Origin of the sequence: Cronbergia sp. UHCC 0137, assembly GCF_034932285.1 — a bacterium.
In the GTDB taxonomy this organism is placed as follows: Bacteria; Cyanobacteriota; Cyanobacteriia; order Cyanobacteriales; family Nostocaceae; genus Cronbergia.
Genome location: NZ_JAYGHC010000005.1, coordinates 1 through 57,671 on the forward strand (window position 1 = coordinate 1; position 57,671 = coordinate 57,671).

The following is a 57,671-nucleotide window of genomic DNA, read 5'->3' on the forward strand; positions in this document are numbered from 1 at the left end:
GTTAGTGATGCTGGAGATACAACTGCAAACAACGGCACATTAACCAGCACCAACTTAACAGGATTGGGGATGACAGTAGGTATTACATATAGTCAAACCGAAATCTTGAATATCCAACTTGGTTCAGGTGCAGACAACTTCACTATTGAAAACACCCACACAAATCAAACCAACCTGAATACTGCTGCCGGTGATGATACAGTTCGCATCAAAACCATTGATGGAGTAACGACTGTAAATACAGAAACAGAAAACGACAATATTCTGGTTACAGACGACAACAACACAGTCAATAACATAGCCGACCAATTAACCCTAGATGGAGGAACAGGAACAAATATCCTGACAGTTGACGACTCCAACGATACCACAGCCAACACAGGTACATTAACCAGCACCAACCTGACAGGATTGGGAATGGCTGGAACGATTAACTACAAAGGATTCCAAACTCTAGACATTCAACTAGGAAGCGGTGACGATAATTTCACAATTAATAGCACCACCCCAGATGTAAGCAAGCTAGTAATGATCAATGCGGCTGCTGGTAATGACAACATAGAAGTAACCAACATCAACGGCTTAGATCAGCTAGTCCTCTTAGGAGGAGAAGGAGACGACACAATCACCATCCAACAATCTACCAACACCCACACAACCATCCTGGGAGATAGTGGCACAATCCAACACAGCAACGGACTCCTGAATCAAGTCACCAGCGATGCAGGTAATGGCCACGACACCATTAATCTGAACGGTGGCATAAACACAGTCATAGCCGGACTAGGTAACGACACAATCACAGCCAACAATGGTAGCCGTAGCAGTAGCAGTAGCGATATAGACGTAATTTTTACAGACGAAGCAGACTTAATTATTACAGCCGACGGTCACGAAATTACCTCCATTAACCCCAATAACGGCGGCAACGACACCGTACAAGCCACAGATAGTCCAGAGAAAATAGTAGTAGGTGGTATCGGTGACGACATCATCATCACAGGCACAGGCAACGACCTGATTGCTGGAGGTAACGCCCGCATCCGTCGCATCTTTAACGGAATTTGGAACAACCTGATTAACTTCATCTCTGGTACAGGTACAGATAACGACACCATTAGAGGTGGAGAGGGTAACGACACAATCTACGGTCAAACAGGTAATGATACTCTCTTCGGAGAAGGTGGAAATGACTGGTTACGCGGTGATGAAGGAGGCGATTACATAGATGGTGGTACAGGAATTGACCGTATCAGCTACGACAACTCCACCAACGGCACAGTAGTCAACATCGACAGCATCAACAGTTATCAAGGCACAGGAGGCATTACCCACACCTCAGAAATGCAGGACACACCTCTAGTTACCAACCTCGAACCAGTCTTCTTTATCCCCAACAACACCGCCCAAGATGGTTTCAATACCTACGACTTACTAGCCAACCTAGAAAACATCACTGGTTCAAACTTCGACGACATCCTGATTGGTAACGAACTCGATAACCAAATCGAAGGTTTAGCAGGTGACGATATCCTCATTGGTAACGCCGGAAATGACAATTTGGAAGGCAACGAGGGAATAGATACCGTTAGCTACCGCCGCGATCGCAATGGAGTCATTGCTGATTTGTCTATCGAAACAGCTACCGATGGCTTTGGAAATACTGACAGCTTGACCAACATCGAAAACCTAATTGGTAGTGCCTTCGACGACATCCTCATCGGTAACGAACTCGCCAACCGCATTTACGGTGGAGCAGGCAACGACATCATTGAAGGTAGAGCAGGCAACGATGAACTCTACGGTGAAGACGGCAACGACATTCTCAAAGGAGAAGATGGAGACGACTTTTTGGTAGGTGGTCGTGGCATTGGCACAGGCATTACCGACCAGATGGATGGAGGAGCAGGCAATGACACAGTTTCCTACTACACAGCCAATAGTGGGGTAACTGCTGATTTGAGTCGGGGAATAGGCACATTAGGAGAAGCCTTGGGCGATCGCTTCACCAGTGTAGAAAACCTAGAAGGGTCAGAATACAGAGACACCCTCACAGGAGATAATAACGCCAACATCCTCTCTGGACTAGGAGGAGATGACAAACTCTACGGACTAGATGGAGACGATAGAATCTATGGTGGAGACGGTAACGATATCATGACCTCCACTGGTGGTAACACAATCATGGATGGAGGTACAGGCATCAACAGTATTACAGCCACAGGCAACGGCAACAACACCATCTACGGTAGCGAAGGCAACGATACAATTACCACAGGTTCAGGTGATGATATCATCTACGCTGGAGAAGGAACTAACGTCGTCAACGCCGGAGAAGGGAACAACACAATCTACGGTGGTAACGGCAAAAACACCATCACCACAGGTTCAGGCGTTGATATTATTAGAGTTGGAGATGGAAATAACATCATCAATGCCGGAGCAGGAGATAATGAAATTTACGCAGGTGACGGTAGCAATAGCATCGTTACTACTACAGGAGATGACTACATCGAAACCGGCGATGGTAACAACACAATTAATGCGGGTTCAGGAGACAATCGAATTTATACTGGCTCTGGCAACGATAGAATTACAACTACATCCGGTAATGACTACATTGATGCTGGAGATGGTTACAACTACATCACCGCAGGGGAAGGCGATAATATAGTTATCGGTGGTTCAGGAAGAGACGATATCTTTACAGGTAGTGGGGATGATCTAATTGAAGCAGGTGACGGAGATAACAATATCTTCTCAGGTGCGGGTAATGACCGAATCATAACAGGTTCAGGAATTGACCAAATCAATGCAGGTGAAGGTAATAACTATATAGACAGTGGAGATGGCAGCGACCGAATTACCACAGGTCATGGTAACAATACCATTTATGCCAATGAAGGTCATAATACCATTAGAACAGGTAATGGTCATAACATGATTACTGCTGGTAATGGCAGAAATAACATTACTACCGGTTCTGGTATTGATATTATCGAAGTTGGAGATGGAGACAACATCATTAATGCTGGTAATGGATTGAACAGAATTACCACTGGCAATGGCAGCAATAGTATTATTACTGGTGTTGATCGAGATATCATTGTCGCTGGAAATGGTAATAACACAATTAATGCCGGCAATGGTGATAATCACATTACTACAGGTAGCGGTAATGATAGAATTACTACTGGTAGTGGTAATGATGTAATTGTAGCGGGTCATGGTTATAACTACATCACGGCTGGGGATGGTGATAATCACATTACTGGTGGTGATGGACGTGATGACATCTTCGCTGGTAGCGGTAACGATACTATAATTGCTGGCAATGGTGACAATATTATTAATGCTGGCAATGGTCATAACACCATTACTTCTGGCTCAGGCATTGATAGCATTACTTCTGGAACTGGTAACGATACCATTAATGCCGGAGATGGTAACAACATCGTCAATGCTGGTAGTGGCGATAATGAAGTGATTACTGGTTCTGGTAATGACAGAATTACTACTGACTCTGGTAATGATTTTATTTACTATGGAGATGGTTCTGATGTGATTAATGCCGGTGCTGGTGTTAATGATATTAAAAAGTTCAAGCCACAAGTGGAAGAATAGACATTTCCATTAAAGAAAGTAGAGACGTTTCATGAAACGTCTCTACAAGGGTTTTATACTTCTCAAGGTCACAATTTGAGCTTTTGTTTAAAGGGTATATAGGGATGTAAAAACGCAAGTTATGAACTTCTTTAGTATATCTCCCACATATTTAATTTTTACCAGATGTCTAATAATTACAACTTCGTCCCACACTCAGCACAGAAGTTATGACTAGGTGGATTTTTTGTCCCACAATGGCTACAATAAACTGGCTCAAAATTGTTACTTGGCGCTGGTTTAGGTAAACCAAACATTTGGGCATTGCTCTTGCCAGGAGCTACCATGGGATAACAATTTTCGTCTCTGGTAACTTGAGCATTCACTACTACAGGTCCATTGTGAGCCAACATTTCGGCAATTTTATCAGCTAATTCATCTCGGCTACTAATTACCATCCCCTTAATTCCGTAAGCCTTAGCCAAAAATTCAATATCTGGCATCCCTACTTCCATGTTTGAAGATGAATAGCGTTCACCATAAAAGGCTTGCTGCCATTGACGTACCATTCCTTGCCAACCGTTATTGATAATTACAGTCTTGACATTTATTCCATATTGTGCAAGAGTTCCCAACTCCTGTAAACACATTTGGAAACTAGCATCACCACTAATACAAATAACTTCTTCATCAGGGAAAGCCACCTTGACACCCATGGCCGCAGGTACACCAAAACCCATGGTTCCCAAACCGGCGCTAGAAATCCAACGTCTCGGACCATTTTTGAGAAATTGTGCCGCCCACATTTGATGTTGTCCAACATCTGTAGTGTAGAATGCGTTAGGCGCTTGACGACCGATTTCCACAATCACTTCTTGGGGTGAAATACTGTCGGCATGATGAGGTACAATTAGGGGATAATCTTGTCGCCAACGGTTAATTAAATTTAACCATTCTTGATTTTGGTTAGGTTTAACTTTAGTAGTTGAGTTTTGACATCGACGCAGCAAGTCAGTTAATACATTCTTTACATCCCCCACAATAGGAACTTCAGGAACGCGGTTTTTACCAACTTCAGCCGGATCAATATCAATGTGAATAACCTTAGCGTGGGAGGCAAATTCGTCTAATTTACCTGTTACCCGGTCATCAAATCTTGCCCCAACGCAAATTAGTAAATCACAATCTGTCACCGCAAAGTTAGCGTAGGCTGTGCCGTGCATTCCCAACATACCCAAAGATAGGGGGTGATGTTCATCGAATGCACCTATCCCCATTAAGGTTGTAGTGACGGGGATGTTAAATAATTCTGCCAGTTCTTTGACTTCTGCGTGGGCATTGGCAGCGATCGCTCCTCCCCCAACATACAACAATGGACGGCGACTGTCTCTAATTAATTGAATGGCAGCGTTAATTTGTCGGGGATTCCCCTTCACCGTCGGACGATATCCCCGTAACTTGACTGAACCTGGTTCTACAGGCACATAATCAAATTCTTCTAAAGCCACATCCTTGGGAACATCAATTAACACAGGTCCGGGTCTACCTGTACTGGCAATGTGGAAGGCTTCAGCCACAATTCGCGCCATATCTTGAGGATCCCGCACTACATAGGAATGTTTAACAACAGGTAAGGTAATTCCATAAATATCCGTTTCTTGGAACGCATCTGTACCAATTGCTGCCCGTGGAACTTGTCCCGTTACCACAATCATGGGAATGGAGTCCATGTAAGCTGTAGCAATACCCGTCACCAAATTAGTCGCCCCTGGACCCGACGTACCAAAGCACACCCCCACCTTACCTGTAGCACGGGCGTAACCATCAGCAGCATGAGACGCGCCTTGTTCATGTCTGACCAGAATATGTTTAATATTGCCAGTTTCTTCTACCTTATACAGGTCGTCATAAATTGGTAAAATAGCCCCACCGGGATAGCCAAAAATATACTCAACACCATGACGACATAGACTATCTAGAAGAGCAAAACCCCCAGATACCCGTTTTGGTGTGACAACTGAGAGACTAGAAACAGGAGAATGGGTCTGATTTTCTGATTGGGGGATACTGATTTGAGAAGGTGATTGTCCCAGTTCGATGCTTTGTGAACGCACGGTTAACCTCTAACTATAACTAAAATTAAGGCGTAGATTATGTATTTAGGATTCTATTTTAAGCTAAAAATCCCATCTAAGCGCGAAATCATCTGAATATTTGGCTAGAATTTTTAACTAAGTAGTCGGACAAAATTAAATTCATTCGTTGAGAGAGGGAACAGCGGTATGGCTAACGCCACGCTTCGCGGTAAGCGTCAGCTATGCCGTTAGGCTTTACGGCTCCGCTCACCGACCAGGAACAGGCTTGCCCTGAGCGCAGTCGAAGGGGAACAGAAAAACCAGTTGTGTAATTAATTCTGTCTCATTACTGACAGTGAGCGATCGCTAGTCAAGAAAACAAGGATCTACTAATTCTTCCTCCTGCCCCCTGCCCCCTGCCCCCTGCCCCCTGCCTTCTACCTCCTTTCCACAACGTACCCGTTAATGGGAGAATACAAAAGTGAAACTATGTTTGCTTTGTATTACCTCTACTAATCAAGGAAATTTTGTGTAATGTGGAAACGAATTGCGTTAATTTTACTCATGGTCTTGAATTTCAGCTTAATTAACCCTGATCTAGCATCTGCTGCTGGACTAAAAAGCTTTGCAGACTCTGGTGATGGTTATCAGTTTTTATATCCTAATGGTTGGTTGCAAGTTAAAGTTGCCAACGGACCTGATGTGGTGTTCCATGATTTAATTGAGGTATCAGAAAATGTCTCTGTAGTAATTAGTCCGGTTCCTGATCAAAAAACTTTGGCTGAATTAGGTACACCAACAGAAGTGGGATATAAATTAGGAAAAGCTGCTCTTGCCCCTACTGGTTCTGGTCGTTCTGCGGAATTAATTAACGCAGTACAAAGAGAATATGATGGTAAAATATACTATTTACTAGAGTATTTAGTACAACTTCCCAATCGGGAAAAGCGACACAATATTTCTAGTGTTGCTGTTAGTCGTGGTAGACTTTTTACCTTTAATGCCTCTGTTCCTGAAAGACGCTGGAAAAAACTTCAGAATACAATTGATCAGATTGTTAGTTCTTTCATAGTGTATTAAGTTAGTTGGTTTTGTAGACATTAGTGGTAAAATGTAAACAAATCCAAAGCAATATTTAAAATCTATGCTGGGGGAGTATTGCCATACTCTCCTGGTTGTAGAACGTCTTGGCTGGCTGCTGACTGTTAAAATTTTATGGATATTCCTCAATTTGTACTGGCCTCTGCTTCTCCTGCCCGTCTTCGTTTACTGCAAACTGTGGGAATTAAACCAATAGTTTGTCCTAGTGATTTTGATGAGTCGCAAATCCAATCCAGTGATCCTGGAAAATTAGTTCAAATTTTAGCTCAATGTAAAGCGGAAACTGTAGCCCCACAATTTCCATCAGCTTTGATCATGGGTTGTGATTCGGTTCTGGCGATTAATGGTCAGATATATGGTAAACCAGGAAATGGGGATGAAGCGATCGCTCGTTGGAATTTGATGCAAAATAACGTTGGTGATTTATATACAGGTCATGTTTTAATTGATAAGTCACAAAAAAGAACTATAGTCAAGTCTCAAGTAACAAAAGTTTACTTTGCCCCCATGAGCGATCGGGCAATTGCAGCTTATGTCAAAACAGGTGAACCCCTCAAATGTGCCGGTGCTTTTGCTTTAGAGGGTTTTGGTAGTTTATTTGTCGAAAAAATCGCTGGGTGTCATAGTAATGTAATTGGTTTGAGTTTACCATTACTGCGGCAAATGTTAGCAGAATTAGGTTATGAAGTCACAGATTTTTGGCAATAGTTGAGTAATTATTCAGGTTAATTTTTACTTAACCACTTGTTTAAATCAGCTTCAGTTTTAAAATCTAATAAAGCTTCTCCTAAATCTTCCAACTGTGTAAAAGATAAATCTTAGATTTGATTTTGGATAGTGGTGTACAAGTAGTGATTTTTAGAACTAAAACTCTTGGTATGTCGTAACCATATCACCACACCTTTACCACTACCGAACAAAGAATCATAAACATCAATTAAGATATTATATTTATAATTCTTAATATAAATAGATAACCTTACTAATTGTAAACTAGATCATACATGACAAAGTTTATATAAGAAATATGTCTTCCACTTCTACTACTTCCCTGCGCGAACAACAACATCCCCTGATTAGGCAACTAGCTGATTGTATTGAGGCAACCTGGGATAAACATCTAGACTTGTCATCATATCACCTACCGGCTGAGTTAGGGTATGTAGAAGGAAGATTAGAAGGTGAAAAACTGATTATTGAAAATCGCTGTTATCAAACACCACAGTTCCGCAAACTGCACTTAGAACTGGCAAAAGTGGGGAATATGTTGGATATTCTGCATTGTGTGATGTTTCCTCGCACAGAATATGATATACCCATGTTTGGGTGTGATTTAGTTGGGGGTAGAGGTCAAATTAGTGCAGCGATCGCTGACTTGTCTCCTGTAAACTTAGATAGAAAATTACCAATAACTTATCAAACAGCCTTAACTGAATTACCAAGTCCCAAATTTTCCCAACCCCGTGAATTACCAGAATGGGGAAATATTTTCTCTGATTTTTGCCTCTTCATTCGTCCTGGTTCCCCAGAAGAAGAAATCATGTTTCTCCAACGTGTCGAGGCATTTTTAGATATTCATTGCCAAAGCGCGATCGCTGCTAGTCCAGTTGCACCAGAAAAAGTTGCCCAAATTTTAGCAGGACAACATAATTATTGTATGAAACAACAACAAAACGATAAAACCCGACGGGTATTAGAAAAAGCCTTTGGTGCAGATTGGGCAGAAAATTATATGACCACAGTTTTATTTGACCTACCACCAAATTAATATATCAGGGTTGCAGATATTTTTTGTGGAGGCTCATTCTTAATCTGAGTTGGGGTAAAAGCAAATTTTGCAGCTTACTGATAGACTTACTACTTGTTTTTGTCTAGTGGAACTAAAATGTAAGCTATTTGATTATTAGGCATATTACCCTTCTGACTACTAGAAGAAGTTTGATCCTCAACTTCACTATTCGCTACATCCACTTTACCTTTGACAACATCGTTAATATCTTGATTTACACTCTTGACAACAATCGCTGTGTCTTTAACAATGTCATTAACCCCCATCGCTGTACTTTTAATGGCATTTATGGTGTTTTGTACAGTGTCATTAATGTCAACAGATGTATGTTTGACAAAATTGCCTACATCTTTAACAGTATCATTGACGCTGACAGCTACATTTTTTATTCCATCCCCTACATCTTTTACGCTTTGATTAAAACTCTCAGCTACATCTTTTACCGTATTTCCTGCGGTTTTTATAGTTTGGTCAACTCTTTTATCTGCACCCTTAATAGTTAAAGCCACAGCTACTCCACCCAATACAGCACCAATCAGTGAGCCAATTGCTATTCTAGCTAATGTATTATTACTGTCTCCACTAGCTGCATCATCAGCTTGATCTAGACGAAGATCAACATTATTCTCATAGTTATCTGTAATGTGCTGATTACTATTCATAAAAGTCTTCTCCTTTGTCCTAAACTAAAAAAGTGATATTTATATTTAGACCTTTTTCATTCAATTCACCGTCATAACTCATAAACTTGAACTTCCTATATTTTCAGGTAGTTTTTAAAGTATAGTGATCTGCAATACTATAGGCAATTAATATTGCAGACCTGGCATTTTCTTTGCACCTCTGCGCGATCGCGTGAGCTTTTCAAGAATATTCTTGGCAACACCAAAGTATTTATGCAAGAACCAGTTGTGTAATTAATTCTGTCTCATGACTTACAATCTCACCCGTCTATTTCTAACAGTCATTCCCAGTGAGTCATTTCTTCTTGACGCGATTCTTCTGTATTAGTTACAGAGATATTTGAATCAATTAAAGGTCTCTGTGTTTGCTCTTGCTCTGAAATATAGGTTGTTCGCATCAGGTCTTGATTTGTGTTATTAATATCATCATTGTTAATCTGTTGATTGTTTGCAGCTACCCCTTGATCTTCAAATAGTCTAGTATTTTGTGCTTTATCCTTTGCTTTGTCTGCTGCACTTTGTACTACATCCAATGCACCCACCGTAGTTTGCCTAACTCCCTCAGTCACATTCTGGGCAATATCCTTCGCTTTGTCTGTTGCACCTTGTACAAGTTCGTTAGCACCTTCCACTGTGTCGGATACACCACCTGTAACTGCTTGAGTAGCACCTTCAACGAAACTCTTTGCTACGTCCCCTAAACCTTTTGCTGTTTGACCAAGACCATAGCCAAGAGTTTTTGATGCGTCACCTAAACCTCTTACAGTATGGTTAAAACCCTGTCCTATTCTTTTACCTGCTAAAGCTCCAGCTAATGACCCCAATGTAGCACCAACTATTCCACCTATGATTGCTCTAGTTAATGCAGAATTGACATCACTATTTTTTGAACCTTCATAGGATTCAGGTTTATTTGTAGGAGTATTTTGAGATGTAGGTACTTGAGCATTTATATTCCTGCTAGTTGAACCAGCATAGGGTTGATCCTGACCTGTTATCGTGTTTTGACCATATTCGGTTCGAGATTTCACAGAACCAGTGTTGATATCAGATGAACCAGGATAAGATCGGCCGATTGTTGCTCGCTCAGTATTTCCACTCTGATTGTTGAATGTCTGCTTGCTTTCAACCATATCAATGGTCTCCTTTTGAGAAATTATTAACACAAAACAGGTGTTATTTATTAAGGCTAATTTAATTTAACAACTAGATTTTGCAAATTAACCATTCTAAAGGAACACATAATTAAATAAATTTACTGTCTAAAGGTAGAATTACTAAACGTTAAAAAAATATCTAGATAAGTAGTCGGACAAAATTAAATTTATTGGTTGAGAGAGGTAACAGGGAACAAATAAGAAACTTTAGTTATGAGTTTAAAACTCAGTCAAAAAAAAGGATGTTTTTACAAGATGGGTAGCACGAAAAAAACAGTGTCATTATTTCAATCTCATGTTTTTAAACATGAGTTTTTTCTGTTCCCTGTTGCCTGTTCCCTGTTCCCTCTGAAAAAACAGCAATTAGAAGATATTGAATAAAATTATTGTTCATTCTGTTCCTGATTTTTCAAGATTAGAAGCAGCCTATTCTAAATTGACCTCATGCGATCGCTCTTGCTGGATTAGGCTTGTGTATGATACTATCCCTCAAAAGATAGATCACTAACTACTCAAATTATGGAACAATAGCTATAGCAACACCTTATATACAGGTGCAACTATGAAAGATCATGATATTAGAATTGTCTCTTTAATTCCTAGTGGTACAGAAATTCTTGCTAGTCTGGGTTTATCTAAATATATTGTAGGGCGATCGCACGAATGTGACTATCCCCCAGAAATCACTAATCTCCCCATTTGTACCACAGCACGCTTAAACAGCAAAGCCTCTAGCAGAGATATTCATGATGGAATTAACAATTTATTACAATCTAGCCTGAGTATATACCAAATTAAAATTGAGGTTCTCGAACAATTACAGCCTACCCACATTATCACCCAAGACCAGTGTGATGTTTGTGCAGCCAGCTTATCAGACGTAGAACAAGCAGTTGGTAAACTCATTCACACAAAACCCGAAATCATCTCCCTACAGCCTCAAACACTCAAAGATGTGTGGGGTGACATTGAACGTATCGGCAACACCTTCCAAGTAGACTCAGTAAAAATACTCGAAAATCTCGAAGCCCGCGTTAAAATTTGTCAGCGTAAACTAGAAGGACTTTCCCTCAAAGAAATGCCTACAGTAGCTTGTATTGAGTGGACTGATCCTTTACTATTTGCTGCAAATTGGATACCTGAATTAGTTAACTTAGCCGGTGGACAAACATTATTTAGTATTATGGGTGGAACTGCTGCTCACTTGCACTGGGAAACGCTAATTACCAGAAATCCTGATATCATTATTCTGATGCCCTGTGGCTTTAATTTACAGCGTACCCAGCAAGAAGCCGAATTATTAACTTACCGTCCAGAATGGGAAACACTTCACGCTGTTAAAGCGGGTAGAGTCTACGTTACCGATGGTAATTCTTACTTTAATCGTCCGGGTCCACGATTGGCTGATTCCTTAGAGATATTAGCAGAGATATTACATCCTGAGATTTTTGATTATGGTTATAAAGGCATCGGTTGGGAATCTTTAAAAGTTGCAAATTTAGCGCAACCAACCGCCAAAAACCGCTAAACCGTAATATTTCCAGGGTACAGCCACAGTTGAAAAACCAGCCGTTGTCAACATTTCTAATTGAATATTTAAAGTTGCAAGTTGATCTTGATTAGAGTAACCTTGAGTTTCTGATTGACCTACTTTAGCGCGAGTTTCAGTAATATTTATTCCCTGTTTATTTCTCCATTCTTCTCTTGCTATTTCGTCAATTTCCTTTAATATTGGTGATTCAGGGAGAGTAGGATCAGCATTCCAAAAACAACCATCAGGATTAAGATTAGCAGCAATTTGTTGATACAATTTAAGCTTCATTTCATCGGTGAGATGATGAATAGCCAGGGATGACACGCAAGCATCAAAATCTGTACCTATTCCCAATTTTTCTGGATAATTTGCCCATTCCCCAAAATCTGCTTCTATCCCAGTCCAGCGTTTTTCATAACCTGCTGTGGTGATTTTAGCTTGGGAAAATTGTATCATTCGCGGGGAATAATCGAGGGCGATAATTTCAGCGTTTGGGTAGCGGTTGAGAATTTTTAAGCTGAGTTCTCCAGTACCACAACCTAATTCTAAAATTCGGTGTGTTTTTTTAGGTAAACAACGGATAATTACTTCTAGCATTTCGTCATAACGAGGTAATATTTGACGAATCCCTGTATCAAAATCGGTAGTGTTGGCGAATACTTCACCGGGGAATATTTGTGGCATATTGGTTATTTTGAGAAGTAATTATTTTTTGCACGCAGAGACGCAGAGACGCAGAGAGTGAGTATAATATTAGGTTGAACTAATAAATCTCTCACGGTTAAGTTATGAATTGTCGTTGGATATCTTCTATTTTAGCATTTTTGCTCACGTTAGTTTTAGCTGGTTGTACTACAGTTAGGACTCAAGAACCGCACACTCAATCTCCAGTTCCAAGGGTTCAGAAAGTTATTGCTCTTTCTTCTCTTTCTGCTGATATTATTGCTTATCTTGATCAAACTAAACTTGTCGGAATTACTGGTAGTCGTTTATTTAAGGATGATCCTAAATTTAAGGATATACCTCGTGTTAGTGAGGGTCAAGGTCTGCCGAGTTTGGAAAAGATTGTGGCTTTAAAGCCAGATTTAGTGATTGGTGCTTCGGGTTTTTCTGATGTCACTTTAAAAAGGCTCGAAGAGTTGAAAATAAGGACATTATCTACTAAGGTAAATAGTTGGCAATCTTTAGAAGATATAACTAAAACACTTGCTGAAGTAATTAATGTAGATCCTCAATCTTTATTAAATCGCTATAAAAGTTTTTTACCGGAGAAGTTAAATCAAACTAATTCGACTTTGGTTTTAGTTAGTCGTCAACCAATTTTAACACCAAATAAGAATAGTTGGGCTGGTGATTTATTAACGAAGTTTGGGATTAAAAATGTAGCTGCTGAATTACAGGGTAACAGTCCCATCGGTGGATATGTAACTCTTTCGGCTGAAAAGGTTTTGGAGGCAAATCCAGATAGTTTAATTGTTGTTAATGCTGAATCGACTCTGTTAGATTCATTGAAAAAGGAAACTTTTTGGCAGCAATTACAAGCTACTAAAAATAACCGGGTTTATGTTTTTGATTATTACGGTTTGGTTAATCCTGGTAGTTTAAATGCTATAGAAAAGGCTTGTCAGCAGTTGAAGGATAATTTATTATAGCAATTTTAATTAGGGGTAATTCATGAATTGCCCCTACAATCAAGTTTATTTTTCAGCTATGGGAACTGTTTTTTGATTCGGGGTATTTCCACTCATTAAACTACGGAAATACAAGCCGCCAATGGTGAATAAAAATACCCCATATCCGACTGCTTGGACGATATAAAGATGATCTCTGTAGCCAAACAAAGATTTTAAAATAATGCCAGGAAAGTTCTTATCAGGGAGAATTTTAGAACTATCCCAAACCATGGGACCTAAGATGCAAGAGTGGACTTTGGTAAAATGTTGGTAATAAAAACAAAGGTTTTCGGAAGCGCGATCGCTCAAGGCTAAATTACCTACTGCATCATCAAAATGTTTCAAGGCAGAAACTACTAAACCAGCGACAATTAAAACCAATAAAACGCCCATCACCTGGAAAAATTGCCGGATATTAATCTTAATCCCCCATTTAAATAATAGTATACCAATTGCTGTTGCTGATGCTAAACCAGCTAAAGCACCTAAAGCGGGTATTAAACCTTGTTGAAAATTGGCTGCAACAAATAAAACTGTTTCAAAACCTTCACGCACAACCGCTACTAAAATTAAACTAAAAACTCCCCAACCTGCATTGGAATTTTTTGTCAGCGCTTCTGCAACTGCTCCCTCAACTTGAGATTTCATAAATCTGGCTTGTTTGGTCATCCAGATTAACATCCAACTCAGCATAACTACTGCTAATACACTAAATACTCCTTCTAATGTTGGCTCAACAACGGAGGTGTATTGAGGGTTAATTTTTTCTAAGATTTGAATTATCCAGGTGAATAAAATGCCGATTAAGACACTGATAATAATCCCAACTGCAACACCTGCATATACCCAAGAGTTAAGTTGAGATTGTTTGGCTTTGTTCAATAATGCTAGAACTATTCCAACTACAAGGGCTGCTTCTACTCCTTCTCGGAGTGTAATTATAAAGGTCGGTAAGGCTGTACTAAAGTTCATAATTATTTAATTTGTTGGTAATTAATCACAATTGTTTGGTTAAGCGGCTTTCAAAAAATAAATTATTCGGATTAACTAACCGCAGAGGCGCAGAGAACGCAGAGGAATGAGGGTTTGAGATATGTTTTGCGTTAGGTGGTTGAGTGTTTTTTTATTTGGAAGTCCCTATTGAGTATTAATTAGATGTTAAGGTAAGTTGCTTTTTTAGTTAAGTAAGGTGCGTCAGAATCTTAGAGGGTGTTTGAAAAGTCTAAATTATTACTTGCCCTGGCGACTAGAAGTCGCGGCTACACAGACAAAACCTGCCTTCGCAGGTTAAAAACCCCTGATTTTGTATTAGTCCACGGAGGTAGACTATCCCTACGGGACGCTAGGCGAACATTTGTGTAGTAGCGTATCCCTTACGGGAGCCGGAGGCTCTATTATATTCGCCCAAAACTTTTCAAACATCCTCTTAAAATTAGTAATTTTAGGCTAAATTATTTTGTCTGACGCACTCTACAGACTACTACAAAATATCCGAAAATTAATAACTAGCGATTGGGGTTATTAGCTGAAATCACGTAACATTTTTTTCAGTTCTAGATTGTGCATCTCTTCTTGTCCAATCATACCACGGGCAAATTCTTCGAGATAAATGCTGGCATTGGTGACTGTTTCTAGCAGACTTTTATACAAATCTAGGGCTTTTTTTTCGTGGGATAAACTTTCGGCTAAGATATCCTTAACTGTATGTTTATATGTCTCTTCCATTTGAGCAATTTTCAGGGAAGGATGCCCTTCTAATCCTGTGAGAATTTCTCCTACTTGTTGGGCATGAAGTAACGATTCAGCAGCTTGAGCTTTGAAAAAAGCTACTATTGGTAAGCGGTTGGGTCCTGTAACCATTAAGGAATAATGAGTGTAGCGAACTACTCCTGCTAATTCAAATTCCATGATGGCGTTAAGTAAATCTATTGTTTTTGAATGGTCAAGTTCTTGCATCATGTTGTTAAGTTAAAGAAAATTACAACTGGAGAGCAAAAGTTAAAGAGTTATCTGTCGAGATTATTGTTCACTCTTAACTTTTAATGATTTTGTCTCTTTACTTATTTTAATTCAAGTCGCTAGTGGTTAATCTTCAGAAATTTTGTAGTTTGTAGGGTGCATCAAACATCAATACTGTTCGGTTAAGACCTATGTTTTAGCCTCAAATTCGTAAATTATTGAAAAAAATCACACCCAGGCGATCGCCCTTGTGTATATTATAAGAACTAAGAATTTTTGTCAATAAGTTTTTAAGGTCAAAATTTATTTGTTAGGAAACGCTGATCTTTTTTCTGACGCAGAGACGCTCCAGATGCGGAGAAAATAGAAGAGTTTAACTCATTTTCTTTAATTTTTACGCTCGAATTGCCCGTTAAGGCGTGAAATGTTTTAAACTGGATGATTGAATTTTATTTGGGTGGTAGTTTACTGTGTCAAGAAAAATTCTCAACCCTAAACGGATATCCTTGATCTTGATGGGGATTCTCAGCTTTTATCTAGTGATTGGTGCATCTTCTCCAGCCTATGCGATGCACATCATGGAGGGTTATTTGCCACCTAGTTGGGCGATTTTTTGGTGGGTGGTGGCTGTACCATTTTTGGCTTTAGGATGGCGATCGCTCTCTCGCATTACCCAAGCTAACCCACAATTAAAGTTACTTTTAGCATTATCGGGGGCTTTCACTTTTGTCTTGTCGGCGTTGAAAATCCCCTCTGTAACGGGGAGTTGTTCCCATCCTACAGGGACAGGGTTAGGTGCAGTGTTATTTGGACCCATGGCGATGTCGGTTTTGGGAACTCTAGTATTGTTATTTCAAGCTTTACTATTAGCCCACGGTGGTTTGACGACATTGGGAGCCAATGCTTTTTCGATGGCGATCGCAGGACCCATTGCAGCTTACTGGATCTATCAGTTAATTGTCCGATTTACGGGTAAACAAAGAATTGCGATTTTTCTCGCCGCAGCGTTAGCCGATTTACTCACTTATATCATCACTTCTTTACAACTTGCCCTAGCTTTTCCGGCTTCTGTGGGTGGATTTATGGCTTCATTTGCCAAATTTGCGAGTATTTTCGCAATTACTCAAGTTCCTCTAGCCATTAGTGAAGGCTTGTTAACTGTTTTGGTGTGGAACTGGTTACAATCTTACACAGTCGAAGAACTGGAATTATTAAAATTTATCAAAACACAACCTCAAAGTAATGAATCAATCTAAACAAGGGTTAGGAAATTGGTTATTGGTACTAGCTGTGATAACTTTAGCGGTTGCACCTTTAATCTTTGTCCGTGGTGCTGAATTTACTGGGGCTGATGGCCAAGCTCAAGATGCAATTGGTGAAATTAAACCGGGATATGAACCTTGGTTTAAACCCTTGATTGAGCCTAGTAGTAAGGAAGTGGAAAGTTTATTATTTAGTTCTCAAGCTGCTTTAGGTGCTGGAGTCATTGGTTATGCAATTGGATTATATAAAGGGCGTTCTCAACAGCAAAAAAATAGTAAAGAATGACTCTGCAAATAGATACAATAGCTTACACCAATAGGTTACGTTGGGTAGCACCAGAACAGAAATTAATTTTAGCGATCGCTCTCTTAATTATCGCTGCCTTTGCTCATCCCCCCGTACAAATTTTAATCGCTGTATGGATGAGTATTTGGGTAGTTGTTTATGCAGGTATCTCCATCCAAATCTACCTAAAATTAGTGTACATTGCTAGTTTATTTTTGTTAACGAGTTTACCTGCTTTAATTATCAATGGTGTAGAAATTACTAATTTAAATCTAATAGTAAATGACTCCTTTACTGGATTCACCATTGGTTCTTATTACCTGTATATCAGTAAACATGGAATTGAGCAAGGGTTGACAATTTTTACCAGATCAATTTCTTCCCTTTCCTGCCTATATTTCCTGATGTTAACAATTCCTTTTACCGAAATTTTACAAATTCTGCGCCGTATCGGTTTTCCTGTATTATTAACAGACCTATTATTGCTGATGTACCGTTTTATTTTCGTCTTATTAAACACAGCTTCCGATTTATGGACAGCCCAACAATCTCGTAATGGATACCGTACCTTTAAAATTAGTATGAAAAGTTTATCATTGTTAATTGGGCAATTATTCAAACGTACCCTAATCAATTATCGTCAAATCTCCTTAACTTTAGCATCAAGAGGATTCAAAGGAGAATTTAACTTTTGGCATTCTCAACGCCATCATTTATCTAGAAGGTATGCAATAGAAGCAATTATTGGATGTGCGATATTAATTACTTTAGAATCCCGTCATCACCTATAGCAATGCAAGAATATTTACTAGAATTTCAACAAGTCTCTTATGTATATCCAGGTGCAAAACAATCAGCTTTAAGTAATTTAAATTTAAAAATTCCTCTTCACAAAAAATGTGCAGTCATTGGTCAAAACGGATGCGGTAAAACCACACTTTTCTTATTAGCCAATGGTTTATATCAACCCCAAAAAGGAATTATATATTGGCAAGGAAAACCCTTAAAATACAATCATCAATCACTGGCAGATTTACGCCAAAAGGTAGGATTAATTTTTCAAGATCCAGAACAACAATTAGTAGCTTCAACCGTTGAAGAAGATATTTCTTATGGCTTGTGTAATTTAGGATTACCAATGGCAGAAATTCAAAAGCGAGTAGAACAGGCTTTATTAGAATTTGAACTGATAGAATTTGCAGAAAGACCAGTACATCATTTAAGTTTAGGGCAAAAAAAACGAGTTTCTATTGCTGATGTAATGATATTAAAACCAGAATTACTTTTATTAGATGAACCAACGGCTTACTTGGATCAATTACATACTCGCAATTTAATGGCAACCTTAAAAAAAATTCATGCAGATGGAACAACAATTTTAATGGCTACCCATGATTTAGATTTAGTTTATCGTTGGGCTGATTGGATTTTTGTTATGGATAAAGGTCAACTTGTATTAGAAGGAAACCCCCAAGATGTATTTAGTCAGCGTGAATTTCTGGAAGAATTACAGTTAGGAGTTCCATTTGTTTATAAAATATTATTTTCTGAATGGAACGATTTAGAACCACCAGTTTTAAAACAATTAAAAGAAAAGATTTGGAACTTGTTTAGTCCCCTTTGAAAAGGCAAATTTAAAATCAGGATTTACTCACGAGTTACGGAATAAACGAACCACAGAGACACAGAGAACACAGAGCAATGAGGGTTTGAGTTATATTGTGCGTAAGTCCTGATCATGATGTACCCACGGGATACGAAACATCAGGGTTTGAGATTGCGTCGTCCGCTTCGCAACAACGAAAATACCTTAGAGGGTGTTTGAAAAGTATCAGAATTAATCGAGATCCCCCCGCTAAATTCCTCAAAGTCCCTCTTTCTAAGGGGGATTTAGGAGGATCTGGGGGTGTCATATCCCACAGTAAAAAGTTTTAAAACAACCTCTTAAACTCAGAACTAAAGTTTCTTATCTGTTCCCTGTTCCCTTTTTTTGTAAGGTATACACAAATCAAACAGGATTGGTATTTTTGGTATTAACTTTTTGTAAATAAAATAAGGGTATAAACCTGATCTGGCTTTTACCACAAGACCTGCACCTAACTTTTTGACAAAGGAACAACAATAATAAAATTCGTTGGTAATTAGGTACTCTAGTTGATAAACGAATTTTCTTACTTCCACAAGTACGGCATTTCATTATTCTTCTCATGTGCATATAATTTTATTGTTCTTGAGTTTTGTGGTCGAAAATATATTTGTCATTTTGGCGTACTGTCAATAAGTTTTATGTGATATGATTCCTACTCCTTTAAATCATGTATTTTCCTATGTGTTTGATAAACAAGACTTAACTAAAAAATATAACCACAAAAATTATATATTCTGTTAAGAAATTTGAATTAAAATCTTTGCAGATACAAACATAAAAATAAAATTAATAAAAATTAACTTTCAGGAGAATCAGTATATTATGTGATGTGTTATTTTTTGCCAATTTACCCTAACCACCAGTGTAAAATCCCCCAAGTGGGCATTGTCAAAACCAGAAAATCATGTTTGTTATTAACTTAATACCCTAGCTATATTACTGCATAGGTGTTAAAAAAACCATTGGAAAAATACGGGGAACTTCATGCATATTCCTGATGGATTCGTTTCTGTACCAGTAGCCGGTGTTACAAGTTTAGCAAGTGTGGCAGCTTTATCCGTTGCCGTAGTGCGATCGCAAACAGCCTTTGGTGTTCGTCGCGCCCCCATATTGGGTTTAACCACAGCCTTTATTTTCGCCGCCCAGATGATCAATTTCCCTGTTGCGGGGGGAACTAGCGGCCACTTACTAGGAGGTGCTTTAGCCGCTATTATCTTAGGTAGTCCTTGGGCAGGAATGTTATGTATTGCCACGGTTTTAATTATTCAAGCAGTGCTATTTGCTGATGGTGGCATCACTGCCTTGGGTGCAAATATTTTAAACATGGGAGTCATAGGTGTTTGGGTGGCTTGGGTATTAACTCAAACCTTACAAAGACTACTAGGGGGAGCAAAATCACGTTTACCCCTAGCTGCGGGTATTGCTGCTGGTGTGAGTGTGGTCGTAGCGGCTATAGCTTGCGCGATTGAATTAGCGCTTTCGGGTACAGCACCAGTGAATATAGTTTTACCTACTATGACAGGTGTACATATTTTGATTGGTATTGGAGAAGGATTAATTACTGGCGGTGTACTAACTTACTTGGCTATAGCCCGTCCAGACTTATTACCAGGAGAAGAGCAGAAATTCCAGGGGTGGTTAGTACCTGTTGTTAGTATTATATTGGTGGCAGGTGTGCTGTCCCTGTTTGCTTCCGGCTGGCCAGATGGGTTAGAAAGAGTAGCAGAAAATTTAGGCTTTATCGACTTAGCTGAACAAGTGCGGGTAGCAGTACCTACACCCTTAGCTGATTATGAGATTCAAGGCTTAGAACAAATCGGTACGAGTATTGCTGGGCTACTGGGATCGGCAGTTTGCTTTGCTGTAGCCTTTGGGATTGCTAAAGTCGTGAAACCTAAGAATGCTTAAAATGTCTTTGCCATTACGGTTGCAACTGTCTCTGGTGATTGTCGTTGGGGCAGCTTTATTAAAATATCATGCTTGGTCTAATTTGTGTGTCTATGGCGCGATCGCTCTTTTGTGGGCTTGTTTATTACGTGTCCCCCTCCGTAAGTTGGGGGGTTTACTGGGTACAGAATTGATATTTTTGTCCTTGGTAGCCCTACCCTTGGGATGGGAAAGAGCGAGTTTTTTGTTAGTGCGATCGCTAATTTGTTTACTCACCATGAACAGTTTTTTATTAACTTTACCTCCCCACAGTTTCGGGATCGCCCTCAAAGGTTTACCCATACCAGCCGTATTTAAGGAAAATTTGCTTCTAGCTGCACAATATTTAGAAATTTTGCTCTCAGAAGTGGCGCGGATGCAGCGTAGCGCCCAATTGCGAGGTTTAAATGGTGCAGCAGGATGGTTACGTTATGCTAGTGCTGCTATGATAGGAGCTTTATATCTTCGTACCTTGGAAAGAGCAGAACGAGTTTACGCGGCAATGATCACTCGTGGTTATAGGGGGCAACTGCCTATGGATTCTACCCTTAAACCAAAAGAGCGTCTTACCCTTTTAGGCGCTGTTTCTACGGCTACTTGTTTAACATTTAGTTCCTATTTTCAGTTTTAATAATCATAAAAGTCATACACCACTTCAACACACTCAGTGCAAGCAAAAGACTTTCCAGCCTGTTCATTCTTCCTTTCTACACATTTTGACATCATTAACATATCATTCCCAAACATCTATCTCTAAACCCCACAATCCGGTTCTAGAGGTACAAAAACTGGTATATGCTTACTCTCACCAGCAACCAGTTTTAAACGAAATTTCCTTTACCTTGAACGTAGGCGATCGCGTTGCTTTGATGGGTGCAACTGGTTCAGGAAAAAGCACTTTATTAGAGAACCTGATCGGTTTAAAACAACCCCAAAGCGGTAAAGTTTTAATTAATAATATTCCTGTCGAACCTAAGACTCTACCAGAAATCTGGCGACAAATCGGGTTTGGTTTCCAAGATGCCAACGATCAATTATTTATGCCCACCATCTTGGAAGATGTGAGCTTTGGACTCCGTAACTATGGTGTACCATTGGCAGAAGCAAATGAGCGATCGCACCAACTATTAGCTAACTTTGGTTTAGCCACCTACGCCCACCGTTCCGCTCACGAACTTTCTGGAGGACAAAAGCGTTTAGCGGCCTTAGCAGCGATTTTAGCCCTAAATCCAGCCATTCTCATTTTAGATGAACCAACAACCGGACTTGATCCCGCATGGCGAAGACATTTGGCTCAAGTATTATTAAATCTGCCTGTACAAGTAATGTTAATTGCTTCACATGACCTCAATTGGTTAGGCAAAGTCACCCAACGCGCCCTCGTCTTATCTGGTGGTTGTATTCAAATAGATCAGGATATTCAACCACTTTTACAAGAAGGGCATACTCTTAACCAGTTAGGTTTACCTACCGATTGGTAATTTTCAGCATTAGATATCTACTAAAAACCGTTATAAGTAATTAGGCAGAATAATTACACATATTCTTTTCCTATTCCCTGTTCCCTGTTCCCTGTTCCCTGTTCCCTTTCTCAACGTAGGAAATTAATTTTGCACTATCACTTATAAAACCCACTCCAATCTACACTTCAACAGAACCTTAAACTATGAATAAAGATTCTGAAAACGAGTATATTGCGGCTTTAACTGATTTACACGCTGGACTTAACCATAAAGGTCCCGGTGACTCTGACTTCTCATACAACATATTGCAGAATCTTTCAACTTTGCCCCTGAAGCCACGAATTGCTGATTTGGGATGTGGAAGTGGTGCTAGTGCATTACTGCTTGCACAACACTACCAAAGCACTGTGATGGCAGTGGACTCCTCATCTGTTTTTATCGAGGAACTCAAAGCTCGCGCAGAACAGGTTGGTCTTGAGCATCTGATCATTCCGATTCATGGCGATATGGCTAAACTCGATTGGTCAGTGGGTTCCCTTGACCTGCTTTGGTCTGAGGGTGCTGCTTATAATCTTGGGTTTGAGCAGTCCCTAAAAATCTGGCGACCTCTTCTTACGAATAGCAGCATTGCCGTTATATCAGAAATGAGTTGGTTTACTGATAATCTACCAGAACCTGCGATCGCCTATTGGCAAAACGCCTATCCAACAATGGGTACTGAAACAGAGAATATCAATCGGGCTAATAGGTCTGGCTTTAGGGTACTTTCTACCCATCGGCTACCGAGTCAGATTTGGTGGGTCAATTATTATGAACCACTCTGTCAGCGGATACAGCAGATCGAAATCACCCCAATTACTCAATTAGTTATTCGTGAAACTCAAGAAGAAATGGGACTGTTTAAACAATTTAGCGACTCCTACGGTTATACGTTTTATGTGCTACAAGCAGCTTAGGAAAAGCCTTCTAATAATTCCCTTGGAGCGACTGTATGCTGATGACAATTTTCCCCTAGCAATTGTGCCACAATTGCGGCAGATTCAATATGATTTGCTGACTTCCTACGAAGCTGGACAAGCAAATCAAGGTATTCCAGATGATGAACATTGGTATAGACTAGAGATTGCATTTGTAATACGCAATTGAAGAAATGTCTATACAACTTTAGATGCTAACATAGTACCTTCCAGCTAAATTGATTAAGCCTTACCCCCTCCATCACAAAACGAAGGGGGATATGATCTCACAACTAAGCCGTGAAATACTTTGCTACAGGGTGAGTTAGCAACACCGTAACCCACCATTAATTTTTAACTAGCTGAACTAGCTTGATTATTCAACCAAGTTACTAAATCAGATGCACTTGTAAAATCTAATAACGCTAAACCTAAATTCTCCAAATCTTCCACAGACAACTTATTAATTTGCGCTTGTAATTTCTGACTAACTCCACCTATGCGCCGTTCAAGTAGACGCATGACTAGATTTAACGCCTCTTCATAGCGGACTTCTTGATAATATCTGGTATTGCGTAAATCACTAATACTAAACATTCTTGCTAACTCCTGGGGACTGAGACGGGGTAGTTTATACGAAACAATAGTCTGGATTAAATCTAGCAAATTTTTTTGCAGATTGGCATCCGGTAAATCTGATCTAGCTTGTGATAACAGGTTTCTCGCTAAAGCTGGAACTCTTTTTTCTTTCTCCACCACTAACTTAATAATACCTAATCCCAAGGATGTTTGTATATCCACCAGTTCATCCAAATATAACCGAGTTACCAATGGACTTTCTAGTAAATAGCGATAGGGTTCTATTTCCGTCGGTTCTATACTACGTTTAGCAAATAAAACTACAGCTTGCCAGGGTTTAGTAGAAGCGTAGAGATGTAAATAAAGAAAAATCTCTGAAAAAAAGCGAGAATAAAAATCTACATCTTTTTGAAATTGTACCTCTACAAAATAAATTGGTCTTTTTGGTTGATTATCTGTAGGTACAAATACACCATCAATTCTAAAGGCTGTTTGTTTCAATTCCACAGATGCAAAATCATAAGCTTCTGCTTCACTAGCTGGTAAATTAATCAATTCAAAAAAAGACTGCGGTAAAGTTTGAAAAATGCGATAAAAAATAGAATCAGTTTTCATGGTAGATGCTAATAGTGAAATTTGGTCATGATCAATTGGAAAATGGTCAACTGAAATATTTCTATTAAATATTTTTGTAAATGTTGATTGGATAAGAACTAGGAAATATCTTATAATAGGAGTTACGCATTAAGAAAATTTATTACATAGGGATAATGGATTTTATCTCTTGTAGGGTGCGTCAGACCGGATAATTGAGCATCTAACAGATTTTTTCTATCTGACGCACCGCACTAATAGGCGATTCCAAAAGCCTGAAACTAGGCAATTTCCAATTTCCTTCATACATATCATCTGCATTTTGTACAGTGCATAAGTCCTAATCTATTGCAGAAATTACTATAGTTTGTAATACGCAATTGAGGAAATATCTGCTTGGTTGCAAAGAAAAAAGTGCTAGATTTACGTGACAGCATTATTAAAATTGTGGTATAATTAAACCTACGTTGTTTAAAAAATACTTATTTATGCCTATCACAGTGTATTCTCAAAAGTTTAAACGAGAAATAGATATTGAGCAACTTTTATCTTTACTAGGACATAATTCTCTAGTTGATATAAATACTAAAATCCAAAATTTATCAAAGCATGAAAAAAGTGAAATTTATCAAGATGTTCTTTGCCCTATATGTCTTGCAAGAGGAGGAAAGATAATATTAGCATCAATATCTAAGCAAGCACATTTTAGATTTGACACTCATAATCATTTTTGTGATTACAACAACTCTAAACAAGATAAAAGTCAAAAAGGCAGAGTAGTAGATTTTGGTAATAATAGAAGTAGTGAGACAAAAATTATTAGAGAATTGGTTGCTAAAGGCATAGAACAAAAAATAATATCTCAACAAATTATTAGTGATATGAGAAAATATTTTTATGAAACCAAAGTTAATCATAAGTATAAAATGGATATTTCTATAGATGCTTTTCAATGGTTTTATTTATTAAAAACTTTTATGCGTGGAAATTTAAATATTCCAGATATAAAATTTAATCCTCTTCATGCACAATTATCTGAGTTTAATTGGGATATAGCTGCTAAAAATTTATTTAGAAATGAAAATAAGAATTTAATAGAGATAGCAAATAATTGTTCTTTGGAATTGGAAAATACGCAAAAATTGTATGACAAAACAAAAAAGGTAATTGAGAATACGCAAGGTAGCCTTGTTTTTGATGTTAAAGAATTAGAAATACCTTACCAAACCACTATTCAATTATCACAATTTATAGTTTTTAATCTTGCAATTTATACAATTGATAATGGTTATCGAGTGTATTTGAATAATTCTGATATAGTTTTAGCGTTCGCTGCATTACTGTTATATATTTCTCAATGGAATATTGACTTAGCTATATTAAAGTTGATAGAAATTGTAAAATCACCAGAACCTATTGATATTAATTCAGGAAATATTATAGGTTTAAATCCTTTTTACAATTTTGAAATATGGGCTAATATTTCTAAGATAAGAGAGGTTGCTAAAAATAGTAAAAATGGCTTTGATTATAAGGCTCAAATAGAGGCTATTAAAGAACAGTTGAAAAATGAATATAGGAATAATATTAAAAATTTTAAAAAAGACTGAGGTAAAGTTTGAAAAATGCAATAAAAAATAGAATCTGTTTTCATGGAAAATGTTGATAGTTATGAAGTCCACCTGTGTGGACTTCATTTTTATAGCCTCATCATTCTATTCTGAGGGATAGATTAAGCTGTGAAATACTTCGCTACGGGGTGATAAGCAATAATCGCTGTCGTAGACTGTTCAGGATATAACTGCTCACTTTCGTCCATGTACATTTTAATCCTGTCAGTACCCAACAACTCCAATTGCTTAAACTGATCCTGAATATTCGGACAAGCAGGATAACCAAAACTATACCGAGAACCTTGATAACGCTGCGCTAACATATCCCGAATATTATCCGGTTCAGAATCACCAAAACCTAACTCACGACGGATTCTAGCGTGTGTCCACTCTGCCAAAGCTTCAGCAACCTGCACCGCCAGACCGTGAAAGTACAGATAATCAGTGTATTGATTATTGGCGAATAACTTTTGTCCGAACTCCGTCGCAATTTCCCCCACAGTCACAACCTGCATGGGGAAAACATCAATTATTCCCGACTCCTTGGGTGCAAAGAAATCGGCAATACACAAACGACGGAGGGATTTTTGACGGGGAAACTCAAAACTGGTAATTTGTTCTGATTGATTCTCTACATTATATATATGTAAAGCATTACCTTCAGACTGACAAGGAAAATACCCATAAATTACACTGGGATGTAATAAATTCTCCTCAATAATTCGTTTTTTCCAACTTTCTAAAACTGGATAAACCTTCTCACCTAAAAACGCCTGATATTCCTCTTTAGATTGTTCCTTTGGTTTGCGGAACTGCCATTGTCCAGCAACCAAAGCTTGCAAATCTAAATACCAGAATATTTCTTCTAAAGAAATATCGCTAGGCTGTAATAACTGCGTTCCCCAAAAAGGTGGTGTAGGACGTTGAATATCTATCTCTACCGCTTCCGAACGTCTTGTATCAACCTCTTTTATTAGTTGAATATCTTCGTTTTTAGACTCTTGTTCTTGTCCAACCTTTTCCTCAATAAACTGATGTTCATTTTTTTCTGTTTCATCCAAAAATCCTTGGAGATCATCCCAGTTACCCACAGATTTTGCGGGCATTAGTTTATCCATGAAATGCAAATCTGAAAACGCATCTTTGCCATACACTACTCGACCTTTATAGGTTCTTTGACAATCATCATAGACAAATTTAGGAGTTAAAGCCGCACCACCTAAAATTACAGGAACAGTAATTCCTTGTTCGTTGAAAGTCTCCAAATTCTCTTTCATAAAGGCGGTAGATTTTACCAACAAACCACTCATAGCAATACAATCAGGATTATATTGTTGATATGCCTGAATAATATTTTCTACCGATTGTTTAATTCCTAGATTAATCACCTTGTAACCATTGTTAGATAAGATGATATCAACTAGGTTTTTACCAATGTCGTGAACATCCCCTTTTACCGTGGCAATGAGAAAAGTTCCTTTGGCATTATTCCCAGATTCCGATTTTTCCATAAACGGTTCTAGGTAAGCTACTGCGGTTTTCATGGTTTCCGCAGATTGCAAAACAAAAGGCAGTTGCATTTGTCCCGAACCGAACAATTCACCTACAACTTTCATGCCATCTAACAAAAATGTGTTGATGATTTCTAGTGGGGGATATTGTTCTAATGCTTTTGTTAATTGCGTTTCTAAACCAATACGTTCACCGTCAATAATATGACGTTTCAAACGTTCTTCAATGGGGAGATTTTCATCAATTCCTGTGTTGCGTTTGGCTTTGACTCCGGCAAATACTGTGGTAAGTTCTCCCAGGGGATCATAAACGCAGACATTACCTTCAAATTTGCGTTGATCATAAATCAATTGACGACAAATTTCTTGATGGCGTTCCTCAATCTTAGCTAATGGTAAGATTTTACTGGCGCTGACGATCGCTGCATCCATTCCCGCGTTCATGGCTTCGTGTAAAAACATTGAGTTCAACACAATTCGGGATGCTGGGTTTAAACCAAAGGATATATTAGATACACCCAAAATTACATGAGATCCTGGCAATTCTTGACGAATGCGGCGAATTGACTCTATGGTGGCTTTGCCGTTTTCTCTATCTTCTTCTATCCCTGTAGAAATTGGTAGAGCTAGAGTATCAAAAAATATTTCTGTCGGGGCAAGGCCATATTCTACAGCTTGACGATAGGCACGTTGAGCAATTTGAAACTTTTTCTCTGCTGTTCGCGCCATGCCATCTTCGTCAATTGTCCCAATAATGACACCCGCACCATACTTTTTCGCTAATTCTAGCACCTTTAAAAACCGGGGTTCGCCGTCTTCGTAGTTGGTGGAATTGAGTAAACACTTACCTCCAGCGACTTTTAACCCGGCTTCCATTTTTTCCCATTCGGTGGAATCGAGCATTAGGGGTAAAGTGACATTATTAACAATACGAGAAACAACTTCCCGCATATCACGCACACCATCACGCCCTACATAATCAACGTTAACATCTAATATGTGCGCGCCTTCTTTAACTTGCGATCGCGCCATGGAAACTAATCCATCCCAATCTTCTTCGTTTAGTAAATCACGGCATTTTTTAGAACCACTGGCGTTGAGACGTTCACCGACAATTAAGAAGGAGTTATCTTGGTTGTATGGTTGAGTCGTATAAATTGATGCGGCTGCTGGTTCTAAACTTGGTTGTCTCAGTTTTGGCTGTAAATCTTTGGCGATTTCTGCTAATTGTTGAATGTGTTCTGGTCTTGTCCCACAGCAACCCCCAATCACTTGGACACCCAAATCTTCAACAAAGTGCATCAACGACATCCGTAATTCTAGCGGTGTCAGCCTGTAGTGTGCTTGACCACCAACGTTTTCGGGTAAACCGGCGTTGGGTACACAGGAAACGATAAAAGGTGAATGTTCTGATAAATATTTGATGTGTGGTTTCATCAAGTCTGGCCCGGTGGCGCAGTTTAAACCAAGGATATCAATGGGATAAGGTTCTAAAATTGTCAAAACGGCGGCAATTTCTGTACCTACTAGCATTGTTCCCATGCTTTCCATGGTTACAGATACCATTAAGGGTCTTCTTTCCCCTTTTTTGGCAAAAATTTCTTCAATTCCATTCAATGCTGCTTTAATTTGCAGTACGTCCTGGCAAGTTTCCACTAAGAATAAATCAACACCACCATCATACAAGGCTTCTGCTTGCTCGGCAAAGGTGGCCTGCATGGTGTCAAAGTCGATATGTCCCAAGGTGGGGAGTTTGGTGGTGGGTCCAATGGAACCGGCGACAAATCGGGGTTTTTCGGGGGTGGAAAATTCGGCGGCCACTCCTTTGGCTAGTTCTACAGCAGTTTTATTCAGGTAATATGTTTGGTCTGCTAGGTCGTATTCTGCTAAAACTATGGAGGTTGCGCCAAAGGTATCGGTTTCAATCACGTCTGCACCGGCGGCTAGGAAATCACGGTGAACTTTGGCGACGGCTTGGGGTTTGCTATGGACTAAGTATTCGTTACAGCCTTCATACTGCGCTCCTCCGAAGTCTTCGGCGGTGAGATTTTGGGTTTGGAGGTTTGTCCCCATTGCACCGTCAAAGACGATTACTGGGCGTTCTGGACTGTGTAGACGTTCTAAAAACGGATGGGTCATATTTTTGAAAAAGAATGGTGATACTCGACTTAACTTATTATTTTCCAAAATTCTGATAGTTTGGACACGATTTATAGAAATTGCCTGACTCTGTTAGCTTTTTAAGTAAATAGGGGTTATTATACAGACACTTTTAGATCAAGTATGTTAGGAACGCTGACTCTAGCGATCGCTCTTAACTCTACATCAATAATCCGTTAGGAAAGTTTTTCTGTTCCCTGTTCCCTCTCTCAAAGAATGAATTTAATTTTGTCCGACTACTTAACAGTGTTTAGATATGATAAATATTGACACGGAAACAACACAGTAGTATTGTTAGTTTATTCTTGGGTAAAAGCTGTTTTAATAAGTTACTAAAGTTATACTACTTTTAATTAGTGTAGTTATCTTGTTCTTTATCGGTAAAATTACTGAAGAAAAAATCTATACAATAAGTCAAAATAAAATAACAAAAAATACCAGCATCTAACTATAGGAGTATTTGGTAAATGCAAAACTCAGTCTCATAGGGCTGAAATAGATGTTTAGTCTAATTTGGATATTTTAGGTTTGATGTTCATAACTTTAGGTTAATTAGGGAATTACGATGAGTACTATTTTGGTGGTTGAAGACGGGTTGACTGATATGGAGATCATCAGTCAATATTTGCAACAAGCTGGTTACTATGTGGTTAGTGCGACCAGTAGCGAAGAAGCTCAGGAAAAAATAGAACGGGGAACTAAGCCAGACGTGATATTTTTGGATGTGATTTTACCTGGTAAAAGTGGTTATGAAATTTGTCGAGAACTAAAAAATAATCCTGATACTAGCAAAATACCTATAGTTTTTTGCTCTACCAAAAATACTGATGTAGATAAAATGTGGGGTAGTATGTTAGGCGCGGACGCTTACCTATCAAAACCAATAGATAAAGAAGAGCTAGTATTTACTTTGAAAAAAATAATTAATAAGTAGGGAAATTCTTGACTTATTTATTTGCTTAAATAGAGGAACCGGGTTTGGATAGTTAAACAAAAAATGTGATGAGCTTTTTGATTTTTCATTTTTGTGCAGAGATGAGAAGGAAATAGTAGTTAAACTGCATAAACCAGGATAAAGGATGGTTAACATTGGAAACCAAACAGAAATTTTTAAGTTTTAATTTGGGAGCAAAAGACACGGCTGTTATTTCTCTAGAGTATATTGCTGAGGTTTTACAAATCTCTTTGGCTGAAATATGCGGTGTTCCTCAGATGCCTAATTGTGTATTGGGGATTTATAATTGGCGTGGTGAGATGCTTTGGTTGGTTGATGCAGAAGAAATGTTAGGTTATCCATCGTTTTCACAAGGATCAAATTTCCTCTCAAAAATGATGGCGATTGTGTTAGAACATGAGGGTAAATTCTTAGGTCTGTTGGTGCGTCAACTAGCGGATATTGAATGGATGGATACTCAGGAGATAAAACCTTTAGCGGCTGAATTATTTAGTTCAGCAATGACACCTTTTTTGAATGGCTATTTTATCAATAGTTCTGAGGAGATGATTTTGAATGTAGATGCCTTAGCGATAATTAATGCTGCTGTTTGGGAAGTTCACAGTTAAGAATTGGGATTGGTTGATTCTGGGTTATTACTAAATAGTTATTGAGGTGAAAGAGATGACTACTATCTATCAAAACAGTGAAGAGATTACTGGAAAAAGTTTTAGCGAAGTCGAAAAATTAGATAAAAACATTAATCACAATGATTCGGGTGTAGCGATCGCTCAGGAGTTTAAAAATTGGCGTAGAAGCCTTCAAGACATAGCCAAGTATATGCGTCCATGCCCAGATTTAGACAGTTTGCTGAAGATAACTGTAGCTAAGGTACGGGAGAAAATCGTGAGCGATCGGGTTTTGATTTATCAATTCACCACCGATGAATCAGGTGTGGTTTTAGCTGAATCAAGAATAACAGGGTGGACACCAACAAAAGGAGAAAATCTGCCGGGAATTTTGTTTGGTTTATATACCAGTCAAGACTATGTAGAACCCGTAGCCATTGATGATATTAATCAGATTCAAAGTACACCCTATCAAAAACAACTACTGGATAAATTTCAAATTAAAGCTAGTTTGAGTTTACCAATTTTTGTCGGAGGTAAAGTTTGGGGATTACTGGTAGTTCATAGTTGTACCTTAGCTCGTCAATGGCAAGAAATGGAAATTGCCTTATTAACTCAGGTAACAACAGAAATTAACTATAGATTGCAAAATTTTGAATACGAAAGAGAGATCAAACAGTCCGCATTAGCTAGACAATCGGTAGCGAAAATAGTCGGCAAGATTGTACAGTTACCAAGTGTCGATAAAATCTTTCAAACTATTACCCAAGAAGTACGGCAGTTTTTGAAGTGCGATCGCGTAGGTGTTTATCGTTTTAATCCAGACTGGAGTGGTCAATTTGTTGCTGAATCAGTAGGCAATAATTGGGTGAAAATAGTCACCCCAGACTATAAAATGGTTTGGGAAGATACCCACCTCCAAGAAACCCATGGTGGCAGATATGCCAAGGGTGAAACCTTCGTTGTCAATGACATTTATCAAACAGGTCATGCCCAGTGTCATATTGAGATTTTAGAGCAGTTTGAAACCAAAGCTTACATTATTGCGCCAATTTTTTCTGGGGAGAAACTGTGGGGTTTATTAGCAGTTTATCAAAACTCTGGAGCGCGGATATGGCAAGATTGGGAAGCTAGTTTTTTAACTCAAATTGGGTTGCAATTTGGCGTAGCTATATCCCAAGGAGAATATTTAGAACAACTGGGAGCGCAATCAGAAAAACTGGCACAGATAGCTCAACAAGAGAAAGCCTTAACCAAAATAGTTAACCGCATTCGTCAATCTTTAGATGTAGGAGAAATTTTAAAAACAGCGACTCAAGAAGTGCGGCAAGTCCTCAAGTGCGATCGCGTGGCTGTTTATCAATTTCATCCAGATTGGAGTGGGGAATTTATCACCGAATCCGTAGCAACTGGATGGATAAAACTGGTGGGGTCAGGGATTAAAACCGTTTGGGAAGATACCAACTTACAAGAAACCAAAGGTGGCAGATATGCCAAGGGCGAAACTTTTGTTGTCAATGACATTTATCAAATGGGTCATGCCCAATGTCACATTGATATTTTAGAGCAGTTTCAAATTAAAGCCTACGTCTTAGTTCCGATCTTTTTTGGTGAAAAACTTTGGGGTTTATTGGCAGCGTATCAAAACTCTGGAATTCGTGAATGGCAAGCTTCAGAAGTGAATTTCTTAACTCAGGTTGGCTTACAATTCAGCCTAGCTAAATCACAGATAGACTATTTGGAACAGGTACAGTTAAAATCTGACGCTCTAACTCAAACAGTTAGACAAGAACAAGCAATCAATAAAATTCTCAATCGGATTCGTCAATCCTTAGATTTGGACATAGAAGAAATATTCAAAGCCGCTACCCAAGAAGTGCGTCAAGTCCTCAAGTGCGATCGCGTAGCTGTTTATCAGTTTCATCCAGATTGGAGTGGGGAATTTATCGCCGAATCCGTAGCTGCTGGATGGATAAAACTTGTAGGTCCAGATATCAAAACCGTTTGGGAAGATAGCAACTTACAAGAAACCAAAGGTGGCAGATATGCCAAGGGCGAAACCTTTGTTGTGAATGACATTTATCAAATGGGTCATGCCCAATGTCATATTGAAATTTTAGAACAGTTTCAAATTAAAGCCTATGTCTTAGTTCCGATCTTTTTTGGTGAAAAACTTTGGGGTTTGTTAGCAGCTTATCAAAACTCTGGAACAAGGGAATGGCAAAATTCAGAAGTGAATTTCTTAACTCAAGTTGGCTTACAATTCAGCCTAGCTAAATCACAGATAGATTATTTAGAACAAGTACGTCTCAAGACCGAGAAATTAACTGAGATTGCCGACCAAGAAAAATCATTCACTAAGATAGTTAGCCGCATTCGTCAATCTTTAGATGTAGATATCAACGAAATTTTCACAACCACATCCCAAGATGTGCGTCAACTGTTTAAGTGCGATCGCGTTGCTGTTTATAAATTCACATCCGACTGGGGTGGAAATTTCGTCGCCGAATCAGTAGCCAGTGGTTGGACAAAACTGGTAAGCCCCGGTTACAATGCCGTTCTTGATGATCCTTGTTTACAAAAAATCCAAGGTGGGAACTATGTCAAAGGTGACAAATTAGTAGTTAACGACATTTATCAAGTCAGTTTTGACCCCTGTTACATCGAGATATTAGAAAGATTTGAAGCCAAAGCTTATATCATCGTACCAATATTATTTGGTGATAAACTTTGGGGACTATTTGCAGCTTATCAAAACGATCACACCCGTGAATGGGAAGAATCACAAGTTAACTTATTAGCCAGAATTGGCGACCAGTTAGGATTGGCTTTACAGCAACATGAGTATTTGCAAAAACTCCAAACCCAATCAGCCAAACTAGCAGAAGCAGCAACTAGAGAAAAAGCAGCCAAAGAATTACTCCAACAAAGGTCAATTCAACTGCTAATGGCACTCAGACCCGCCCTAGATGGTGATTTGACAGTACGCGCACCGATTACAGAAGACGAGTTAGGTACAATTGCTGATGCCTACAACAGTACCGTCCAAGCACTACGGCAAATCGTCATTCAGGTACAAACAGCCGCCCAACAGGTAGCCCAAACCTCGAAAACTAGCAACACTTCCCTGGGAGGATTAACTGGTTTAGCTAAAGAACAATCGGAAGAAATCACTGCCGCCTTAGGAGATATTCAACAGATGGTTGCTTCTACCCAAGCAGTGGTAGCCAACGCCGATTTAGTGCAGTTAGCCCTCAAACAAGCCAACCAAACCGTAGATTCTGGTGATATTGCCATGAACCAAACAGTGAATGCGATTCAAGGGATTCGGGAAACCGTAGCCCAAACTGGCAAAAAGATTAAACGTTTGAGTGAATCATCGCAAAAGATATCCAAAGTAGTGAATTTGATTAGTACCTTTGCTACCCAGACAAACGTACTAGCCTTAAATGCTGCCATTGAAGCCACCCGTGCCGGTGAATTTGGCAAAGGTTTTGCCGTTGTAGCCGATGAAGTGCGATCGCTATCTCGTCAATCAGCAGCCGCAACTATCGAAATTGAAAAATTAGTCCAAGAAATTCAAACAGAAACCGGTGAAGTAGCCCTAGCCATGGAAACCGGGATTCAACAGGTAGTGGAAGGAACGAATTTGGTTAATCAAACTCGCCAAAACTTGAATGCGATCGTCGCAGCAACGGCAGAAATTAGTCAATTAATTAATCAGATTACAGACGCAACCAAAAAACAAATGACTCAATCTGTAACGGTGACAACATCCATGAATGATGTAGCTGCGATCGCCAATAAAACCTTTGCTGAATCCCAAGAAATTGCGACAGTATTCCAAGATTTATCAGGCATGGCGCAAGACTTATTAACAACTGCTAGTAAGTTCAAAGTCAACTAAATAACCAATTTAGAGACGTTCCACGTAACGTCTCTATAAATCATATTCCTTGCCGATCCAAAATACCTTTAAAACCTTCGCGCTCTTTGCGTCTTTGCGGTTTATTTAAAATTAATTAGTGAGAGATTTATAACCACTACTAATTTATTCTGACTCCTGACTCCTTCTGCAATCTTTCCTAATATAACAAAATATATGATTACCGATAACTCCATCCGTGAACAAGGCTACGCTTACTTCCTCACAGAAGCACCAGAATTACTCCAAACTATCGAACAAGATTTATTTACTTTAGCCGAAGACTATAGCATTTCTAAAGTACATAACTTAATGCGGGCAACTCATACAATTAAAGGAGGGGCAGCTAACGTTGGGCTAGATACTATTCAAATGATTGCCCATTCCTTAGAAGATATTTTTAAAGCTTTATATAATCCAGATGTAGTTATTGATTCCGAATTACAATCATTGCTATTAGATAGTTATGAATGTCTTCAGTTGGCCGTAACCGCAGAATTGACAGGTAGTAATATTAATAGTGAAGAACTCCTGGAACGGGCTAGTTCAGTCTTTGTCCAACTGCAAACAAAACTAGGTGATGCTTTTGGCACAGAACCCCATATTCCTACTTCTGAAGAATTGGGATTTGATATCGTTAAATCTATCTTTGAAGTGGGTGTTAAGCAACGCTTAGAAAGTATTGCGGAGGCTATTAATAGTTCACTAAATCCTGAAGAATTAGGAGAATTTCTCCACTCCCAAGTAGAAGTGTTTCTGGGTTTAGCCGAATCTTTAAATTTACCAGGATTAGTCGAACTTTCTCGCACTATTACAGCAGCTTTAGAGGCAAACCCTCATCAGATATACCAAATTGCCCCCATTGCCCTAGCTGATTTACAACAATCACAACAAGCAGTTTTGGATGGCGATCGCACTTCAGGAGGTTCACCTTCAACAGCTTTGCAAGCCCTAGCCAATTCCCCTAAAAATAGCTCTCTAGCTATATTACCCAAAAATGAATCAACTCTGACAGCCACTAAAAAATCTTCTGTCGCTACATTTTTAAATATTACTACCGACTTTTACCAATTTTTAATTTCTGGAGATAGGAATACCGAACCTTTAAAACCAGCAAATGCGAAATTTTATTTAAAAGTAATTCGCTATATTTTCGGATGGTTTAATCATCAAATGGATATAGCAGAGACAGAACTAAGTTTAGATTTATTAGTACCCAGATATGATCAAGCAGATCCAGTTGGGTATATCGAAGATTGGTCAGATCAATTTATGGCTTTTGTCGAAGATCCAAGAGATAGCCAAAACCTTTGTCTTTATCGTCGTGGGTTAATTTTAATTATTATTTTAGCTATTACTAAATTTCAGTATAGCGTTAAAACCAATAACCAGGCAATCGCTATAATTAAAAAACTTAAAACCCAAATTCGTCAGTTAGCCAAAGAATATAAAAATTACCCTCCTATCAGCGAACAACAAAAACAATGGCTGGATAGTCCTAAATTACAAACATTGTTAGTTTTTAAAGAAATATCTCCCCCAATTGATCTGCAACCGAACGAAAATTTATTAGAAGCTATCTGGGGAGGAGGATCTATTGGTGATACAACTAACCCTCAAACCGCAGAAGAAGTTCAAAATGATCATTATTTAGAAAGTGTGACATCATCAGCTATTATTGAAACTGCATTTACAGATGTTACTGAAACTAACTTAACTGATGACACCATAGCAATTACCCAACAAATAGAAGAAAAAGCACCAGATTCATCAACCAAAAATCTTAAACAACCTTCCTTTGTGCGAGTAAATGTAGAAGGCTTACAACAGCTTAACTACTTAACAGGGGAATTACTAATCTATCAAAAACGCCGCACAGTATACGATGAACAAATCACAGAACTAATCGAGCGATTAACTCAGCAAATTACCAGACATCAATCAACATTAAATCAATTACGTGATTTGCCATTGCAAGGGAATAATTTGACAGTAGAACCAACACAAAATTTCTCGGCTGTCAACTTTGATGTCCTGGAAATGGATGTGTATACAGAATTTTATTTAACATTACACACAGGTATAGAAGAGACATTACAACTACAAGAAACTGCCGAATCACTGGAATTTTTGCTCAAACAAGCTACTCAAATTAGTGATAAAAAACACAGTTTAACTCTGAGTATTATCGAAAATCTCGCAGAAGCCAGAATGTTACCCCTGGGAACTATCCTCAACCGCTTTCCGCAGATGGTTAATAAGCTGGCCAGTATCTATGGAAAATCTATAGAACTAAAATTAAGTGGTACACAGGTACTAATAGATAAAGCGATCGCTGAAAAATTGTATGATCCATTATTGCAATTAGTACGGAATGCCTTTGATCATGGAATTGAATCACCAAAAATTCGTCAACAATTTGGCAAACCAGAACAAGGTTTAATTGAAATTTCTGCTTATAATCAAGGTAGTCAAACCGTCATAGAAGTCCGGGATGATGGTCAAGGATTAAATTTAGAAAATATCCGAGAACGGGCGATTGAACTTAATATTATTCCAGGAGATGATCACGCTAGAGGTTATGTTCATAAATTAACAGAATCCGAACTAATAGAACTGATGTTCTCTCCAGGATTCACCACAGCTAATCGAGTCAGTGAAATTTCTGGAAGAGGAATGGGATTGGATATTGTCAGAACCCAATTACAATCTCTCAATGGTTCAATTTCAGTGCAATCATCTCAGCATCAAGGAACAACATTTATCCTCAAAATTCCCTTTTCTATGACCACAGATAAACTGATGTTAGTTCAAGCAGGGGGTGTGATTTACGCCTTATTGCTAGATAGTATTGAAAAAATAGTTATTCCTTCCCCTGAACAAATTAGAGAATTTGAAGGTAAACAAATTCTGCACTGGCACACAGAGGAGGAAGAAATGATGGTCAATCTTCTCAAACTGTCAGAATTGATCTACTATAATCGTCCAATCATGGGCAACACTCATCTGAATAGTTTAGTTAGTAATTCTGAAACAGGAATCACGAAAAATCCTGTACTGTTATTAAAACGTCAACAAGGAATTTTAGGTTTAGAAGTAGATCAAATCATCGGTGAACAAGAACTGGTTATTAGACCTTTAGGTAGTGCGATCGCACCGCCGAAATATGTGTATGGTTGTAGTAGTTTAGCCAACGGTAATCTGATTTTAATCATTGATGGCTCTTTGCTGGCCGATTCCCAGGAAATCACAGAACTATCGATCAATCTGGCATCCCAACAACAGGCATTACCAGCATCACAAGATACTTCAACACCATTACTAGCTGAATTTCATCCCACAAATCCCGAAATAGGGGTAATTAAAAAAGCATTAAAAGTAGTTTTAGTAGTAGACGATGCTATTAGCTTGCGTCAAACATTATCTCTTACCTTACAAAAAGCAGGTTATCAAGTCTTACAAGCACAACATGGTTTAGAAGCACTCGAACAATTGCAGTTACATCCAGAAATTGCAGTGATTATATCTGATTTAGAAATGCCACAGATGAATGGATTTGAACTATTAAGTAATATTCGACAAAACCCCAAATTCTCCAAAAAACCAGTCATGATTCTCACCTCCCGTAGTTCTGACAAACATCGTCAATTAGCTCAAGAATTGGGTGGAAATGCTTACTTTACCAAACCCTATTTAGAACATGAATTTATCGCCACCGTAGATAATTTAAGTAGATTAGCATGATTAATTCACACCAAATCAAACAAAAAATATTCCCCCTGATTAAAGCCATCTCAATTATACTTATTAGCAGTGCGATCGCTCTACAATTATGGGATATTCAAGCCTTAATCACTCATCATCAATTACCTACTAGCTTAAATCCAATTTTAATCATTGGTCGCTTGGCACTATTGGCTCATTTTATAGAAGGAATAATAGCTGCCTATTATGCAAATTCTAAAAATAAATTCCCCCTCCAATATGCAGCCTATACATTTTTTGTAGGCACAATTGGCTTATTAGAACTGTGGGAAAATCCCGAACATTAACAATTTTAGATGTGGCTTTGCAAAAGGATGATATTTCCGCCTGGCGGTACTAGGAGCTAATTTTAGAATCAATTTCATCGGATTAACTACCATAAACCTGAGACCAAGTTGTAATTAAAAAAACTATCACCGCACCAATGGCTAACAAACCTTGAATTAAATTACCTACCAAGGTGCCTACGGTGATGCCAATACCCGCTTTCACCGCTGCCCCTAAATTGCGTCTATAAAGATATTCACCAATAATTGCCCCTAACAGTGGGCCCAATAAAATGCCCAGGAGTGGTCCACCGAAAGGTAAAGCTGGTAATAATCCAAAAAATCCGCACAATAAACCAACAAATGCGCCAATTTGCCCCCATTTACTAGCACCCGCTTGTTTCGCGCCCAAGTAACCAGCTAAAAAATCCACCCCTATACTCAACAGTAACACCACAATTGTAACAATCAGCGGAGTTTTAATTGCTGCAATAGAGCCACTAATTAATCCCCAAGCAATTACAGCCGTCAAAATTAAACTACTCCCAGGTATGGCAGGAACCACAGCCCCAATCACACCAACAATCATCACAACTATTAATAACCAATAAATAATTTGCATATACCAACCTAATTTTGAGCCTAATATTTATTATGAAGCTTAGGAAGCGATCGCACTAATTTCTGGATAATTTTTTGTACTTGGTGCTGTTCTCCCTGGTATTGGCATTTTAGTTGGCGCAGTTGTATCAGGGCTATGGGGATACTTTCGCGTAGAAAACTCAAATGGGAAACTTTGAATATCTATAAATTAAAGTTCAATCACTCATCGTAGTGCGATCGCCGATCCTGTAGGGTGCGTTAATGAAATGTAACGCACCTTATTTTGTTTTAACGCGAACAGGTAAGCGACGCTTAAAATTAATAAGCAAATTCGGATGATATTCGTACCTGATAGTGCGATCGCTTATCATTTTAGGTAAACAGCAAAATTACTCCTATGACATTAGCCTCCATCCCAACAAAGCAGTACATCGAGCAACGAGACAAAGAATATTGGATCGAAGGAACTCGTATCTCCCTTGATTCAGTTGTCTATTCTTTCTTGAACGGAGAATCGCCCGAAAGCATTGCCCAAAATTTTCCACTCCTTTCCCTCGAACAGGTTTATGGCGCGATCGCTTTCTATCTTGCCAATCGAGAACTTGTGGATGCGTATCTGAAAAAGGGTGAAGCTGAGTTTCAGCAACTACAACAGTCTTGTAGAGAAAAGAGTCCTTGTCTCTACCAAAAATTGAAGGCGGCTCAAGCCCAGAAGTAGAAAGCAGCATGACAGAAATTCGCTTTCAAGCTGATGCGGATCTCAGACAGGCAATTTGACTGGTGCAATCCGCAGACAACCAAATCTGGATTTTCGGTCAGCTAATCAAGCAGGGCTTGAAGGAATAAAAGATCCAGAAGTTTTAACCATTGCAGCACGGGATGGTAGGGTGCTGGTCACGCATGATCGCAAAACTATGCCGACTGAGTTTGGTCAATTCATCATTTCGCAAACGAGTTCTGGTGTTCTAATTCTTTCTCAGAATCTTCCCATCAGCGAAGCGATCGATGCAATTCTCTTAGTGTGGGAAGCATCTACTGCTGAGGAATGGATCGATCAGATTATGACTTTTCCATTTTGAATGGCTACGCACCATGCACATTCATTGAAGTTGTGAGCCTAAGTGCGATGCCGCTCCTGTAGGCTGAGTTGAGGAATGTTACCTAAGATTCCCGATGTTTGGGTTAAAATAGAGGGGCAAAAGTCTTTATGATGAACGGAATTCGACTTTAGAAAATTCTTGGCTATCCATATTTTCGCTAACTGGCTGCCCAAATTACAGAAACATCATATTGATCAAACATTGAATCCGCGCTCACAAGCGTCATTCCCTGAGAAAACCACCACAACCAACATTGAGTATCTAGTAAAAGTTTCACTCAAAATCACCCTCAAAGGCAGCTAAAATCTCTTTTGGCAAAGGCGCATTAAAGTCATCAGGTACTATAAATTTTCCTCGATCTTGTCCCAAACTAGATCGGCGGTTTAGTGATGTGCGAAACGGAACTAACTTGGCAATTGGAATACCTCGGTTTGAAATAATAATTTCTTCTCCATGCTCTACACGAGACAATAGCCGAGATAGATTTGTTTTAGCTTGATGGATATTTATAGTTTCCATGTTTTTTATAAACTAAGTCTACAAACTAAGTTTAGTTTAATTATGACAATTTGACAACGGTGGCTCAACTAGACCGTTATACGGATGAATCAGTGCGATCGCCGATCTTGTAGGGTATGTTAATAAAATGTTTAGCAGAAATCAGTCTTGATTTGGGATAGGAGTTACCCACAATTTGTACTCCTTACGATGACTGGTGACTCCTAGCCTAACGAAGAGACTTTTATACCTAACGGCACGCTACGCGAACAGCAACACCAATATTATCTACTATCAGCCGTGACAAAATTGGCATAGCTTAATTCATTAACACGATTCCAGTTGTAAATCTGCTGTCTAAAGTTTTTCCATTGTTCATAAACTTCTTTAAAAGTTGCATCCTTACTAGCATTTTCTTCATATAACTCAAAAGCTGCTTTTTTCGCTGCTTCCATAATTTCTGCACTGTAGGGAGTTAATTTAGTACCACCAGCAACCAATCTTGATAACGCTTCACCATTCAAAGCATCATATTCAGTTAACATATTCATATTGGCTTCAAAAGTTGCAGCCTTAAATATTTCCTGGTATTCTTTGGGTAATTTATTCCAAGCCGTCCGGTTAACTAACACATCTAAAGTCGGACCCGGTTCCCACCAACCAGGATAATAGTAAAATTGAGCAGCTTTATTTAACCCAAGTTTTTCATCATCGTAGGGTCCAACCCATTCAGCCGCATCAATAGCACCTCTATCTAATGCTAAATAGATTTCACCTCCTGGTAACACCTGCACATTCACCCCCAATTTAGACATCACTTGTCCTCCCAAACCAGGAATCCGCATTTTTAACCCTTGAAGATCAGATAAAGATTTGATTTCTTTTTTAAACCATCCACCCATCTGTGTCCCAGTGTTACCCGCAGGAAAGTTGATAATATTGAAATTAGAATATATTTTCTGTATCGCTTCTAGTCCACCACCATGATACAACCAAGCATTCTGTTGTTGAGCATTTAAACCAAAGGGTACGGAAGTAGCAAACGCTAAGGCGGGATTTTTACCGATATAATAATAACTGGCTGTGTGTCCACATTCCACTGTTCCAGCTTGGACAGCATCTAATACTTGCAATCCTGGTACTAACTCACCAGCCGCAAAGGGAGTAATGGTGAAGCGTCCCTGAGTCATTTCTTTAACTCGTTTAGCGATGGTTTCCGCACCAATATAGGTTCCCAAAGTCTTAGTCCAGCTAGTTGTCATTCGCCAGCGAACGGTGGGTAAACCGGCTTGTACAGTGGGGGCTGTGGTGGTTCTATTACAGGCGATTGTTAGTGCTGTGGTTGCAGTAGCGATCGCCCCTGTATTGATCAGTTGTCGGCGTTTCATGATAATTTAGTATTTTCCATGACACTATTTTGTGGCTGATAGTGCAATGTATCAGGTTTTTGGCAGTTTTGGAAATTGTTCCATAAAATGGCGATCGATACAGTCTTTCCACTTCCATATTAGTTGATGGGGTGGTAAAATTAAAGCACCCCGGTTACAAATAGCCTTGCCATCTCCTGTACCAATCAAACTTAAATACTCTTTCTGTGGTTTATACGGTTGAAGTGATTTCCCTAAAATCATCCTTTGCAAATTTTTAAACAACGGTTTACCTTGACGCACCGCAAATACTCCCGCTTTCGGTAAACGATGATTGATCATCGTCGCAATGTCACCTGCTGCAAAAATGTGAGGATGAGTCACTGATTGTAAATTATCATCTACTAAAATAAAGCCCTCTTCATCAGTACCAATTCCTGAAGCTTTGACCCAATTCGGTGCTGATGCTTGTGTCACCCAGAAAATTCGATTATAAGCGACATTCAACCCAGATTCACATTTAATTTGAAATTTATTTTTTACTATTGGTGCAACTTGAGACACCGTTTCCCCCAAATGCAATTTTACACCTTTTTCCATCAACACTTGCTGCATCAATCGCCGTACTGAGGGATGATAATTAGGCATTAATTCCCCAGTTTTTTGAAATAAATCAACTTCTAGATTTGTAATTGGTTGTTGATGTCGCTGTAAAATTTGCTGCAAATTAGACTGCATTGATAAAGCCAATTCTACACCACCAGCACCACCCCCAACAATGGCGATACTAATTGGTATTTGAGGATTTATTTCGACATTTTTTTGAAGTTCATACCAATGTTTTAAAAGTCGGTCTACTGGTTTAGCTGGAATTGCGTACTCTGCTGCACCGGATACAGAAAGTTTAGCAGGAGTGCTGCCAATATCAATAGAGAGTAAATCAAAATCTATGGCGGTTCGATTAGCACACAGCACTTTGTTATCTTTCAAATCTAGACCAACTGCTTGGTCAAAATATAATTTTACATCAGCAAATTTGCTTAAACTCTGCAAATCAATATGGCATTCATCATAACTGTAAAACCCAGCAATATGTCCTGGTAGCATTCCTGAATAGGGTGTGTATCTATCTGGAGTTATTATTGTCAGTCTTACTTTTGGTATTGGTTTTCTACTGAAAAGTTTTAAAACAATCGAGTGGCTGTGACCACCACCGAGTAATACTAAATTTTGGAAATTGGTTTGATAATTTGGCTGCATTGAAAATCTAGTTAGAGAATGTTTACAAAGTCAAAAAAAATACTCAAAAACCTTAATTTATTGATTATGGACTTAAAATTCACTGATGACAACTAAATCATGATGAATATATTGTTGAGTTAAATAAGTTTTAAAAACTTAGAGGACGAAATTATCTTTGTATATCGGATATTAATTATTTCCTCACTAAAAAAACATATAGGACTCCTAAATGATTGCTGATAGCTTACGTGGCATAGTCATATAAATCTAAGTAGGTTCGACATTGCTCACCAAAACCTGCATATTGTGGGAATTACCCTAAAAAACATAGGAATTTCATAAAAAAGGCAAAGATGTAATGTATCAAAGTATCAAAACAGAAATTATTAATAATATTATTTTTTTAAGCGATAAAATGTTAGCTGCAAAAAATAATCTTTCTAGCTGGATAAAATATTGTTACCTAAGAAATTTACCCAACCTTTACTGTAACATACTCATTGGACGGCTAGAGGCACAAAAATTAAACACTAATCTGGCTGATATTGAAGATTTAGCCTTTATTGCTAAGACTCATCCAAAATACCAATGGAGAATCATCAATATGCTGACTAATGTTATCCGCAATAACTCTCCCTATCCACTGTCTGAAGAAGTAAACAGTAACCCGACAGCAAATAATAAAGTTATTATCCAAGCAATGATGACCTTAATCGCTAATAGAGACACAAACCAAGACCCGGAAGATGTGCAGATTGATTTAAGTCATACTGATTTAAGTGGAATCAATTTACAAGGGGCAAATCTTAAACAAACTAACTTATATCATTCTAATCTATCCGGTGCTAATTTGCATCATGCAAACCTAGAAGGAGTAATTCTCACTGCTGCTAATCTTAATGGTGCTAATCTTAATTTAGCCAATCTCTCAGAAGCAATTCTCAGCGCCAGTAATCTTGATCACGCTAATCTTGTTGGTGCGAATTTACAACGAGCTAATTTATATCTGGCCAGCCTACACAGCGCTATTTTAGATGATTCTAATTTAGATAGGGCAAATTTGAGAGAGTCTAGCAGGTAATAGGTAATAAGGTAAATGGGGTTGCCTAAAAATATTGTATCTGACCTATCCTCCAGACTACAAAATATTTAAAGATTAATAATCAGCAAGTTAATTTAATAACGCAGGTTGCTAGTTAGATAAAATAAGGTGCGTCAGAAACTTAAAATTAGTGATTTTAGACTCAATTATTCTGTCTGACGCACCCTACAGAGTTCAAAATATCCAAAAATTAATCATCAGCAAGTTGATTTAATAACGCAAATTGCTACTTAGAAGTAAGGTGCGTCAGAAACTTAAAATTAGTGATTTTAGTCTCAATTATTCTGTCTGACGCACCCTACAGAGTTCAAAATATCCAAAAATTAATCATCAGCAAGTTGATTTAATAGGTAAAATAACTGTTTTCGAAAGACACTAAAGAATTTTCAAGCCTGTTAAGATTTTCCTTGTCCAATAACAATTGTCAGGATTACCTGTCTTTTTATTAGTTTATTCGTAATCAAAATAGCTTTTTATCATTGGCTATTCATAGTATTTTTCGATCAGAGACAAAAATACACGCCTATAAACTCTTCTGGTTGAATGAGTTTAGATATTCATCCTGTAACAAAAAAAATTACTAATTTTGAGGTTAAAATACTCATGACCATTGATATTACTAAGACCTTCTCATCTAAACAGGAATTTAACGTTACTGCTATTTCTTCAGTTAATACCTTTAATACTCCGGTTGATTCTAGCTTAAATTGGGGTAGTAGTTCTTCCTTCGTTAACGAAAATATAGAAGAAAATGAAGCAATAGCTACTAATAATGCTTATAATCCTAATAGTGGCTATGGCTTAGTTAATGCTGGTTTATCTGTAAGTGAAGCGGCTGGTGTAGCTCCATATCAAAATGCTCCTCAGTTAGAAGGTAAAAATAATTGGGGATTAAATATGATCAATGCTCCCACTGCTTGGGAAAATGGACATACAGGTAATGGGATTATTGTTGCTGTTTTAGATACAGGAGTTGACTACAATCATGAAGATCTAAATGATAATATCTGGACGAATACTAAAGAGATTCCTGGTAATGGTATTGATGATGATGGCAATGGCTATGTTGATGATAGTCATGGTTGGAATTTCGAGGATGGCAATAATAATACTTTAGATAATAATGGTCATGGAACTCACGTTTCTGGGACAATTGCGGCAGAAAATAATGGTTTTGGGGTTACAGGTGTTGCCTACAATTCTAGAATCATGCCTGTTAAAGTTTTAGATGAAAATGGTTCTGGTTCTTATAGTAAGATTGCTAAAGGTATTTATTATGCTGTAGATAATGGTGCAAATGTGATTAACCTTAGTTTAGGAGGAAGTTCTGCTAGTAAAACTCTCCAATCAGCTTTGGAATATGCCAGCAGCAAAGGTGTTATTGTTGTTATGGCTGCGGGGAATAATGCTAATGCTTTACCAGGTTATCCTGCTCGCTATGCTAACAAGACGGGTATTGCGGTGGGAGCAGTTAATAAAAATAACGATTTAGCTGATTTCTCTAATCGTTCTGGTTCTGAGGAACTTGCCTATGTGACTGCTCCTGGTGTTGATGTTTATTCTACAGTGCGAGATAATAAATATGCTTATTACAATGGAACTTCTATGGCAACCCCCCATGTTGCTGGAGTAGTAGCCCTCATGCTCAGTGCTAATCCTAATTTAACTGAGGGTCAAGTGCGTAATATTATTATCAATATGGCAGAGAATGGAACAAAGGTAAGTGAGGGTATTCAGCCAATAAATCCAACTCCTTCTAACTCTTCTTTATTATCTGGTTTAGGTTCTTTCTTTTCTCCCCGACAACTGCTAAATCTGTTTAATATAGTGTCACGCTTGCCTTTAGGATTCTTTCGTTCGGAGGAAACTGGCTCCTTACTACCTGTTCTTGTTTCTATTGGTGAAAATACCTTAACGTTACAGTTTGGTAATGCTAGTCAACCAAAAACAGAAGATTTCAGTTATTACAGCGAGAATAATGAAAGTTTGGTAAATCCCATACCATACTATTATGATGGCACGGGTAGTTACTACAAAAGTAATAATACTGAATTAGAAGAAATATTCAGCTAAATTTCAATAGCGATCGCTCTCTGATCAATTTTCTCACAAATAGCGATCGCTGTCACCTAATTACTCACTTTTAGCTGATTTACTAAAAACCCGGTAGTACAACCAAGTCCTAAATTCCTTAACTGGAAACAGCAAATAAGTTAAAGGATTTACCGTCACAATAATATTTCGGAAATCTCGTTTAGCTAAAAACAAGATACCACGCGCAACTTGCCGTGGTGACATCACACCAATGGGGTTAAGCTGACTTTTAAAGGGTCCCAAAATTAATTTGCGAATTACACATACACCATCTAATCGCTTTAGTGTGACTATATCCCCTAATGTTCTTTTACTAAGTTCATACAAGGGACTCAAAGCTGGGGAAACTTCCGCTTCCGAGGTGTTAACCCAAATTTCCTTGGTGGCCTTGGCTTCGGGTCCTGTGACAGTTGCAGAAAATATGTCTATCAACCGTAAAGCTGAAAAGGTATTAACTTGATAGGAAGTTTGAATTGCCTCTGAAGAGCGATCGCTATAAACATTTATGCCATGATTGATAATTAAAATATCAACTTTCTCTAAATTTTTTTTCAGTTCTTCTTCCTTACCCAATTCCCAAGCTAGAACTTTTAACCCAGTTCGCGCCTCTATTTTATGGGGATTGGTGCTTAATGCCACAATTTTAGCATTGTATCTCAGCAATTCTGCCACCAACGCATTTCCCAAAGCACCAGAAGCACCAGTTAACGCAATAGTTTTACCTTTCAAAGAAAGTGCCGTTCCCAATATTTTATCCACCAGAGAAAAAACCCCACTATAATAGGCGTTAACATCATCAAAATGGTGTCGCCAATGGTAGGTTCTATTTACCAGCCACACGGAAGGAATAGTTTCTAAAGCACCTGGTAAGTGATTGTAGTCTGTGTCAATAGTCCCTTGGAAATACCGTACAGAGGCACCATATAAAAATGTACCACTGTATGCGACTCCTAACCATAATCCCCATTGTTGACCAAGTAAAGCCACTGCTATTAATATTACTAGCAATAAACTTGACTCCACAATATCATGGTAAAGCTGGGAATCTATGTAAGCTTTTTGGGAAACTAAAGATAAATCTCGACGGTATGCTGCATGATGTTTATTGTGCCATTTTGCTAACCAAGCAACTTGGTGACATACAACATGATAAATATCCCGCAAAATTTCCGCCACCAAGAGGGAGGAAAAACCCCAAATAGTAAACTGTAAGCTGTTATTTACTAAAACCCAATCAATAGTCAAGCTTTCAATCAGATTCATCACGTTTCCTTTCACACCATTTTTTCTTAATTATTCTTCATAATGGTATCATGGTAAAAATTCTCTAATGTTCCGTTAACAATTAACCAATAAAGAGCGATTCCTACGGAGAACTTCTCTACTAGACGCGAACGCACTCCCTTCACCATGAACCAAGAGCGATACCTTAGGTCAGCTTCGCGATCGCATTCATTTTACCGTTAACCAATAAAGATACAGTACACTAATGCACTTAATAAAAATTATTTAACTATAATTCTTCAATTGTTACTAAACCACCTTCTGTAAATTGGATAGATAACTCATATCCATCAAGTAAAGCAGTGCCTAATAATGGCAGTTTTCCTGTAGCTAAAACATTTACCTCTCTTTCCTCACCATTCCAGATAATGGTAGCTTGATGTATTGGCAAATCTACCCAACTATTATTAGCTAGATTTGCAGGTAATTCATATAGAAAAGGTAAATTGATTAAAGCGACTGCTGCTGATGGTAAACTCAGATCGCCTGTAAACCCTGTATCAATTACAAATTCAATGGTAAAGTCTGGTTTATTGGGCAAACGAAATATGACATTGACAGTTGCACGCCCGTTTTTGATAATACCATTGATCACTGATAATCACGCTCCATATCACCACAAAAAGAAACGGCAACTTTGTAACCGATGCGAAGTCCATATAGTCTAGCTAATGGGTTTTTATTGCGTAAATAATGTGCTGATTCTATGCCTGTTTTATCAATAGCATATTCACCTGTTTCTATATCAATAATTATCATTTTACCGATGTTTTCTTCTGTTTCTACTTGCTGACGAATGCCATTGTCATATAATTCTTTGGCACGTTTGGCAACTTCTTCGCTGCTGAGGAGAATGGCTTGCATTTTATTTCATCCTTTTTCGTAATTAGTTCATTATACTTGATCAAGCGATTCCTACAGAGCGCTTCGCTATCGCACTCCCTTCACCATTAACAAACAGCGATCGCACTACTTCCACATTAACTAAGAGCGATCGCATTCATTTTACCGTTAACCAATAAAGAGCGATCGCACTTCTTCCACATTAACTAAGAGCGATCGCACTCCCTTCACCATTAACAAACAGCGATCGCACTCCCTCCACCATTAACAAAGAGCGATCGCACTATCTTCACCATTAACCAACAGCGATCGCACTCCCTCCACCATTAACAAAGAGCGATCGCACTCCCTTCACCACTAACCAACAGCGATCGCATTTCCTTCACCATTAACAAAAAGCGATCGCACTCCCTTCACCATTAACCAACAGCGATCGCACTTCTCTCACCATTAACAAACAGCGATCGCACTTCTCTCACCATTAACAAACAGCGATCGCACTTCTCTCACCGTTAACCAACAGCGATCGCACCTCTCCACCATTAACAAAGAGCGATCGCACTCCTTCCACTATTAACCAACAGCGATCGCCTTCTGGGACTGAGTTCCGCACAATTGCACATCTCCACCATAATCTAACTAAGAGCGATTCCTGCGGGGTGCTTTGCGATCGCACATCTCATAACATAAAACTATCTGATTAAATTTTTAAGATTTTGCAAATTTAGGTCTTGACTATTTGCGTACATTTAGCCATACAATATATAGCAGCTAAACACAAGTCATCAAATTTTGATGATTATTTATACTTAGCTAATTTAATCACTTGCGGGAATAAGTATTGATTTCCGTTGTTGATCCTGCGACGGTGTATTTGATGGTTAGCTTTAACCTAGATATTTATCTCTAGTTCCCTTTTACGAGTAAGTTAGAATACACCCGCAAGTGATATTTTTTTAACTATCTATTAAGATAAAGTGCAAAAAAACTCCCAGTTAATTCTCACAAATAGTCCCGAAACTTTGCGAGAAAAATTTTATTCTCTCAAACAACCAACGGATGTAGCCGATTTTTTAGAAATTTCTTATTCTCGTCTGATTTACCATATATATCTTGTTAACCCTGAAAAGCGGTATAAAAGTTTTAGTATTCCTAAAAAATCTGGTGGTATTCGTCAAATATCAACTCCAAAAACTGCACTTAAAATTATTCAAAGAAAACTTAATCAAGTTTTACAAGCTGTATATGAAACAAAACCATCAGTACATGGTTTCGTGAGCAGTAAAAATGTTGTAACTAATGCTCAAAATCATGTAAAAAAACGCTATGTTCTGAATATTGATTTAAAAGATTTTTTCCCTTCGGTTAATTTTGGTCGAGTGAGGGGTATGTTTTTGGCTACCCCTTATGGATTGCATCCAGATGTAGCAACAGTTTTAGCACAAATTTGTTGTCATAATAATCAGTTACCTCAAGGCGCACCAACTTCACCAATTATCACTAATATGATTTGTGCCAAGATGGATAGTCAATTACAAAGGTTAGCTAAAGAGTGTAAAGCTACTTATACAAGATATGCAGATGATATTACTTTCTCGACAAGCTTGCCTAAATTTCCTAGAGATTTGGCATATATAGTTAATGATGAGGATCGAGAAAAATTAATTATTGGCGATACTCTATTAAACATCATTAATGAAAATGGATTTGAATTAAATGATAGTAAAGTTAGATTACAAACCAGAGGAAATCATCAAGAAGTTACGGGTTTAACAACCAATGTTTTTCCTAATGTTGACCGCAACTATGTTCGTCAAATTCGTGCTATGCTTCACGCTTGGTCTAAGTTTGGACTCGAATCTGCTGAAAGAGAGTATTTAACAAAATATGAATCTAAAAGTAGATTACCGAATAAGAAACAACTAAATTTCAAGAAAGTTATTCGAGGAAAAATAGAGTTTCTTGGTATGGTTAAGGGCAAAAATGACCCTGTATATCAAAAATATTTTAATATTTATCAGCAACTCATTAAATCTGTTTAAATATAACTTGAAATATACAATAACTAAATATGATATGGAACAAGATTTAAAACAAGAAGTTCAAGAAATAAAAATCAGTATTGATAAATTATCTAACAATATTGGTCAACAGTTTAGTTCATTAAATGAGAATTTATATATTAATTTTGAGCAAATATCTAAGCAAATTAGTAATTTATCTGCTCAAGCATCTTTAATGAGTGAAACTCCTGAGATTAATTTAGCAGCCGCTCATCAAGATAGTTTACAACAACCTCAAAAACAGACAAAAATACCAAATGAATATTTTATTCAATATCCATATATAGATATAACAAAACACTCATCTTGGTTAGAAAGCTTAAAAAAATATAGTAAAGATATGGCAGAATGTAGACATAAAAAAAAGATTACAAATTTTTGTAAGTCTGCTAATGAAACTTTAGAATCTGCTATTGAGCTTCTTTTTAAGGAAGAATATAAATGTCTTAGTGAAAGTAATAAAACATTCTTAGAAGCTTACCAGCGAGTCAAAAATAGTATAAATAAAATGGGCTGGGAATTCACGGAAATTTATCTAAATAATAATGATAAAATAGAATCAAAAGATTTTAAACTCATAGATGATAAATATATATCTTGGAAAAGCATCGAACAAATTCGTAGGAGTAATTTTAATGCCTCTGTGGAGATATTTTTTGAAATTTTGAAACCAAATTTTATGAATAGTCAACATCTTAAAGAAAAATTTTACTTAATTAAACATCTTCATCAATTAAGAAATTTAGATGCTCATGGTAGTGCAAGTAATATCAAATTAAAAGTAAATGAATTAAACCATTACGCTAAATGTTTATACTCTTCTACCGATAACTATACCAATATAACAGAAGTAGTATCTTGGTTTGTTAAAGAAGTTTATAATAGATTCAATAAAATTTATAATTAAACTAAATAACTCAATTCAAGTAATTCCCAAAAAATTTTTCAATGCAGTTTTATATTTATTCTTCAACTTCTTAGAAGTTAATCCTCCTTGCTGAATTTGAAACAAAATATCCGGGGCAAAAAAATCTTTAGGAATAGAACTACCGGAAGTTATACATTTAGAAAGATCAGTTGCATCCCATTCACGAGCATATTCGTAAGCTATAACAGATTCTTTAACTATAAAATTTGGTAAGCTTGGGTGTGGTACTAAGATACAAGCAGTTTCACAGTTATTCCTCTTTTCTGTTAGATTAACAAATAAATATTTATTATCAGAAGTTATTGCAATTGCAACATAAAAATGTTGTTTATTAGGAGGTGTATCGATCAAAAATACATCTCCTAAGTTAATAATGATGCTAGGCATTTAGCACCTCATCTAAATATGCTTCTCTAATTGCTATTTGTTTAATCTCCTCTATTTCTTCATCGGTTTTACCAAAATCTTTGAGAATTTCTTCTACTAAAATGGGAATAGAAGAACCATGAGGGTCTTTCCATTCTGGTAAATCATGAGTCCATTTTGCAACCTTGAACGGGTCAAGATGTCCATATTTTTTATATACTTCTTGGATAATTTCTTCCTCTTCTTCACATAATTCCTCATTCCCTGGGTCTTTCAGTAATTCAACAACGTTTGCATTGCGAGGAGAAATATACTCAGACCACAGAGGTAAAGCATTATCAACAGGTTGACCTTTAATTAGATCATAAACCCCACTGAGTACGGGACCGTAATCCATTGATACATAATGATCACCTGTAATTGGCTGCTCCATGCGTTCTAATGCAATACGATCAGCTATGTATAGCATCTTAACCAAGCCTAAATACTTCATAGACTTACCATGCAGCTTCAGAAACGTAGCGGCCGCTTCTATAGCCTTTTCTGGATGAAACCGAAACTGGATAGGCATAATTATCCTTGAGAAGCAGTGTAGTACATCTATAATTATAAATCTTGATCTAAAAACGCGAAAATTATTATACAAATCCCAGAATATATCATTACTCAGTTTATTTCAACTTTGATCTTGTCCCTTCTCCTCTCTGCGACTCTGCGCCTCTGCGTGAGAAAAAACAAAAAAACGGTAGAGAACCGAAATCCCCTACCGTTCAATTAACAATTACCAAAACCTAACTAAGACTCAACACCTTGGGGTAACAACTCCCGTGTTTGTTGAGAACTAACTTGAACAACGCCATTTTCATCAACGTCAACCAGCGCAGTATCGCCATCTTTGATGCGTCCAGACAGAATTTCTTCCGCCAAACTATCTTCCAATAAGCGCATAATTGCTCGACGTAATGGCCTTGCACCGTAGCTAGGACTATAACCCTCAGTGATCAAGCGATCCTTGAAGCGGTCTGTGACTTCTAAGACAATGCCCTTTTCTGTCAACCGACCGAACACTTCCTTGAGCATGATTTCGGCAATTTGGGTAACTTCAATCTTGTTCAACTGACGGAAGACGATAATTTCATCTAACCGGTTCAGGAACTCAGGACGGAAGTATTGCTTCAGTTCCTCATTCACCAAAGAACGGATTCTGTTGTATTGGGTTTCAGTTGCATCTTCAGAGAATTCAAAGCCGATACCGCTACCACCTTTTTCAATTACCTTAGAACCAATGTTGGAAGTCAAAATCAGCAAGGTGTTCTTAAAGTCTACCGTGCGACCTTTTGCGTCGGTTAACCGCCCATCTTCCAAAATTTGCAATAGCATATTGAACACATCGGGGTGTGCTTTTTCGATTTCGTCAAACAGCACCACAGTGTAAGGACGACGGCGTACAGCTTCCGTTAACTGACCACCTTCGTTGTAACCGACATAACCAGGAGGTGAACCGATCAATTTACTGACCGTGTGACGCTCCATGTATTCGGACATATCCAAGCGAATCATTGCTTCTTCAGAACCGAAGAAGTATGAAGCTAGGGATTTCGCCAATTCAGTTTTACCAACCCCAGTGGGACCAGAGAAGACAAAACTCGCTATTGGTCGATTGGGATTTTTCAAACCGACACGAGCGCGACGAATAGCGCGGGAAACGGCCTTCACAGCGTCATCTTGACCGATGAGGCGCTGGTGTAAGGTGTCTTCCATGTGTAGCAGTTTTTCGGACTCAGATTCGGTGAGTTTGTTGACTGGTACTCCTGTCCAGGAAGCGACAATGTGAGCAATGTCTTCTTCCGTGACCACAGGTTCTAGACCATCTCCACCAGTAGCGTTGGTTTTGTTTTGGGCGATCGCTCGGATTTCCGCTTTGATTTCCATTTCCCGATCGCGCAATTCCCCGGCTCGATCAAAGTCCTGAGAACGCACTGCATCATCTTTTTCTTTTAAGATTTGCCGCAATTCCTTGTCTAACTCCTTCGCTGCTGGGGGCAGTTGGGAATTAATCAAGCGCACCCTAGAACCCGCTTCGTCAACCAAATCAATGGCTTTATCTGGTAAATAGCGATCGCTGATATATCGATCAGACAATTTCGCCGCCGCCACTAAAGCTTCATCGGATATCTTCAGTTTGTGGTGTTGCTCGTAGCGATCGCGCAAACCATATAAAATTTCAATTGTTTCATCCACGGAAGGCTCTCCCACCATCACTGGTTGGAAGCGTCGCTCTAAAGCTGCATCCCGTTCAATGTGCTTGCGGTATTCGTCCAGTGTCGTTGCGCCAATACATTGCAGTTCTCCCCTGGCCAAGGCTGGCTTGAGGATATTTGCTGCATCAATCGCCCCTTCTGCTGCACCCGCACCAATTAAGGTGTGAACCTCATCAATTACGAGAATGACATTACCCGCAGAGCGGATCTCATCCATAATTTTTTTCAGCCGTTCTTCAAATTCCCCCCGGTATTTGGTTCCCGCTACGAGCAAACCAATATCCAGTGTCATCACACGCTTATCTTCCAGGATGTCGGGGACATCTTTGTTGGCGATCCGCGATGCTAAACCTTCAGCGATCGCTGTTTTACCAACCCCTGGTTCACCAATCAGCACTGGATTATTCTTAGTCCGACGACCGAGAATTTGAATTACGCGCTCAATTTCTTTAGCACGCCCCACCACAGGGTCGAGTTTGTTGTCTACGGCCATCTGGGTCAGGTTAGAACCAAATTCATCTAATGTTGGGGTTTTAGTCCGGCCTGAAGGTCCACCCGGTGAAACTTCGGCAGTTTCTCCCAACATCCTAATTACTTGGGTTCTCACCTTAGACAAATCCACACCGAGGTTTTCTAGCACCCTGGCTGCTACACCTTCCCCTTCGCGGATTAGGCCCAACAGCAGATGCTCGGTGCCAATGTAGTTATGCCCCAGTTGGCGTGCTTCTTCCAAGGATAGTTCTAGGACTCGCTTTGCCCGTGGCGTAAACGGAATTTCCACTGCCACAAAACCCGATCCCCGACCTATGATCTTTTCAACTTCGATGCGGGCATCTTTGAGATTGACTCCCATTGATTTCAACACCTTAGCTGCCACACCTGTGCCTTCGCCAATCAGACCCAAGAGGATCTGCTCAGTTCCGACAAAATTGTGACCTAAACGGCGGGCCTCTTCTTGGGCCAGCATGATTACCTTAATGGCTTTTTCTGTGAAGCGTTCAAACATGGCATTTTTCCCATCACCTGCGTCGTGCCGGTACGCTGATTTTAGCACAGGCTAAAGTTTTGGATGTCTGTATAAAGATTTTAGACATCCAAGAACCATTACACAGGCCGATGGGTTAATTGCTGATCATTTATTACTTTTTATGTAGCTTGTCGATTGAAGAGTTGACTTTATCAGGGTTTTAAGGGCTAATTACGAACAATCAAACTTTCATCTTGATATTTTGCTTGCTTGTTCTCAAACTAACTATTATATCATAAAAACTAGCTATACATCAAGATATTAAAATTATTCATAAGAAAATACTATGCTTAATTTGATAAACAAAAAATATTCTAATTATAAACAGGAGAGAAAAATTTATTTTTTTTCACAATTATGGTTTCTGCTCTCAGGGGTCAATAAATTGCCAAAAAGATTGTTGAAGGCGATCGCTGACCATATTTTGCCATTGATCGAGACGATGGAGGAATTTTGGCTCTTGTAACTCAGACAACCACAGCACTAAGGCATCTTCATCGTTATCTTTGTAATAACCCCGTCGTCTACCAGCAGTTTTGAAGCCAAATTTTTGATATAAAGAAATAGCCCCCTGGTTAGAAGCTCGAACTTCCAAGGTAGCTCGCTCCAAACCGCGATCGCTGGCCGCCCTAAGTAGAGAATACAGCAAAGCCTGTCCCAAACCTTGATGCTGATATTGGGGATGAACTGCCAAAATTGTGATGTGGGCTTCTTCTAAAATTGACCAAAAACATCCCATTCCCAGCAATCCGTAGTCAACAACTGGACAAAATAAACCCAAAAGGCAACTATTAGGACTTTCTAGTTCCCGACGGTAGCCCTCCAAAGTCCATAAACCATTGAAACAGGTTTGATCCAGTTCTAGTAACGCACTCAAATGGTCTGATGTCAAGGGTTGAATTTTTAGATCTAATAGACTCACAGTTTTACTGGGGGTATAGCTGAGGATTCACAAGGCTAAGGTCATATTTGAATTAAGTACATCAAAGAGCGATCGCTACTGTACTATAATCAGAGGTGGCAACCTTGTGTGGTTTTTATCGCCGTTCTTGTTTACCAGCATTGCATTAGTATATTGAACAGGACGACACCATCCTCTAGAAATATTACCTTTACTTGCACCGAAAATACTATTTAACTTTAATAGTCCTATCAAAGATGAATATAACGGTATTTAAATCTCCCATCAGTATAATTACAAATTATCATCGGTTGGCTGTGATGACGTTTTTGTTGTTATTATTGACAGCCTGTACTACTATTGCACTGTTACCAACACCTGATTTAGTGCAGAGAGCGATCGCTATCCAGTTAAAACAAACTAAACAGGATCTTAGTCAAAAAATAGATTTAGATTTCCAAAGTTTTGATATCAACCATTTGTCTATTTCTAAACAGCAACCTCTGACTATTGAAAATTTACCCGCTTACCGTGTTCTGGGAACCTATGATTTAACTGTTCAATTACCAAAGCGAAGTTTAAAGCAACCACAAAAACCCTTTGAAATTTATTTGCAAATTCAAAAAGAAGGTAAAACTTGGAGATTATTAGTTCCAGAAACAACTACTAAAGATCATCAACAAATTTGGCAAAGTTATCTAATTTTGTAGTTTTTATTTTACCAAGGGATTTTTATTCTGTGCTGCTGAAGCTATGGTTTGCTCAATTCTTTTCAGTCTTGTTTCTGGACGTTTCGCGCTTTCTATCCACATCAGAATATTTTTTTTCGATGAATTACTAAACTTATTAAAATAAAGATTTGCTGTTTGGTTTAATTGTAGAGCTTGCTGTAAATCTGTGG

General features: G+C 38.5%; 49 protein-coding genes and 1 pseudogene (1 of these 50 running past the window's edge). 28 read left to right on the top strand and 22 right to left on the bottom strand.

The features are described from left to right. A partial coding sequence (locus tag VB711_RS03275; protein ID WP_323284266.1) for a calcium-binding protein occupies positions 1-3,624 on the top strand: 3,624 nt, incomplete at its 5' end. A 176-nt stretch (positions 3,625-3,800) separates the two neighbouring features. Here the strand turns inward: VB711_RS03275 and ilvB are convergent. Then, the gene (gene ilvB, locus VB711_RS03280; protein ID WP_416233556.1) at positions 3,801-5,675 is read right to left on the bottom strand and encodes a biosynthetic-type acetolactate synthase large subunit; all 1,875 of its coding nucleotides are present in this window, start codon (positions 5,673-5,675) and stop codon (positions 3,801-3,803) included. A 537-nt stretch (positions 5,676-6,212) separates the two neighbouring features. Between ilvB and psbP the strand changes: the two genes are divergently transcribed. After that, on the top strand, positions 6,213-6,758 hold the full coding sequence (gene psbP, locus VB711_RS03285) for a photosystem II reaction center PsbP (RefSeq protein WP_323284268.1): 546 nt from the start codon (positions 6,213-6,215) through the stop codon (positions 6,756-6,758). A 135-nt stretch (positions 6,759-6,893) separates the two neighbouring features. Next, positions 6,894-7,487 (top strand): nucleoside triphosphate pyrophosphatase, encoded by a 594-nt coding sequence (locus VB711_RS03290; RefSeq protein WP_323284269.1) that lies wholly within the window; start codon positions 6,894-6,896, stop codon positions 7,485-7,487. A gap of 17 nt (positions 7,488-7,504) precedes the next feature. On the opposite strand, the pseudogene VB711_RS03295 reads toward VB711_RS03290, so the two are convergent. Further along, positions 7,505-7,582 (bottom strand): annotated as a pseudogene (locus VB711_RS03295) (DUF4351 domain-containing protein); the annotation flags it as partial. A 224-nt stretch (positions 7,583-7,806) separates the two neighbouring features. Between VB711_RS03295 and VB711_RS03300 the strand changes: the two are divergent. Continuing rightward, positions 7,807-8,547: a phycocyanobilin:ferredoxin oxidoreductase gene (locus VB711_RS03300; RefSeq protein ID WP_323284270.1), complete on the top strand. Its 741-nt coding sequence runs from the start codon at positions 7,807-7,809 to the stop codon at positions 8,545-8,547. An 89-nt stretch (positions 8,548-8,636) separates the two neighbouring features. Here the strand turns inward: VB711_RS03300 and VB711_RS03305 are convergent, their stop codons facing one another. After that, complete coding sequence (locus VB711_RS03305; RefSeq protein WP_323284271.1) at positions 8,637-9,230, bottom strand: hypothetical protein; 594 nt, start codon at positions 9,228-9,230, stop codon at positions 8,637-8,639. A gap of 302 nt (positions 9,231-9,532) precedes the next feature. Further along, the gene (locus tag VB711_RS03310; RefSeq protein ID WP_323284272.1) at positions 9,533-10,384 is read right to left on the bottom strand and encodes a hypothetical protein; all 852 of its coding nucleotides are present in this window, start codon (positions 10,382-10,384) and stop codon (positions 9,533-9,535) included. 586 nt (positions 10,385-10,970) lie between these two features. Here VB711_RS03310 and VB711_RS03315 point away from each other — a divergent pair. Further along, positions 10,971-11,936: a cobalamin-binding protein gene (locus VB711_RS03315; protein ID WP_323284273.1), complete on the top strand. Its 966-nt coding sequence runs from the start codon at positions 10,971-10,973 to the stop codon at positions 11,934-11,936. Here VB711_RS03315 and VB711_RS03320 read toward each other — a convergent pair. Beyond that, positions 11,907-12,626, bottom strand: a complete 720-nt coding sequence (locus tag VB711_RS03320) for a class I SAM-dependent methyltransferase (RefSeq protein WP_323284274.1) — start codon at positions 12,624-12,626, stop codon at positions 11,907-11,909. The two genes, VB711_RS03315 and VB711_RS03320, sit on opposite strands and share 30 nt — an antisense overlap. Before the next feature lie 104 nt (positions 12,627-12,730). Between VB711_RS03320 and VB711_RS03325 the strand changes: the two genes are divergently transcribed. Further along, positions 12,731-13,594: an ABC transporter substrate-binding protein gene (locus VB711_RS03325; RefSeq protein ID WP_323284275.1), complete on the top strand. Its 864-nt coding sequence runs from the start codon at positions 12,731-12,733 to the stop codon at positions 13,592-13,594. Between the two features lie 45 nt (positions 13,595-13,639). Here VB711_RS03325 and VB711_RS03330 read toward each other — a convergent pair whose 3' ends face one another. Together VB711_RS03330 and VB711_RS03335 are read right to left on the bottom strand one after the other, a co-directional pair. Next, complete coding sequence (locus VB711_RS03330; RefSeq protein ID WP_323284276.1) at positions 13,640-14,587, bottom strand: FTR1 family protein; 948 nt, start codon at positions 14,585-14,587, stop codon at positions 13,640-13,642. A 549-nt stretch (positions 14,588-15,136) separates the two neighbouring features. After that, a complete protein-coding gene (locus VB711_RS03335) occupies positions 15,137-15,571 on the bottom strand; it encodes a ferritin-like domain-containing protein (protein WP_323284421.1) in 435 nt (144 codons plus the stop codon). A 518-nt stretch (positions 15,572-16,089) separates the two neighbouring features. Between VB711_RS03335 and VB711_RS03340 the strand changes: the two genes are divergently transcribed. The 9 genes from VB711_RS03340 (at position 16,090) to VB711_RS03380 (ending at position 23,305) form a co-directional block, all read left to right on the top strand. Further along, positions 16,090-16,830, top strand: a complete 741-nt coding sequence (locus VB711_RS03340) for an energy-coupling factor ABC transporter permease (RefSeq protein WP_323284423.1) — start codon at positions 16,090-16,092, stop codon at positions 16,828-16,830. After that, a complete protein-coding gene (locus VB711_RS03345) occupies positions 16,817-17,122 on the top strand; it encodes an energy-coupling factor ABC transporter substrate-binding protein (RefSeq protein WP_323284277.1) in 306 nt (101 codons plus the stop codon). Before VB711_RS03340 ends, VB711_RS03345 begins: the two co-directional genes overlap by 14 nt. Beyond that, positions 17,119-17,913: a cobalt ECF transporter T component CbiQ gene (gene cbiQ, locus VB711_RS03350; RefSeq protein ID WP_323284278.1), complete on the top strand. Its 795-nt coding sequence runs from the start codon at positions 17,119-17,121 to the stop codon at positions 17,911-17,913. Before VB711_RS03345 ends, cbiQ begins: the two co-directional genes overlap by 4 nt. Before the next feature lie 2 nt (positions 17,914-17,915). Beyond that, a complete protein-coding gene (locus tag VB711_RS03355; RefSeq protein ID WP_323284279.1) occupies positions 17,916-18,746 on the top strand; it encodes an ABC transporter ATP-binding protein in 831 nt (276 codons plus the stop codon). A gap of 1,008 nt (positions 18,747-19,754) precedes the next feature. After that, positions 19,755-20,678, top strand: a complete 924-nt coding sequence (locus VB711_RS03360; protein ID WP_323284280.1) for an energy-coupling factor ABC transporter permease — start codon at positions 19,755-19,757, stop codon at positions 20,676-20,678. Next, on the top strand, positions 20,671-21,327 hold the full coding sequence (locus tag VB711_RS03365; protein ID WP_323284281.1) for an energy-coupling factor transporter transmembrane protein EcfT: 657 nt from the start codon (positions 20,671-20,673) through the stop codon (positions 21,325-21,327). The genes VB711_RS03360 and VB711_RS03365 overlap by 8 nt, the downstream gene beginning before the upstream one ends. A gap of 85 nt (positions 21,328-21,412) precedes the next feature. After that, positions 21,413-22,177 (top strand): ABC transporter ATP-binding protein, encoded by a 765-nt coding sequence (locus VB711_RS03370; protein WP_323284282.1) that lies wholly within the window; start codon positions 21,413-21,415, stop codon positions 22,175-22,177. Positions 22,178-22,362: 185 nt separating this feature from the next. Continuing rightward, the gene (locus VB711_RS03375; protein WP_323284283.1) at positions 22,363-23,115 is read left to right on the top strand and encodes a class I SAM-dependent methyltransferase; all 753 of its coding nucleotides are present in this window, start codon (positions 22,363-22,365) and stop codon (positions 23,113-23,115) included. After that, the gene (locus VB711_RS03380; RefSeq protein WP_323284284.1) at positions 23,096-23,305 is read left to right on the top strand and encodes a DUF5615 family PIN-like protein; all 210 of its coding nucleotides are present in this window, start codon (positions 23,096-23,098) and stop codon (positions 23,303-23,305) included. Before VB711_RS03375 ends, VB711_RS03380 begins: the two co-directional genes overlap by 20 nt. Before the next feature lie 164 nt (positions 23,306-23,469). Here the strand turns inward: VB711_RS03380 and VB711_RS03385 are convergent, their stop codons facing one another. Continuing rightward, the gene (locus VB711_RS03385; RefSeq protein ID WP_323284285.1) at positions 23,470-24,309 is read right to left on the bottom strand and encodes an Rpn family recombination-promoting nuclease/putative transposase; all 840 of its coding nucleotides are present in this window, start codon (positions 24,307-24,309) and stop codon (positions 23,470-23,472) included. A gap of 467 nt (positions 24,310-24,776) precedes the next feature. Between VB711_RS03385 and VB711_RS03390 the strand changes: the two genes are divergently transcribed. Then, complete coding sequence (locus VB711_RS03390; RefSeq protein WP_323284286.1) at positions 24,777-25,898, top strand: hypothetical protein; 1,122 nt, start codon at positions 24,777-24,779, stop codon at positions 25,896-25,898. A gap of 122 nt (positions 25,899-26,020) precedes the next feature. Here VB711_RS03390 and metH read toward each other — a convergent pair whose 3' ends face one another. Continuing rightward, a complete protein-coding gene (metH, locus tag VB711_RS03395) occupies positions 26,021-29,551 on the bottom strand; it encodes a methionine synthase (protein ID WP_323284287.1) in 3,531 nt (1,176 codons plus the stop codon). Between the two features lie 586 nt (positions 29,552-30,137). Between metH and VB711_RS03400 the strand changes: the two genes are divergently transcribed. The 5 genes from VB711_RS03400 (at position 30,138) to VB711_RS03420 (ending at position 39,112) form a co-directional block, all read left to right on the top strand. After that, positions 30,138-30,506 carry a response regulator transcription factor gene (locus VB711_RS03400; protein WP_323284288.1) on the top strand — a complete coding sequence of 123 codons (369 nt, stop codon included), beginning with the start codon at positions 30,138-30,140 and terminating at the stop codon, positions 30,504-30,506. Between the two features lie 155 nt (positions 30,507-30,661). Then, positions 30,662-31,135, top strand: a complete 474-nt coding sequence (locus VB711_RS03405) for a chemotaxis protein CheW (RefSeq protein ID WP_323284289.1) — start codon at positions 30,662-30,664, stop codon at positions 31,133-31,135. Between the two features lie 55 nt (positions 31,136-31,190). Further along, on the top strand, positions 31,191-35,042 hold the full coding sequence (locus tag VB711_RS03410; RefSeq protein WP_323284290.1) for a GAF domain-containing protein: 3,852 nt from the start codon (positions 31,191-31,193) through the stop codon (positions 35,040-35,042). 195 nt (positions 35,043-35,237) lie between these two features. Continuing rightward, positions 35,238-38,804 carry a hybrid sensor histidine kinase/response regulator gene (locus VB711_RS03415; RefSeq protein WP_323284292.1) on the top strand — a complete coding sequence of 1,189 codons (3,567 nt, stop codon included), beginning with the start codon at positions 35,238-35,240 and terminating at the stop codon, positions 38,802-38,804. Further along, complete coding sequence (locus tag VB711_RS03420) at positions 38,801-39,112, top strand: hypothetical protein (RefSeq protein ID WP_416233550.1); 312 nt, start codon at positions 38,801-38,803, stop codon at positions 39,110-39,112. Before VB711_RS03415 ends, VB711_RS03420 begins: the two co-directional genes overlap by 4 nt. A gap of 82 nt (positions 39,113-39,194) precedes the next feature. On the opposite strand, the gene VB711_RS03425 is transcribed toward VB711_RS03420, so the two are convergent. Beyond that, a complete protein-coding gene (locus VB711_RS03425; RefSeq protein ID WP_323284293.1) occupies positions 39,195-39,713 on the bottom strand; it encodes a DUF456 domain-containing protein in 519 nt (172 codons plus the stop codon). A gap of 378 nt (positions 39,714-40,091) precedes the next feature. Here VB711_RS03425 and VB711_RS03430 point away from each other — a divergent pair, with 378 nt between their 5' ends. Both VB711_RS03430 and VB711_RS03435 read left to right on the top strand, forming a co-directional pair. Next, positions 40,092-40,412: a DUF433 domain-containing protein gene (locus tag VB711_RS03430; protein ID WP_323284294.1), complete on the top strand. Its 321-nt coding sequence runs from the start codon at positions 40,092-40,094 to the stop codon at positions 40,410-40,412. 55 nt (positions 40,413-40,467) lie between these two features. Then, positions 40,468-40,773: a DUF5615 family PIN-like protein gene (locus VB711_RS03435; protein WP_323284295.1), complete on the top strand. Its 306-nt coding sequence runs from the start codon at positions 40,468-40,470 to the stop codon at positions 40,771-40,773. A 294-nt stretch (positions 40,774-41,067) separates the two neighbouring features. On the opposite strand, the gene VB711_RS03440 is transcribed toward VB711_RS03435, so the two are convergent. The 3 genes from VB711_RS03440 to VB711_RS03450 form a co-directional block, all read right to left on the bottom strand. Then, a complete protein-coding gene (locus VB711_RS03440; RefSeq protein ID WP_323284296.1) occupies positions 41,068-41,313 on the bottom strand; it encodes a type II toxin-antitoxin system Phd/YefM family antitoxin in 246 nt (81 codons plus the stop codon). Between the two features lie 263 nt (positions 41,314-41,576). Continuing rightward, the gene (locus tag VB711_RS03445; protein WP_323284297.1) at positions 41,577-42,680 is read right to left on the bottom strand and encodes a TRAP transporter substrate-binding protein; all 1,104 of its coding nucleotides are present in this window, start codon (positions 42,678-42,680) and stop codon (positions 41,577-41,579) included. A gap of 51 nt (positions 42,681-42,731) precedes the next feature. Next, entirely contained in the window at positions 42,732-43,919 is a 1,188-nt protein-coding gene (locus VB711_RS03450; RefSeq protein ID WP_323284298.1) for an FAD-dependent oxidoreductase, read from the bottom strand. Positions 43,920-44,259: 340 nt separating this feature from the next. Here VB711_RS03450 and VB711_RS03455 point away from each other — a divergent pair, with 340 nt between their 5' ends. Together VB711_RS03455 and VB711_RS03460 are read left to right on the top strand one after the other, a co-directional pair. Then, entirely contained in the window at positions 44,260-44,982 is a 723-nt protein-coding gene (locus VB711_RS03455) for a pentapeptide repeat-containing protein (protein WP_323284299.1), read from the top strand. A gap of 624 nt (positions 44,983-45,606) precedes the next feature. Continuing rightward, on the top strand, positions 45,607-47,076 hold the full coding sequence (locus VB711_RS03460) for a S8 family peptidase (protein ID WP_323284425.1): 1,470 nt from the start codon (positions 45,607-45,609) through the stop codon (positions 47,074-47,076). A gap of 60 nt (positions 47,077-47,136) precedes the next feature. Here the strand turns inward: VB711_RS03460 and VB711_RS03465 are convergent, their stop codons facing one another. The 4 genes from VB711_RS03465 to VB711_RS03480 form a co-directional block, all read right to left on the bottom strand. Beyond that, entirely contained in the window at positions 47,137-48,360 is a 1,224-nt protein-coding gene (locus VB711_RS03465; protein WP_323284301.1) for a bifunctional sterol desaturase/short chain dehydrogenase, read from the bottom strand. A 250-nt stretch (positions 48,361-48,610) separates the two neighbouring features. Then, entirely contained in the window at positions 48,611-48,976 is a 366-nt protein-coding gene (locus VB711_RS03470; protein ID WP_323284302.1) for a clan AA aspartic protease, read from the bottom strand. After that, positions 48,973-49,245 (bottom strand): hypothetical protein, encoded by a 273-nt coding sequence (locus VB711_RS03475; RefSeq protein ID WP_323284303.1) that lies wholly within the window; start codon positions 49,243-49,245, stop codon positions 48,973-48,975. Before VB711_RS03475 ends, VB711_RS03470 begins: the two co-directional genes overlap by 4 nt. 460 nt (positions 49,246-49,705) lie before the next feature. Further along, complete coding sequence (locus tag VB711_RS03480) at positions 49,706-49,837, bottom strand: hypothetical protein (RefSeq protein ID WP_323284304.1); 132 nt, start codon at positions 49,835-49,837, stop codon at positions 49,706-49,708. 364 nt (positions 49,838-50,201) lie between these two features. On the opposite strand from VB711_RS03480, the gene VB711_RS03485 reads away from it, so the two are divergent. Both VB711_RS03485 and VB711_RS03490 read left to right on the top strand, forming a co-directional pair. Beyond that, on the top strand, positions 50,202-51,266 hold the full coding sequence (locus VB711_RS03485; protein ID WP_323284305.1) for a reverse transcriptase domain-containing protein: 1,065 nt from the start codon (positions 50,202-50,204) through the stop codon (positions 51,264-51,266). A 34-nt stretch (positions 51,267-51,300) separates the two neighbouring features. Then, positions 51,301-52,194: a hypothetical protein gene (locus VB711_RS03490; RefSeq protein WP_323284306.1), complete on the top strand. Its 894-nt coding sequence runs from the start codon at positions 51,301-51,303 to the stop codon at positions 52,192-52,194. Positions 52,195-52,209: 15 nt separating this feature from the next. Here the strand turns inward: VB711_RS03490 and VB711_RS03495 are convergent, their stop codons facing one another. The 4 genes from VB711_RS03495 to rimI form a co-directional block, all read right to left on the bottom strand. Beyond that, on the bottom strand, positions 52,210-52,602 hold the full coding sequence (locus tag VB711_RS03495) for a hypothetical protein (RefSeq protein WP_323284307.1): 393 nt from the start codon (positions 52,600-52,602) through the stop codon (positions 52,210-52,212). After that, a complete protein-coding gene (locus VB711_RS03500) occupies positions 52,595-53,152 on the bottom strand; it encodes a Panacea domain-containing protein (RefSeq protein ID WP_323284309.1) in 558 nt (185 codons plus the stop codon). Before VB711_RS03500 ends, VB711_RS03495 begins: the two co-directional genes overlap by 8 nt. A gap of 224 nt (positions 53,153-53,376) precedes the next feature. Continuing rightward, entirely contained in the window at positions 53,377-55,848 is a 2,472-nt protein-coding gene (locus tag VB711_RS03505) for an ATP-dependent Clp protease ATP-binding subunit (protein ID WP_323284310.1), read from the bottom strand. Between the two features lie 391 nt (positions 55,849-56,239). Further along, positions 56,240-56,791: a ribosomal protein S18-alanine N-acetyltransferase gene (gene rimI / locus VB711_RS03510; RefSeq protein WP_323284311.1), complete on the bottom strand. Its 552-nt coding sequence runs from the start codon at positions 56,789-56,791 to the stop codon at positions 56,240-56,242. 236 nt (positions 56,792-57,027) lie between these two features. Here rimI and VB711_RS03515 point away from each other — a divergent pair, with 236 nt between their 5' ends. Further along, complete coding sequence (locus tag VB711_RS03515; protein WP_416233551.1) at positions 57,028-57,480, top strand: hypothetical protein; 453 nt, start codon at positions 57,028-57,030, stop codon at positions 57,478-57,480. Positions 57,481-57,483: 3 nt separating this feature from the next. On the opposite strand, the gene VB711_RS03520 is transcribed toward VB711_RS03515, so the two are convergent. Further along, positions 57,484-57,671 carry the 3' portion of a YdeI/OmpD-associated family protein gene (locus VB711_RS03520; RefSeq protein WP_323284312.1) on the bottom strand. Its footprint extends 397 nt past the window's final position, so the window shows 188 of its 585 coding nt (coding positions 398-585); its start codon lies off the right edge, out of view; it ends in the stop codon at positions 57,484-57,486.

What these genes read in the sequence shown, in the direction of transcription:
- psbP (WP_323284268.1), top strand. Translation starts at nt 6,213, where the DNA reads ATGTGGAAACGAATTGCGTTAATTTTACTCATGGTCTTGAATTTCAGC.
- VB711_RS03290 (WP_323284269.1), top strand. Translation starts at nt 6,894, where the DNA reads ATGGATATTCCTCAATTTGTACTGGCCTCTGCTTCTCCTGCCCGTCTT.
- VB711_RS03300 (WP_323284270.1), top strand. Translation starts at nt 7,807, where the DNA reads ATGTCTTCCACTTCTACTACTTCCCTGCGCGAACAACAACATCCCCTG.
- VB711_RS03305 (WP_323284271.1), bottom strand. Translation starts at nt 9,230, where the DNA reads ATGAATAGTAATCAGCACATTACAGATAACTATGAGAATAATGTTGAT.
- VB711_RS03310 (WP_323284272.1), bottom strand. Translation starts at nt 10,384, where the DNA reads ATGGTTGAAAGCAAGCAGACATTCAACAATCAGAGTGGAAATACTGAG.
- VB711_RS03315 (WP_323284273.1), top strand. Translation starts at nt 10,971, where the DNA reads ATGAAAGATCATGATATTAGAATTGTCTCTTTAATTCCTAGTGGTACA.
- VB711_RS03320 (WP_323284274.1), bottom strand. Translation starts at nt 12,626, where the DNA reads ATGCCACAAATATTCCCCGGTGAAGTATTCGCCAACACTACCGATTTT.
- VB711_RS03325 (WP_323284275.1), top strand. Translation starts at nt 12,731, where the DNA reads ATGAATTGTCGTTGGATATCTTCTATTTTAGCATTTTTGCTCACGTTA.
- VB711_RS03330 (WP_323284276.1), bottom strand. Translation starts at nt 14,587, where the DNA reads ATGAACTTTAGTACAGCCTTACCGACCTTTATAATTACACTCCGAGAA.
- VB711_RS03335 (WP_323284421.1), bottom strand. Translation starts at nt 15,571, where the DNA reads ATGCAAGAACTTGACCATTCAAAAACAATAGATTTACTTAACGCCATC.
- VB711_RS03340 (WP_323284423.1), top strand. Translation starts at nt 16,090, where the DNA reads ATGGGGATTCTCAGCTTTTATCTAGTGATTGGTGCATCTTCTCCAGCC.
- VB711_RS03345 (WP_323284277.1), top strand. Translation starts at nt 16,817, where the DNA reads ATGAATCAATCTAAACAAGGGTTAGGAAATTGGTTATTGGTACTAGCT.
- cbiQ (WP_323284278.1), top strand. Translation starts at nt 17,119, where the DNA reads ATGACTCTGCAAATAGATACAATAGCTTACACCAATAGGTTACGTTGG.
- VB711_RS03355 (WP_323284279.1), top strand. Translation starts at nt 17,916, where the DNA reads ATGCAAGAATATTTACTAGAATTTCAACAAGTCTCTTATGTATATCCA.
- VB711_RS03360 (WP_323284280.1), top strand. Translation starts at nt 19,755, where the DNA reads ATGCATATTCCTGATGGATTCGTTTCTGTACCAGTAGCCGGTGTTACA.
- VB711_RS03365 (WP_323284281.1), top strand. Translation starts at nt 20,671, where the DNA reads ATGCTTAAAATGTCTTTGCCATTACGGTTGCAACTGTCTCTGGTGATT.
- VB711_RS03375 (WP_323284283.1), top strand. Translation starts at nt 22,363, where the DNA reads ATGAATAAAGATTCTGAAAACGAGTATATTGCGGCTTTAACTGATTTA.
- VB711_RS03380 (WP_323284284.1), top strand. Translation starts at nt 23,096, where the DNA reads ATGTGCTACAAGCAGCTTAGGAAAAGCCTTCTAATAATTCCCTTGGAG.
- VB711_RS03385 (WP_323284285.1), bottom strand. Translation starts at nt 24,309, where the DNA reads ATGAAAACTGATTCTATTTTTTATCGCATTTTTCAAACTTTACCGCAG.
- VB711_RS03390 (WP_323284286.1), top strand. Translation starts at nt 24,777, where the DNA reads ATGCCTATCACAGTGTATTCTCAAAAGTTTAAACGAGAAATAGATATT.
- metH (WP_323284287.1), bottom strand. Translation starts at nt 29,551, where the DNA reads ATGACCCATCCGTTTTTAGAACGTCTACACAGTCCAGAACGCCCAGTA.
- VB711_RS03400 (WP_323284288.1), top strand. Translation starts at nt 30,138, where the DNA reads ATGAGTACTATTTTGGTGGTTGAAGACGGGTTGACTGATATGGAGATC.
- VB711_RS03410 (WP_323284290.1), top strand. Translation starts at nt 31,191, where the DNA reads ATGACTACTATCTATCAAAACAGTGAAGAGATTACTGGAAAAAGTTTT.
- VB711_RS03415 (WP_323284292.1), top strand. Translation starts at nt 35,238, where the DNA reads ATGATTACCGATAACTCCATCCGTGAACAAGGCTACGCTTACTTCCTC.
- VB711_RS03420 (WP_416233550.1), top strand. Translation starts at nt 38,801, where the DNA reads ATGATTAATTCACACCAAATCAAACAAAAAATATTCCCCCTGATTAAA.
- VB711_RS03425 (WP_323284293.1), bottom strand. Translation starts at nt 39,713, where the DNA reads ATGCAAATTATTTATTGGTTATTAATAGTTGTGATGATTGTTGGTGTG.
- VB711_RS03430 (WP_323284294.1), top strand. Translation starts at nt 40,092, where the DNA reads ATGACATTAGCCTCCATCCCAACAAAGCAGTACATCGAGCAACGAGAC.
- VB711_RS03440 (WP_323284296.1), bottom strand. Translation starts at nt 41,313, where the DNA reads ATGGAAACTATAAATATCCATCAAGCTAAAACAAATCTATCTCGGCTA.
- VB711_RS03445 (WP_323284297.1), bottom strand. Translation starts at nt 42,680, where the DNA reads ATGAAACGCCGACAACTGATCAATACAGGGGCGATCGCTACTGCAACC.
- VB711_RS03450 (WP_323284298.1), bottom strand. Translation starts at nt 43,919, where the DNA reads ATGCAGCCAAATTATCAAACCAATTTCCAAAATTTAGTATTACTCGGT.
- VB711_RS03455 (WP_323284299.1), top strand. Translation starts at nt 44,260, where the DNA reads ATGTATCAAAGTATCAAAACAGAAATTATTAATAATATTATTTTTTTA.
- VB711_RS03460 (WP_323284425.1), top strand. Translation starts at nt 45,607, where the DNA reads ATGACCATTGATATTACTAAGACCTTCTCATCTAAACAGGAATTTAAC.
- VB711_RS03465 (WP_323284301.1), bottom strand. Translation starts at nt 48,360, where the DNA reads ATGAATCTGATTGAAAGCTTGACTATTGATTGGGTTTTAGTAAATAAC.
- VB711_RS03475 (WP_323284303.1), bottom strand. Translation starts at nt 49,245, where the DNA reads ATGCAAGCCATTCTCCTCAGCAGCGAAGAAGTTGCCAAACGTGCCAAA.
- VB711_RS03490 (WP_323284306.1), top strand. Translation starts at nt 51,301, where the DNA reads ATGGAACAAGATTTAAAACAAGAAGTTCAAGAAATAAAAATCAGTATT.
- VB711_RS03495 (WP_323284307.1), bottom strand. Translation starts at nt 52,602, where the DNA reads ATGCCTAGCATCATTATTAACTTAGGAGATGTATTTTTGATCGATACA.
- VB711_RS03500 (WP_323284309.1), bottom strand. Translation starts at nt 53,152, where the DNA reads ATGCCTATCCAGTTTCGGTTTCATCCAGAAAAGGCTATAGAAGCGGCC.
- VB711_RS03505 (WP_323284310.1), bottom strand. Translation starts at nt 55,848, where the DNA reads ATGTTTGAACGCTTCACAGAAAAAGCCATTAAGGTAATCATGCTGGCC.
- VB711_RS03515 (WP_416233551.1), top strand. Translation starts at nt 57,028, where the DNA reads ATGAATATAACGGTATTTAAATCTCCCATCAGTATAATTACAAATTAT.